At 64.3% G+C, this 57,671-nt stretch carries 51 protein-coding genes and 1 tRNA gene (2 of these 52 running past the window's edge); 20 read left to right on the forward strand and 32 right to left on the reverse strand.

Annotation, left to right across the window (positions count from 1 at the left end; genetic code table 11):
• From FB389_RS01870 to FB389_RS01880, 3 genes are all read left to right on the forward strand, one after another.
• Positions 1-583, forward strand: partial view of a tyrosine-protein kinase domain-containing protein gene (locus FB389_RS01870; RefSeq protein ID WP_142111110.1) — the final stretch only. It extends 827 nt beyond the left edge of the window; the window shows 583 of its 1,410 coding nt (coding positions 828-1,410); its start codon lies off the left edge, out of view; it ends in the stop codon at positions 581-583.
• A 24-nt stretch (positions 584-607) separates the two neighbouring features.
• On the forward strand, positions 608-1,822 hold the full coding sequence (locus tag FB389_RS01875; protein WP_142111111.1) for an arsenate reductase/protein-tyrosine-phosphatase family protein: 1,215 nt from the start codon (positions 608-610) through the stop codon (positions 1,820-1,822).
• A 176-nt stretch (positions 1,823-1,998) separates the two neighbouring features.
• Positions 1,999-2,292 (forward strand): YciI family protein, encoded by a 294-nt coding sequence (locus FB389_RS01880; RefSeq protein ID WP_142111112.1) that lies wholly within the window; start codon positions 1,999-2,001, stop codon positions 2,290-2,292.
• 394 nt (positions 2,293-2,686) lie between these two features.
• Here the strand turns inward: FB389_RS01880 and FB389_RS01885 are convergent, their stop codons facing one another.
• The 4 genes from FB389_RS01885 to coaE all read right to left on the reverse strand — a co-directional run bounded on the left by FB389_RS01885 (position 2,687) and on the right by coaE (position 8,094).
• On the reverse strand, positions 2,687-3,676 hold the full coding sequence (locus tag FB389_RS01885) for a TerC family protein (protein WP_142111113.1): 990 nt from the start codon (positions 3,674-3,676) through the stop codon (positions 2,687-2,689).
• 78 nt (positions 3,677-3,754) lie between these two features.
• Positions 3,755-4,807, reverse strand: coding sequence for a TerC family protein (locus FB389_RS01890; RefSeq protein WP_142111114.1), 1,053 nt, complete (start codon positions 4,805-4,807; stop codon positions 3,755-3,757).
• Positions 4,808-5,193: 386 nt separating this feature from the next.
• Positions 5,194-7,311: an excinuclease ABC subunit UvrB gene (gene uvrB / locus FB389_RS01895; protein ID WP_142111115.1), complete on the reverse strand. Its 2,118-nt coding sequence runs from the start codon at positions 7,309-7,311 to the stop codon at positions 5,194-5,196.
• A gap of 189 nt (positions 7,312-7,500) precedes the next feature.
• Positions 7,501-8,094: a dephospho-CoA kinase gene (gene coaE, locus FB389_RS01900; RefSeq protein ID WP_142111116.1), complete on the reverse strand. Its 594-nt coding sequence runs from the start codon at positions 8,092-8,094 to the stop codon at positions 7,501-7,503.
• 76 nt (positions 8,095-8,170) lie between these two features.
• Between coaE and FB389_RS01905 the strand changes: the two genes are divergently transcribed.
• Complete coding sequence (locus FB389_RS01905) at positions 8,171-9,274, forward strand: hypothetical protein (protein ID WP_246043469.1); 1,104 nt, start codon at positions 8,171-8,173, stop codon at positions 9,272-9,274.
• On the opposite strand, the gene rpsA is transcribed toward FB389_RS01905, so the two are convergent.
• The gene (gene rpsA, locus FB389_RS01910; RefSeq protein WP_142111117.1) at positions 9,181-10,659 is read right to left on the reverse strand and encodes a 30S ribosomal protein S1; all 1,479 of its coding nucleotides are present in this window, start codon (positions 10,657-10,659) and stop codon (positions 9,181-9,183) included. The two genes, FB389_RS01905 and rpsA, sit on opposite strands and share 94 nt — an antisense overlap.
• A gap of 290 nt (positions 10,660-10,949) precedes the next feature.
• Complete coding sequence (locus FB389_RS01915; RefSeq protein ID WP_142111118.1) at positions 10,950-11,975, reverse strand: 6-phosphofructokinase; 1,026 nt, start codon at positions 11,973-11,975, stop codon at positions 10,950-10,952.
• Positions 11,976-12,246: 271 nt separating this feature from the next.
• On the opposite strand from FB389_RS01915, the gene FB389_RS01920 reads away from it, so the two are divergent.
• Positions 12,247-12,972: a methyltransferase domain-containing protein gene (locus FB389_RS01920; RefSeq protein WP_142111119.1), complete on the forward strand. Its 726-nt coding sequence runs from the start codon at positions 12,247-12,249 to the stop codon at positions 12,970-12,972.
• A gap of 492 nt (positions 12,973-13,464) precedes the next feature.
• Here the strand turns inward: FB389_RS01920 and FB389_RS01925 are convergent, their stop codons facing one another.
• Positions 13,465-14,469, reverse strand: a complete 1,005-nt coding sequence (locus FB389_RS01925; protein WP_425467262.1) for a tRNA (adenine-N1)-methyltransferase — start codon at positions 14,467-14,469, stop codon at positions 13,465-13,467.
• 88 nt (positions 14,470-14,557) lie between these two features.
• A complete protein-coding gene (locus FB389_RS01930; RefSeq protein WP_246043470.1) occupies positions 14,558-15,235 on the reverse strand; it encodes an HAD family hydrolase in 678 nt (225 codons plus the stop codon).
• Positions 15,236-15,290: 55 nt separating this feature from the next.
• Here FB389_RS01930 and FB389_RS01935 point away from each other — a divergent pair, with 55 nt between their 5' ends.
• Positions 15,291-16,169, forward strand: a complete 879-nt coding sequence (locus FB389_RS01935; protein WP_142111121.1) for a PAC2 family protein — start codon at positions 15,291-15,293, stop codon at positions 16,167-16,169.
• A 310-nt stretch (positions 16,170-16,479) separates the two neighbouring features.
• Here the strand turns inward: FB389_RS01935 and mshC are convergent, their stop codons facing one another.
• The 3 genes from mshC to FB389_RS01950 all read right to left on the reverse strand — a co-directional run bounded on the left by mshC (position 16,480) and on the right by FB389_RS01950 (position 19,174).
• On the reverse strand, positions 16,480-17,790 hold the full coding sequence (gene mshC, locus FB389_RS01940) for a cysteine--1-D-myo-inosityl 2-amino-2-deoxy-alpha-D-glucopyranoside ligase (RefSeq protein ID WP_142111122.1): 1,311 nt from the start codon (positions 17,788-17,790) through the stop codon (positions 16,480-16,482).
• Positions 17,791-17,826: 36 nt separating this feature from the next.
• The gene (locus FB389_RS01945; protein ID WP_142111123.1) at positions 17,827-18,702 is read right to left on the reverse strand and encodes an undecaprenyl-diphosphate phosphatase; all 876 of its coding nucleotides are present in this window, start codon (positions 18,700-18,702) and stop codon (positions 17,827-17,829) included.
• A gap of 190 nt (positions 18,703-18,892) precedes the next feature.
• Positions 18,893-19,174 (reverse strand): primosomal protein, encoded by a 282-nt coding sequence (locus FB389_RS01950; RefSeq protein WP_142111124.1) that lies wholly within the window; start codon positions 19,172-19,174, stop codon positions 18,893-18,895.
• A gap of 182 nt (positions 19,175-19,356) precedes the next feature.
• On the opposite strand from FB389_RS01950, the gene FB389_RS01955 reads away from it, so the two are divergent.
• Positions 19,357-19,557, forward strand: a complete 201-nt coding sequence (locus FB389_RS01955; RefSeq protein ID WP_211344931.1) for a DUF5703 family protein — start codon at positions 19,357-19,359, stop codon at positions 19,555-19,557.
• Between the two features lie 13 nt (positions 19,558-19,570).
• Here FB389_RS01955 and FB389_RS01960 read toward each other — a convergent pair whose 3' ends face one another.
• The gene (locus FB389_RS01960; protein ID WP_142111126.1) at positions 19,571-20,899 is read right to left on the reverse strand and encodes a M20/M25/M40 family metallo-hydrolase; all 1,329 of its coding nucleotides are present in this window, start codon (positions 20,897-20,899) and stop codon (positions 19,571-19,573) included.
• 76 nt (positions 20,900-20,975) lie between these two features.
• Between FB389_RS01960 and FB389_RS01965 the strand changes: the two genes are divergently transcribed.
• Positions 20,976-21,329 (forward strand): DUF2200 domain-containing protein, encoded by a 354-nt coding sequence (locus FB389_RS01965; RefSeq protein ID WP_142113420.1) that lies wholly within the window; start codon positions 20,976-20,978, stop codon positions 21,327-21,329.
• Positions 21,330-21,404: 75 nt separating this feature from the next.
• Positions 21,405-23,114, forward strand: a complete 1,710-nt coding sequence (locus FB389_RS01970; RefSeq protein WP_142111127.1) for an SDR family NAD(P)-dependent oxidoreductase — start codon at positions 21,405-21,407, stop codon at positions 23,112-23,114.
• A 928-nt stretch (positions 23,115-24,042) separates the two neighbouring features.
• On the opposite strand, the gene FB389_RS01975 is transcribed toward FB389_RS01970, so the two are convergent.
• The 5 genes from FB389_RS01975 to FB389_RS01995 form a co-directional block, all read right to left on the reverse strand.
• Positions 24,043-24,127: transfer RNA gene (locus tag FB389_RS01975), tRNA-Leu, on the reverse strand.
• Between the two features lie 132 nt (positions 24,128-24,259).
• The gene (locus tag FB389_RS01980) at positions 24,260-25,291 is read right to left on the reverse strand and encodes a dihydrodipicolinate synthase family protein (RefSeq protein ID WP_142111128.1); all 1,032 of its coding nucleotides are present in this window, start codon (positions 25,289-25,291) and stop codon (positions 24,260-24,262) included.
• Positions 25,292-25,324: 33 nt separating this feature from the next.
• Complete coding sequence (locus FB389_RS01985) at positions 25,325-28,528, reverse strand: error-prone DNA polymerase (protein ID WP_142111129.1); 3,204 nt, start codon at positions 28,526-28,528, stop codon at positions 25,325-25,327.
• Complete coding sequence (locus FB389_RS01990; protein ID WP_142111130.1) at positions 28,521-30,350, reverse strand: Y-family DNA polymerase; 1,830 nt, start codon at positions 30,348-30,350, stop codon at positions 28,521-28,523. Before FB389_RS01990 ends, FB389_RS01985 begins: the two co-directional genes overlap by 8 nt.
• Entirely contained in the window at positions 30,347-30,838 is a 492-nt protein-coding gene (locus FB389_RS01995; RefSeq protein ID WP_142111131.1) for a hypothetical protein, read from the reverse strand. Before FB389_RS01995 ends, FB389_RS01990 begins: the two co-directional genes overlap by 4 nt.
• A 325-nt stretch (positions 30,839-31,163) precedes the next feature.
• Here FB389_RS01995 and FB389_RS02000 point away from each other — a divergent pair, with 325 nt between their 5' ends.
• Genes FB389_RS02000 through FB389_RS02010 form a run of 3 tightly spaced genes read left to right on the forward strand, consistent with a single transcriptional unit; the run spans position 31,164 to position 32,906 of the window.
• Positions 31,164-31,691 carry a YbhB/YbcL family Raf kinase inhibitor-like protein gene (locus FB389_RS02000; protein ID WP_142111132.1) on the forward strand — a complete coding sequence of 176 codons (528 nt, stop codon included), beginning with the start codon at positions 31,164-31,166 and terminating at the stop codon, positions 31,689-31,691.
• Positions 31,692-31,719: 28 nt separating this feature from the next.
• A complete protein-coding gene (locus tag FB389_RS02005; protein ID WP_142111133.1) occupies positions 31,720-32,328 on the forward strand; it encodes a YbaK/EbsC family protein in 609 nt (202 codons plus the stop codon).
• On the forward strand, positions 32,325-32,906 hold the full coding sequence (locus FB389_RS02010; protein ID WP_170207832.1) for a GNAT family N-acetyltransferase: 582 nt from the start codon (positions 32,325-32,327) through the stop codon (positions 32,904-32,906). The genes FB389_RS02005 and FB389_RS02010 overlap by 4 nt, the downstream gene beginning before the upstream one ends.
• On the opposite strand, the gene FB389_RS02015 is transcribed toward FB389_RS02010, so the two are convergent.
• The 5 genes from FB389_RS02015 to glgA all read right to left on the reverse strand — a co-directional run bounded on the left by FB389_RS02015 (position 32,887) and on the right by glgA (position 38,075).
• The gene (locus FB389_RS02015) at positions 32,887-33,783 is read right to left on the reverse strand and encodes a TrmH family RNA methyltransferase (protein ID WP_142111135.1); all 897 of its coding nucleotides are present in this window, start codon (positions 33,781-33,783) and stop codon (positions 32,887-32,889) included. The two genes, FB389_RS02010 and FB389_RS02015, sit on opposite strands and share 20 nt — an antisense overlap.
• Before the next feature lie 353 nt (positions 33,784-34,136).
• Positions 34,137-35,342, reverse strand: a complete 1,206-nt coding sequence (locus FB389_RS02020; protein WP_142111136.1) for an SPFH domain-containing protein — start codon at positions 35,340-35,342, stop codon at positions 34,137-34,139.
• 52 nt (positions 35,343-35,394) lie between these two features.
• A complete protein-coding gene (locus FB389_RS02025; protein WP_246043472.1) occupies positions 35,395-35,859 on the reverse strand; it encodes an NfeD family protein in 465 nt (154 codons plus the stop codon).
• Between the two features lie 166 nt (positions 35,860-36,025).
• On the reverse strand, positions 36,026-36,808 hold the full coding sequence (locus tag FB389_RS02030; RefSeq protein ID WP_142111137.1) for an ABC transporter ATP-binding protein: 783 nt from the start codon (positions 36,806-36,808) through the stop codon (positions 36,026-36,028).
• Positions 36,809-36,854: 46 nt separating this feature from the next.
• The gene (gene glgA / locus FB389_RS02035; protein ID WP_142111138.1) at positions 36,855-38,075 is read right to left on the reverse strand and encodes a glycogen synthase; all 1,221 of its coding nucleotides are present in this window, start codon (positions 38,073-38,075) and stop codon (positions 36,855-36,857) included.
• A gap of 161 nt (positions 38,076-38,236) precedes the next feature.
• Between glgA and glgC the strand changes: the two genes are divergently transcribed.
• A complete protein-coding gene (glgC, locus tag FB389_RS02040) occupies positions 38,237-39,478 on the forward strand; it encodes a glucose-1-phosphate adenylyltransferase (protein WP_142111139.1) in 1,242 nt (413 codons plus the stop codon).
• Between the two features lie 27 nt (positions 39,479-39,505).
• Entirely contained in the window at positions 39,506-40,186 is a 681-nt protein-coding gene (gene serB / locus FB389_RS02045) for a phosphoserine phosphatase SerB (RefSeq protein ID WP_281282014.1), read from the forward strand.
• A gap of 75 nt (positions 40,187-40,261) precedes the next feature.
• Here serB and FB389_RS02050 read toward each other — a convergent pair whose 3' ends face one another.
• The 3 genes from FB389_RS02050 to fabG all read right to left on the reverse strand — a co-directional run bounded on the left by FB389_RS02050 (position 40,262) and on the right by fabG (position 42,503).
• On the reverse strand, positions 40,262-40,801 hold the full coding sequence (locus tag FB389_RS02050; RefSeq protein WP_281282015.1) for a SixA phosphatase family protein: 540 nt from the start codon (positions 40,799-40,801) through the stop codon (positions 40,262-40,264).
• A gap of 2 nt (positions 40,802-40,803) precedes the next feature.
• Entirely contained in the window at positions 40,804-41,571 is a 768-nt protein-coding gene (fabI, locus tag FB389_RS02055) for an enoyl-ACP reductase FabI (protein WP_142111141.1), read from the reverse strand.
• Positions 41,572-41,762: 191 nt separating this feature from the next.
• Positions 41,763-42,503: a 3-oxoacyl-ACP reductase FabG gene (fabG, locus tag FB389_RS02060; RefSeq protein ID WP_170207833.1), complete on the reverse strand. Its 741-nt coding sequence runs from the start codon at positions 42,501-42,503 to the stop codon at positions 41,763-41,765.
• A 134-nt stretch (positions 42,504-42,637) separates the two neighbouring features.
• On the opposite strand from fabG, the gene FB389_RS02065 reads away from it, so the two are divergent.
• Genes FB389_RS02065 through FB389_RS02075 form a run of 3 tightly spaced genes read left to right on the forward strand, consistent with a single transcriptional unit; the run spans position 42,638 to position 44,335 of the window.
• Positions 42,638-43,084, forward strand: coding sequence for a DUF3099 domain-containing protein (locus FB389_RS02065; RefSeq protein ID WP_246043473.1), 447 nt, complete (start codon positions 42,638-42,640; stop codon positions 43,082-43,084).
• A 4-nt stretch (positions 43,085-43,088) separates the two neighbouring features.
• Positions 43,089-43,313: a hypothetical protein gene (locus FB389_RS02070; protein ID WP_246043474.1), complete on the forward strand. Its 225-nt coding sequence runs from the start codon at positions 43,089-43,091 to the stop codon at positions 43,311-43,313.
• On the forward strand, positions 43,310-44,335 hold the full coding sequence (locus tag FB389_RS02075; RefSeq protein ID WP_170207834.1) for an SURF1 family cytochrome oxidase biogenesis protein: 1,026 nt from the start codon (positions 43,310-43,312) through the stop codon (positions 44,333-44,335). The genes FB389_RS02070 and FB389_RS02075 overlap by 4 nt, the downstream gene beginning before the upstream one ends.
• Here FB389_RS02075 and FB389_RS02080 read toward each other — a convergent pair.
• Positions 44,332-46,470, reverse strand: coding sequence for a DNA gyrase/topoisomerase IV subunit B (locus FB389_RS02080; protein WP_142111143.1), 2,139 nt, complete (start codon positions 46,468-46,470; stop codon positions 44,332-44,334). The genes FB389_RS02075 and FB389_RS02080 overlap by 4 nt on opposite strands.
• Before the next feature lie 267 nt (positions 46,471-46,737).
• Between FB389_RS02080 and FB389_RS02085 the strand changes: the two genes are divergently transcribed.
• Positions 46,738-46,926: a DUF7455 domain-containing protein gene (locus tag FB389_RS02085; RefSeq protein ID WP_142111144.1), complete on the forward strand. Its 189-nt coding sequence runs from the start codon at positions 46,738-46,740 to the stop codon at positions 46,924-46,926.
• A 278-nt stretch (positions 46,927-47,204) separates the two neighbouring features.
• Here the strand turns inward: FB389_RS02085 and FB389_RS02090 are convergent, their stop codons facing one another.
• Together FB389_RS02090 and FB389_RS10960 are read right to left on the reverse strand one after the other, a co-directional pair.
• Positions 47,205-48,965, reverse strand: a complete 1,761-nt coding sequence (locus FB389_RS02090; RefSeq protein ID WP_142111145.1) for an RNA polymerase sigma factor — start codon at positions 48,963-48,965, stop codon at positions 47,205-47,207.
• Positions 48,966-49,211: 246 nt separating this feature from the next.
• Complete coding sequence (locus FB389_RS10960) at positions 49,212-50,333, reverse strand: DUF4192 domain-containing protein (protein ID WP_142111146.1); 1,122 nt, start codon at positions 50,331-50,333, stop codon at positions 49,212-49,214.
• A 178-nt stretch (positions 50,334-50,511) separates the two neighbouring features.
• On the opposite strand from FB389_RS10960, the gene FB389_RS02100 reads away from it, so the two are divergent.
• A complete protein-coding gene (locus FB389_RS02100) occupies positions 50,512-51,642 on the forward strand; it encodes a polyprenyl synthetase family protein (protein WP_142111147.1) in 1,131 nt (376 codons plus the stop codon).
• A 9-nt stretch (positions 51,643-51,651) separates the two neighbouring features.
• On the opposite strand, the gene FB389_RS02105 is transcribed toward FB389_RS02100, so the two are convergent.
• Positions 51,652-52,086 carry an Rv2175c family DNA-binding protein gene (locus FB389_RS02105; RefSeq protein ID WP_142111148.1) on the reverse strand — a complete coding sequence of 145 codons (435 nt, stop codon included), beginning with the start codon at positions 52,084-52,086 and terminating at the stop codon, positions 51,652-51,654.
• Between the two features lie 255 nt (positions 52,087-52,341).
• Between FB389_RS02105 and pknB the strand changes: the two genes are divergently transcribed.
• On the forward strand, positions 52,342-54,354 hold the full coding sequence (gene pknB / locus FB389_RS02110) for a Stk1 family PASTA domain-containing Ser/Thr kinase (protein ID WP_142111149.1): 2,013 nt from the start codon (positions 52,342-52,344) through the stop codon (positions 54,352-54,354).
• A gap of 41 nt (positions 54,355-54,395) precedes the next feature.
• Here pknB and FB389_RS02115 read toward each other — a convergent pair whose 3' ends face one another.
• The 3 genes from FB389_RS02115 to FB389_RS02125 form a co-directional block, all read right to left on the reverse strand.
• Entirely contained in the window at positions 54,396-55,748 is a 1,353-nt protein-coding gene (locus tag FB389_RS02115; RefSeq protein WP_142111150.1) for a class II 3-deoxy-7-phosphoheptulonate synthase, read from the reverse strand.
• Positions 55,749-55,785: 37 nt separating this feature from the next.
• The gene (locus FB389_RS02120) at positions 55,786-57,015 is read right to left on the reverse strand and encodes a pyrophosphate--fructose-6-phosphate 1-phosphotransferase (protein WP_142111151.1); all 1,230 of its coding nucleotides are present in this window, start codon (positions 57,013-57,015) and stop codon (positions 55,786-55,788) included.
• A 122-nt stretch (positions 57,016-57,137) separates the two neighbouring features.
• Positions 57,138-57,671, reverse strand: partial view of a lysophospholipid acyltransferase family protein gene (locus FB389_RS02125; protein WP_142111152.1) — the 3' portion only. 228 nt of this gene lie beyond the right edge of the window; the window shows 534 of its 762 coding nt (coding positions 229-762); the start codon falls outside the window, past its right edge; its stop codon occupies positions 57,138-57,140.

Consider the following 57,671-nt stretch of genomic DNA (forward strand, 5'->3'; position numbering starts at 1 on the left):
CACCATTGCGTCGAACCTCGCCATCGCGATCTCGCAATCGGGCTCGCAGGTGCTGGTCATCGACGCGGACCTACGCCGCCCGCGCCTGTCCGAGGCATTCGGGATCGAGGGAGCAGTGGGCCTGACCGATGTACTGATCGGCAACGCCGACCTGGAGGACGTGGTCCAGCCCTGGGGCGCGACCGGGAACATCGAGGTACTTCCCTCGGGGCAGATCCCTCCGAACCCCAGCGAGCTGTTGGGCGGCAACCAAATGCGCGAACTCATCAACGCGGTCGAGGCAAAGTACGACCTGGTGATCTTCGACTGCGCACCGCTGCTACCAGTGACCGACACCGCCGTCCTCTCGAAAATGGTCGGCGGCGCCGTGCTGGTCGGAGCCGCCGGAAAGACGCACAAGGCCCAATTCTCCGCGGCAATCAAGACCCTACACGCCGTTGGCTCGCACCTGTTCGGCGTCGTTTTGACCATGCTCCCGACCAAGGGATTCGACGCCTACACGTACAGCCAGTACGGACACTACGGGTCCTACGGCGATATCGTGGAACCCGATCCTTCCCCCGCCGCCGACGCCGAGAAGTAGCAGCGCTGGCGATAGGCTGCCCACATGGAATCAGAACGCTTTACAATCCTGACCGTTTGCACCGGGAACGTGTGCCGCTCCCCGCTCGCAGAGATGCTATTGCGGGCGTGGGCCGGTGGGCTGCCAGCGCCGCTGGCAGCCGCCGTCTCGGTCCGGTCGGCGGGGACCCAGGCTCCCGTCGGAGCTACCATGTCCGGCGGTTCCGTGCAGTTGGCAGCGTCCCAAGGACTCGCGGACCCCGCCCACGCAGCGCGGCAACTGGGTAAAAGTGACCTGGCCGAAGCCGACCTGATTTTGGTAGCAACCAGGTCACATCGCCAGCAGGTCGCCCGCATGTTCCCGCGCGCGGCCCGCAAGACGTTCACAATCCGGGAGTTCGGAGCCCTTGCAAACGCGGTGGATACCGCTGACCTCCCTGCGCAGCTCGAAACCGTCGAGGACGTGCGCCAGGCGCTAGCCGCCATCGCCCGCCAGCGTGGTTTGGGGGGCAAGCGCGACGCCGCGACCGATGACATCATTGACCCCTACAAGCGGTCGCAAGCGGTTTACGACATGATGGGCCAACAACTCATCCCACCGCTAGCCGACGGGGCCTCCCAGCTGTTCGGCACACGCATCGACCCGGTCGTCACGTGCGGTGAATGGACCCTGTCGACTCTGAGCGTCGGGCCCATGCACAACAACGCCTACATCATCACAGACGGCCACACCGGAACGCAGTTGCTTATCGACGCCGCGGCTGAGCCGCAGCGGCTGCTGAGGCTCTTTGCCGCCCGCCCCGGCAACCTGGTCTTGACGACTCACCGCCATCCCGATCACTGGGCGCACGCGTTGCACGACGTTGTCGCGGCCAGCGCTGCAACCACGCTCGCGGGTGCGGCGGACGCCGACGGGATCGGCGTCCGCACCGATCGGCCCCTCGCGGATGGCGACACCGTAGCGGTCGGGGACCTGAGCTTGAGCGTCATCGCACTGCGCGGGCACACACCCGGTTCCCTGGCGGTCAGGTTGCGCGATAGTGCGGGCCGAACGCACATCTTCACCGGAGATTCCCTGTTCCCGGGTGGCGTTGGCAAGACGGAATCCAAGGCCGACTTCGCGTCACTGTATAACGACGTCGTCCACAAGATCTTCAACAAGTTCGACGACGAAACGGTCATTCACCCCGGGCACGGGCCCGCGACAACGCTCGGGGCCGAGCGTCCGCATCTTGCCGAATGGAAAGCCCGCGGCTGGTAAGAGCGACGGCGCGTGCGGGCACGCCCACCGAAACGCCGCGTCGGGCATAACCGGGCGCGTGCGGGCACGCCCGCCGGCCAGTGCCCCCGCCGCGGACGCGCCAGCGGGTCACCTGCATAGGCGTTCGCGAATGGACGGTTTGCACCGATGTCATAGGTTCCTGCTTGAATAGCACTATGAGCATCTACGCAGTCACCTACGCATACACGGACAACCAGGATCTGCTAGCGCAGATCCGCCCACAACACCGCGCATTCCTGGGCGGCCTGTACGCAGCCGGGGTCCTTCTCGCATCGGGCCCGGTCTCGGCTCCCGGAACCGCGGGCGCCCTGATCATCGTCCGGGCCGAATCGCCGCAGGGCGCTCTCGATCTGTTGGCTGGCGACCCGTTCCTCGCCGCAGAAGCAATCCTGGAACGTCAGGCCGTCGAATGGAACCCGATCTACGGCCCCTGGGAGGCGCACTCGTAAGCTGATCCACTCCGCCCCGCGGCCTTGTTCACGTCGAACCCCACCTCGTGAGGCGCACTCGTAAGCTGATCCACTCCGCCCCGCGGCCTTGTTCACGTCGAACCCCACCTCGTGAGGCGCACTCGTAAGCTGATCCACTCCGCCCCGCGGCCTTGTTCACGTCGAACCCCACCTCGCGAGGCGCACTCGTAAGCTGATCCACTCCGCCGCGACGCGGGACGAGCGACCCCACCCAACCATCGAAGACGCAACGCACCCCCGCGAACCGAGCAACCCCAACCCGGCGCTAGACGACGAGCAACCCCAACCCGGCGCTAGACGACGAGCAGCCCCACCCCGGCGCAGCGAGGCGCGGGCAATTCCGCGGCGCCGGCGGCGCGATCGGTGAGCGGGGTCAGGAGGAGCGGGCCTCGTCCATTCGGGTTTTGACGAGTGAGCCGACCGCCGTCACGATCAGTGTCACGACAATCACGCCGAGCGACACCGACGTGGAAAAGTGGGGCGCCCACGTCACCGGGTGGCCGCCGTTGATGAACGGCACAGCGTTGGTTGCAAGGGCCTCGGCCACGAGTTTCACGCCGATGAAGCCCAAGATGACGGCCAGACCGAACGGCAGCAACACGAGCTTGTCCAGCAGCCCTCCCAACAAGAAGTAAAGCTGGCGCAACCCCATCAAGGCAAACAGCGTAGTCGCGAACACCAAGAACGGGTCCGTCGTCAGGCCAAAGACCGCCGGAATCGAATCGAGTGCGAAGAGCAGGTCAGTCGTGCCGATCGCCAAGAACACCAAAATCATCGGCGTGAAGTATTTCTTCCCGTCCACCGTCGTGCGCAGCTTCGCGCCGTCATAATGATCGTGTACCCGCGCAACCCGGCGGATGACGCCGACCAGGCGCGGCTCCTTGTATTCGTCGTCGTCGTTGCGGTCCACCACGATCTTGACCGCCGTGTACAGCAAAAATGCGCCGAAGATGTAAAAGACCCACGCGAACCGTTCCAGGATCGCCGCGCCCGCAAGGATGAAGCCACCCCGCAGCACCAGCGACAGGATGATCCCGACCATCAACACCAATTGCTGGTCCTTCTTGGGGACAGCGAACTTCGCCATGATCACCAAGAAGACAAAGAGGTTGTCGACCGAAAGCGAATACTCCGTCAGCCAACCCGCCACGAATTGGCCCGCGGGGGCGGAACCGCCGACCGCCAGCACTCCCCCGGCAAAGGCAAGCGCAAGCGCCACGTAGAAACCAACCCACGTCACACATTCACGAAATGACGGCACATGCGGGCGCCGCACTACCAAGAGCAGGTCGACGACGATGATCGAGATCATCGCCGCCAGCGAAGTGATGGTGAACCATTCTGGCAAGTGTTGGCTGGTCATTCGGACCATTATCCCACGAGGCGACCATCCCCGCGGGACAACGGGCAGCAAGTAGCTCGGTGCTGCGCGGGGTAGCCCCTACTTCCCGTAATCGTCGAGTTCGCGGTGGGCGGCCTGTTCCTGGCGCGCGATGGCCGCCGATTTTTCGGCCATCTTCCCTGCCGCTCGTTTACCGACTGTGAGGCTGAGGACCGTTGTGATGACCAGGATCCCAACTATCACTGACAGGGACACTGCCGTTGTGATCTCGGGGATCGCCTCAACGTGGTGCCCGCCGTTGATGAACGGCAGTTCGTTGGTGTGCAGCGCGTGGATCACCAGCTTCGCACCGATGAATGCCAAGATGGCACCGAGCCCGTATGACAGGTACACCAGCTTGTCGAGCAGGCCGTCGAGCAGGAAGAACAGCTGACGCAATCCCAGCAACGCGAACGCGTTCGCGGCGAAGACCAGGTAGGTCTGCTGCGTCAAACCGAATATGGCCGGAATCGAATCCACGGCGAACAGCAGATCCGCCGACCCCACCGCGAGGATGACGATCAGCATCGGGGTCGCGACGACGCGGTCGTTGACCTTCGCGAACATGCGGTCCCCAACATATCCCGGCGCGGTCGGAACAATCTTGCGCATCAAACGCAAGAACCCGTTCTCCTTGAAGCCCTCGTCCGGGTCGTGCCCGCTGCCGCGGATCTGCGTCCACGCCGTGTAGAGCAAGAATGCGCCGAACAGGTAGAACACGGCCGAGAAGTGTTCGATCACGGCCGCACCGACGAGGATGAAGACGGTGCGCAGAACCAGCGCGATCACAATACCGAAAAGCAGCACCTTTTGTTGGTACTCACGCGGCACCCGGAAACTCGACATGATCAGCACAAACACGAACAAGTTGTCGACCGACAACGACTTTTCGGTGATGAACCCGGCGAAGTATTCGCCCGCGAACTGGCCGCCCCATCCCCACCAGACCAGCAGGCCGAACAGCAGCGCAATGGCGACGTAGATCGCCGACCAGATGGCTGCCTCTTTGAGCTTCGGTGCGTGCGGGGTGCGGACGTGACCAAAGAAATCCACCGCGAGCATTGCAACGATCGCGGTGATCGTGATGGCCCACACCCAAAATGGGACGTTCATAATCGTTATACCTCAGGGAAGTAGGGGCACGTACGGTCGGCTAGGCGCAACCCGCAGCGGGACCGACCAACCGATCGAAGGTCTCTTCCACCGCATAAGCGGCCGCTCCCCCGGGGCGTTGCCCGTGATGACGAGGTGAGGCGTTTCCGGAATACTCCCCTTCAGATGGGTGCGACCCTACCACACGACCCGCAAAGGACGCCGGAAACCGGGTCCGGGGAGCGCGGCGCGCGCGGCGCGCGGGCGCAAAGTCGGCAGGCGGGCGGGCAAGGTGCGCCGGCGGGCGGGCGGAAGGTCGGCGGGCGGGCGCAAGGTCGGCAGGCGGGCAAGGTGCGCCGGCGGCGCAAGGCCAACGGGCGTTAGGGGCCGACCGCCCCCGCGCGTTCTCAGGCGGTCGCGCTCCGCATCTGGCGAAGTTCTTTCTTGAGATCGCTGACCTCGTCCCGCAATCGTGCCGCTAGTTCGAACTGTAGATCGGCGGCCGCCGCATGCATCTGCTCGCCCAGCTCCTGAATCAACTGGACCAGCTCCTTTTCGGCGGACGGCACCGAACGAGACACCCGCGCACCCTCCTTGACGCCCGCATGCCTGTCCACGCCACCGTCCTCGGCGCGAGCGCCCTTCCCCTTCGCGCCGCGATACCCGGTCGCCAACAACTCCTGCGTATCCACGTCTTCGCGCGCCAGCATGTCGGTGACGTCTGCGATCTTCTTGCGCAGCGGCTGCGGGTTGATACCGTGTTCCTTGTTGTAGGCGATCTGCCGGGCGCGGCGGCGTTCGGTTTCCTCGATCGCGACCTTCATCGCCGCCGTCTTCTTGTCCGCGTACATGTGCACCTCGCCGGACACGTTACGCGCCGCGCGCCCGATAGTCTGGATCAGCGACCGTTCGGAACGCAAGAATCCCTCCTTGTCCGCGTCCAAGATCGCGACCAGGCTTACCTCGGGCAGGTCCAGGCCCTCGCGCAACAGGTTGATCCCGACCAGCACATCGAACTTGCCGAGGCGCAGTTCGCGCAGCAATTCCACCCGCCGCAGCGTGTCGACGTCGGAGTGTAGGTACTGCACCTTGATCCCGCGTTCCAGCAGGTAGTCGGTCAGGTCCTCCGCCATCTTCTTCGTCAGCGTCGTGACCAGCACGCGCTCGTCGCGCTCGATCCGCGCCCTGATTTCTCCCAGCAGGTCATCGATCTGCCCGCGCGTCGGCTTCACAACAATCTTCGGATCCACCAGCCCGGTCGGGCGAATGATCTGCTCGACGACACCATCGGACTGCGCCATTTCGTAGTCGCCCGGCGTCGCAGACAGATACACCGTCTGGCCGATCCGCTCCTGAAACTCCTGCCACCGCAGCGGCCTGTTGTCCATAGCGCTGGGCAACCGGAACCCGAAATCAACCAGGTTGCGCTTGCGCGACATGTCACCTTCATACATGGCGCCGATCTGCGGCACGGTGACGTGCGATTCGTCGATCACCAACAAGAAGTCGTCCGGGAAATAATCCAAGAGGGTGTTCGGCGGCGAGCCCGGCTCGCGGCCATCGATATGCCGCGAATAGTTCTCAATGCCCGAGCACGTGCCGATCTCGCGCATCATTTCCAGATCGTAGGTAGTCCGCATTCGCAACCGTTGCGCCTCAAGCAGCTTATTTTGACGTTCGAGTTCCCCCAGCCGCTCGCGTAACTCGTCCTCAATGCTTGTGATCGCCTTGTGCATCCGCTCAGGGCCGGCAACGTAGTGCGAGGCAGGGAACAGGTACACGAATTCCTCTGTCTTGACCACGTCCCCGGTCAGCGGGTGCAGGGTCGTGATGGATTCGACCTCGTCACCGAAGAACTCGATGCGGATCGCCAGTTCCTCGTAAACCGGGATGATTTCTACCGTGTCGCCGCGCACGCGAAACGTTCCGCGCACAAATGCCGTGTCATTGCGGGTGTATTGCATAGTGACGAACTGGCGCAGCATGTCGTCGCGATCAACCGTATCGCCCACCTGCAACCGCACCATCCGGTCGACGTATTCCTGCGGCGTACCCAAACCGTAAATGCAGGAAACGGAGGCAACGACGACCACGTCGCGCCTGGTCAGTAGGCTGCTGGTGGCGGAGTGGCGCAGGCGCTCAACCTCGTCGTTGATCGACGAATCCTTCTCAATGTACGTGTCCGTTTGCGCGATATACGCCTCGGGCTGGTAGTAGTCGTAGTAGGAAACGAAGTATTCGACCGCGTTGTTCGGCAGCAGTTCGCGGAATTCCGCCGCCAATTGAGCGGCCAGCGTCTTGTTCGGCGCCATGACCAGCGTCGGGCGTTGCAGGCGTTCGATGAGCCAGGCCGTCGTCGCGGACTTTCCGGTTCCGGTCGCCCCAAGCAGGACAACGTCCTTCTCGCCGCCCTCGATGCGGTCCGCCAGCTCGGCGATCGCCTGCGGCTGGTCGCCGGACGGGTTGTATTCCGAGATCACCTCAAACGGGGCGACGCTGCGGCGAAGATCTGTGACGGGGCGCATACCTCCATGATACCCGCTCTGCACAATTGTACGAAGTGGTGGGGCATGCGCCAGCGGCGGGCAGAGCCTACGCCAGCGGCGGGCAGAGCCTACGCCAGCGGCGGGCAGAGCCTACGCCAGCGGCGGGCAGAGCCTACGCCAGCGGCGGGCAGGGCGTGGGTGCGACGTTCGTACCTGCGGGCCGACTCGTCACAAGTTCAGTGTGCGCCACCACGAATCGACCTGCTCTTGCAGGTGTTCGACGGAACCCGACCCGTCAAACACCACATCCGCGGCGGCCTCCCGGACTTCGTCGTCGACCTGGCTCGCGATGCGGCGACGCGCCTCGGGGAGGGAGAGACCTCGTCCCTCAACAAGCCGGGAAATCCGCAAATCTGCCGGTGCACAGACCACGAGCAACTGGTCAAAGTCGGCGCGTTGACCCGTCTCGATGAGCAGCGGAATGTCGTGGACCACCACCGCGGCGCCCGCCCGCGCCGCCCGGCTTTCGAGTTGCGCCGCAAGATCAAGCACCAGTGGGTGAACTATGGCATTCAGATCGGTCAAAGCGTCAGGGTCGTTGAACACGATCGCCGCCAGAGCGGGCCGATCGAGCTCACCATCGTTCGTCAAAACGTCCCCGCCGAACCTAAGCGTGATCGATTCCAGGCCGGGCGTGCCGGGGGCAACGACCTCGCGCGCGAGTTTGTCGTGGTCGATCACGGTCGCACCGAGGTGGAGCAGGCGCTGGGAAACAGTCGACTTGCCGGCGGCGATTCCGCCCGTCAAACCTATGCGGCGCATCGTGTCTCCTTGGTGGTGGCTTTCGTGGTGGCTTTCGTGGTGCCCACCAGCATAGGCGGGTTACCCGAGTCGAAGGTTGAGTAGCGGGCGCCGACCGCGGCCCTTTCAGTCACAACCCCTGCTCAAACCACCGCACTCGAACCAAAACCCAGCACTCGACGTTCCCGGGCATCGCCGCGCGCGCCGAGCGCGGCCCTTCCAGTCAAAACCCTCGCACAAACCACCGCACTCGAACCAAAACCCAGCACTCGACGTTCCCGGGCATCGCCGCGCGCGCCGACCGCGCCCCTTCCAGTCAAAACCCCTGCACAAACCACCGCACTCGAACCAAAACCCCGCACTCGACGCCCCCGGGCACCCCCACACGCGCCGAGCGCGGCCCTTCCAGTCAAAACCCCTGCACAAAACCCCGCAGTCGAACCAAAACCCCGCACTCGACGACAAGCAGATCCGATCTCGATACGCGCGCGCTGCGCACTACTCGATCAACGACACCGTTACGCACTACTCGATCAACGACACCACTGCGCACTACTCGATCAACGACACCACTGCGCACTACTCGATCAACGACACCGCTGCGCACTACTCGATCAACGACACCGCTGCGCACTACTCGATCAACGACACCGCTGCGCACTACTCGCTCAACGACACCGCTGCGCACTACTCGATCAACGACACCGCTGCGCACTACTCGATCAACGACACCGCTGCGCACTACTCGATCAACGACACCGCTGCGCACTACTCGATCAACGACACCGCTGCGCACTACTCGATCAACGACACCGCTGCGCACTACTCGATCAACGACACCACTGCGCACTACTCGATCAACGACACCACTGCGCACTACTCGATCAACGACACCACTGCGCACTACTCGATCAACGACACCACTGCGCACTACTCGATCAACGACACCACTGCGCACTACTCGATCAACGACACCACTGCGCACTACTCGATCAACGACACCACTGCGCACTACTCGCTCAACGACACCGCTGCGCACTACTCGCTCAACAAAGGCGAGGCGCCCACCCGAAGGTGGACGCCCCGCCGCGACCTAGATCAATCAGATCAGTTGCTGGTCAGCTTCTCGCGCAGTGCGGCAAGCGCCTCATCGGACGCAAGCGTTCCCTCGCCGCTCTCGGCAGGAGCCGAAGAGGTGTAGTTGGCGGGTGCAGCCTCGCCGCCCTCGGCGGGAGCCTCGGCAGCGGCTGCCTGGTCGGCGGCGAGTGCAGCCGATACCTGCTCCTTGTGAGCAACCCAACGCTCGTGAGCCTTGGCGTACTCCGCCTCCCACGCTTCGCGCTGAGCCTCGTAACCCTCGAGCCACTCGTTCGTCTCGGGGTCGAACCCTTCGGGGTACTTGTAGTTGCCCTCTTCGTCGTACTCCGCGGCCATGCCGTACAGCGCCGGGTCAAAGTCTTCCGAAGTCGGGTCCACGCCCTCGTTCGCCTGCTTGAGCGACAGCGAGATCCGGCGGCGATCCAGCTCGATGTCGATGATCTTGACGAATACATCGGAGCCAACGGAAACGACCTGCTCGGGCAGTTCGACGTGACGCTGAGCCAGTTCGGAGATGTGAACCAGACCCTCGATGCCGTCCTCGACGCGCACAAACGCACCGAACGGAACAAGCTTGGTGACCTTACCGGGCACAACCTGGCCGATAGCGTGCGTACGCGCGAAGGTCTGCCACGGGTCTTCCTGCGTAGCCTTCAGCGACAGCGAAACACGCTCGCGGTCGAAGTCGACGTCCAGCACCTCGACGGTGACTTCCTGGCCAACCTCGACAACCTCGTTGGGGTGGTCGATGTGCTTCCAAGACAGCTCGGAGACGTGCACCAGACCGTCGACGCCACCCAGGTCCACGAACGCACCGAAGTTGACGATCGAGGAGACAACACCCGGGCGCACCTGGCCCTTTTGCAGGGTCTGCAGGAAGGTCGAGCGAACCTCCGACTGGGTCTGCTCCAGCCATGCGCGGCGCGAAAGAACAACGTTGTTGCGGTTCTTGTCGAGCTCGATGATCTTCGCTTCGATCTGCTTGCCGACGTACGGCTGCAGGTCGCGCACGCGGCGCATCTCAACCAGCGATGCGGGCAAGAATCCGCGCAGACCGATGTCGAGGATAAGACCACCCTTGACGACCTCGATGACGGTACCGGTAACGATGCCGTCCTCTTCCTTGACCTGCTCGATGGTGCCCCAGGCACGCTCGTATTGCGCGCGCTTCTTGGACAGGATCAGGCGGCCTTCTTTGTCTTCCTTCTGCAGCACAAGCGCCTCAACGCGGTCGCCCACCTGGACGATCTCGGAGGGGTCAACGTCGTGCTTGATGGAAAGCTCGCGCGAAGGGATAACACCCTCCGTCTTGTAACCGATGTCAAGCAGAACCTCATCGCGGTCTACCTTGACGATCGTGCCGTCAACGATGTCGCCATCATTGAAGTACTTGATGGTGGCGTCAACGGCGGCAAGGAAGTCCTCTTCGGAGCCGATGTCGTTTACGGCTACGGATGGTGCGGACTTCGAGGGGGTCGAGATGGTCATATAAAACAGATGCTCCGATGCGGACAGGAATAGTGCTGATATGGACTGTTCGATCCGCCGCCCCGCCACGCACGCGCGCGAGGCGCACAACATAGACGACACAGCAAGACCGTGAAGGATTTTACCCCTAAAACCAAGCGGGGGCAACACGATTAGCGCAGTCCGCCGTGCTCGTGTTGCCCCCTCGCTTGGGCGCCTCGTTCTTTATGTCAATTGATATCCGACGAGGCCCGCTCCTCCAAAACCCTCGTCGCCCCAATCGCAGCGGCCTCCGGCCCCGCCGCAGGCTGCTACGCCAGCGCGCGCGCCACCTGCAACAGCTCGGTCGGAACGGTCTTGACCTTGCCGGCGATGTCTTGCAGGGAAACCAGCTCGACGTGCTCGCCGATCAGCGCGGTCATGACGTCGGACTTGCCCGCCACGATTGCGTCCACGGCCGCCACACCGAAGCGTGATCCCAAAATCCTGTCGGTCGGCGTCGGCGACCCTCCGCGCTGGACGTGGCCCAGCACCGTTAGGCGCGTGTCGAACCCAGTGCGTGCAGCGATCTCGTGCGATACGGCCGCGCCAACAGCGCCACCGATGATTTCGCCGTACTTGCCCGTCTCGGTCGTGTATTCAAACGAGCTCCCCGCGACCGCCTGCGCCCCTTCGGCAACGACGATGATCGAGAAGCTGGCGTGGGACCGGTGGCGGTGCGTGAGGAACCGAACGATGCGGTCCATGTCGAAGGGCTCTTCGGGGGCCAAAACGATCTCCGCGCCACCGGCGATACCAGCGTTGACGGCGATCCATCCAGCGGTGCGTCCCATCACCTCGACGACCATGACACGGTTGTGGGATTCGGCGGTGGTGTGGATGCGGTCGATCGCCTCCGTGGCGATGTTGACTGCGGTGTGGTAGCCGATCGATTGGTCGGTCCCCCACACGTCGTTGTCGATAGTTTTGGGGATCGCGACGATCTTGACTCCCGCGGCGGCCACTTCGCTTGCCGCGTGCAGGGTGCCGTCACCACCGATGCAGATCAGGGCCTCGATGCGCTCTTGTTCCAGCACCTGCATGACGGCGTCAATTCCACCGTTTTCCTTGGTGGGATGGTAGCGGGCGGTGCCCAAAATCGTGCCGCCCTCGGGGAGGGTGTTGCGGATCTTGTCGCGCGTTAGCGGCACCAGATCACCGTTGACGACGCCCTTCCAGCCGTTACGGAAGCCAATGATCGAATGACCGTATTCGCCAAGACCACGCTTGACAACCGCACGGATAGCAGCATTGAGACCGGGGCAGTCGCCGCCACCTGTCAACAAGCCAATCTGCATGAATTCGCTCCTTCGAAGATCATCTGACTAACCGCACAACGCGGTCACGTTTGCAAGGTCCGCTGCAAGGCGACCAGGTATAGCCTATCGACTGTCACCTGGATCACACGCATCCAACGTCCCAGGATCGCAACGAGCGATCGTGCTGAGCGAGAATGTCCGTGTGAGCCAGCCACATTCGCCGAAAAATTTTGTCGGCTACCGACCCATAGACCCTACCTTGACCCGCGAATCCGGCCGTTTGTGGTGGGATAGCAACGCCCAGGAATATATGGACGAGCACCGCGCCTTCCTCGGCGACGCCGATTTTGTGTGGGGACCCGAGGGCCTGCGGGAGGCCGATGCCCGGTTGTTAGGCGACATCCGCGACCTATCGGGTCAAAAGGTCCTAGAGATAGGTTCTGGCGCAGCGCAGTGTTCCCGCTGGTTGGCGGCGGGCGGATGCGACGTGGTGGCAACGGACGTGTCCGCGACGATGATCGAGCAGGCGCGGCTACTCAACGAGCGAACCGGCGTCAATGTCCCCTTGGTCGCGGCGGATGCCCGCGACCTCCCCTTTGGCGACGCGGCGTTCGATGTCGTTTTCACCGCCTACGGCGCGATCCCTTTTGTGGCCGAATTAGACGCAATCCACGCCGAAGTCGCCCGAGTGCTGCGGCCCGGCGGTCGCTGGGTTTTCTCGGTGACTCACCCGATCCGGTGGGCGTTCCCGGATGCTCCGGGCGAGCCGGGGCTCACCGTGTCGAAGTCGTACTTCGACCGCGCCCCGTACATTGAGACAGACCCATCCGGCAACGTGACCTACGCCGAGTATCACCGCACGATCGGCGACCATGTCGCTGCTTTGGTCGCGGCGGGATTTGCTCTCACCGGGATCATCGAACCCGAGTGGCCCACTGACAACACGAACGTCTGGGGTGGGTGGAGTCCGCTACGCGGCAAGGTGCTGCCCGGCACCGCGATCTTCCAGGCCGTCCGCCCCTCGCTGGTCGAATAGCGCGCCCCTCGCCGGTCGAGTACCGCGGATCCCCGCCGGTCGAGCATCGCGGACCCCCGCCGGTCGAGTACCGCGGATCCCCGCCGGTCGAGTGCGCGCGAAGCGCGCGTATCGAGACCACCCCCACACGCGCCGACCGCACCCCCCGCCGGTCGAGTGCGCGCGAAGCGCGCGTATCGAGACCACCCCCACACGCGCCGACCGCGCCCCCCGCCGGTCGAGTGCGCGCGAAGCGCGCGTATCGAGACCACCCCCACACGCGCCGACCGCGCACCTTCCAGTGATAACCCCTGCACAAACCGGCGCACTCGAACCAAAACCCCGCACTCGACGTCCCCGGGGACCCTCGCAAGCGCCGACCGCGCCCCTTTCAGTCAAAACCCCTGCACAAACCGGCGCACTCGAACCAGCGGGGAGAGGCAGCGCGGCAAGGCGACGGCGCGGCAAGGTGGCGGCGCGGCAAGGCGACGGCGCGGCAAGGTGGTAGCGCGGCTAGTTGGCGTCGCGGGCCTGGCCGACCGCCCTGCGGGTGCGGCGCAGCTTGCGGTCGGTCGGTTGGCGCACGCCAAAGTCGTCCTCGGTCCAGGTTTCCTCGTCGGTGGCCGCCGGGTAGGCCCCCTTCGACGGCCGTCGTTTCCGCTCGGGGATGACCGTGTCGTCGGCGACGCGCCGGGTGGTGAGCAGGAACCCGGTGTGACCCATCATGCGGTGCTCGGGGCGTACCGCAAGCCCCTCCAAGTGCCAGCCGCGCTGCATCGTCTCCCACGCGTACGGTTCCGCGAACCGACCCGTATCGCGAACCGCCTCCGCCAAACGCGACAGTTGGGTCGTGGTCGCAACATAGGCGATCAGGACGCCACCGGGACGCAAAGCGTCGGCGGAAACATCAAGGTTCTCCCACGGCGCCAGCATGTCGAGGACAACGCGATCAACAGTCTGCGGCTCTTCAGTCATCGGTAGCACGTCCGCCAGATCACCGGTTGAAAGGCTCCAGGCCGGGTGGGGGCCACCAAAAAAGTTCTCGACATTGCCGCGCGCGATCGCGGCGAAATCGTCGCGGCGTTCAATCGAGTGAACGTACCCTTGATCACCGACGGCATTCAAAAGCGCCAACGTGAGGCCACCGGAACCGACGCCGGATTCAACGACGCGCGCGCCCGGGAAAATGTCTGCCTGGATCACGATCTGGGCCGCATCCTTGGGATAGACAATCGCTGCCCCGCGCGGCATTGACAGCACGTAGTCGTTGAAGAGCGGACGGAATGCCAGGTACTGGACGCCGCCCGTGTTCGCGACGGTGATGCCCTCGGGTTGGCCGATAAGATCATCGTGGCGCAGGTATCCCTTGTGCGTGTGGAATTGGCCGCCTGCTTCCAAAACGATCGTCGAATGTCGGCCTTTGATGTCAGTGAGCTGGACGCGGTCACCGGCCCGCAAGGGCCCCCGGCGCAGGTGAGATCCGGTCGCCCCCAACGCCGCGGCGGCGCCCGTCCCCAACGCCGCACCCGCCGGCGGCTCGTCGCCCGCGCCGCGCGCCAAGGGCGCTTCGAAAGATTCGTTTGCCCCGGGCACGTCGCTCGTATTCTCAGAAGTCACGATCGCCGAGTCTAGCGAAGATCTGTTCCAAAGCCTCCAACGACAGTTCCTCGAGGGACTTCACCTGCGTAACACCATCGCGTGGGTGAACCGCCACGGCGTGCGGGACCGCGACAGTTACCGCCCCGGCCGCCAACGCCGACGCCACCCCCGGCGGGGAGTCTTCGATCGCCACGCAGAACTGCGGCTCGGTACCCAAAGCGCTGGCCGCGACGCGATACGGTTCGGGGTGAGGCTTACCGCGCGATACCTCGTCGCCGCACACGACCGCGGCAAACGCTCCCGGGGCGGCGGAAGCAACGAGCGCATCTGCCAGCACCCGATACGACATTGTCACCAGGGCGACCGGGACGCCGGCGGCACGGATCTCGTCCAATAATGCAGCCGCCCCCGGCTGCCACGGCACCTCGCGACGCAAATGCGCAGCCACGGTATCAACCAGCTTCGAAACTATCACCGGCACCGGCAAATCAACTCCGCGCGATTGCAGCACCCGCCCGCAAAATGTCAGGTCATTACCCACCAATTCCTCGGCGTCGGCGCGGGTCCATTCGCCCCCGAATGACCGCACCAGGTCACCTTCGGCGGCCATCCAATACGGCTCGGAATCAATAAGCGTTCCGTCCATGTCGAACAAGACGCCGCGAAACGATGGGGTAAAAGTCACCGCTTCATCCTAAGGCGAACTGCGTTGGGTCAGACTTTGCGCCTAGGCTAAGGACATGCCCGATTCAGCCCCCGCCACCGTGCCTCTGCCAGGTCCCGTCCTGATCGCCGCGTTCGGCGGATGGAACGATGCGGGCACCGCAGCCACAGCCGCGGTCCTGCACATGCGCGAGGTCTGGGGCGGCGAACTGATCCACTCCGTTGACCCCGAAGACTATTACGATTTCCAGGTCGCCCGCCCGACCCTTGGTCGCGCCGGTGTCAGCGGGCACGCGCTCGATTGGCCCGGCACGACGGTGACGCGCTCGACGCTGCCGTCTTCCGGCCAGGACATTTTCCTCATCGAGGGCACCGAACCGTCCATGCGGTGGCGCTCGTACTGCGCCGAGTTGATCGCGGTTGCCCGCGAACGCGGCGTGCAGACGATAATCGTGCTGGGGGCCATGCTGGCGGACGTTCCGCACACGCGCCCGCTCCCGATCGCAGTACACAGTTACGACGAGGACCTGACCAACCGCCTGGAGCTGGATCGCAGCGATTACGAGGGCCCCGTCGGCATAACCTCGGTACTTCAAGACATAGCTGACGCGATCGGCCTCGACGCGCTGGCGGTGTGGGCGGCGGTTCCCCATTACGTTGCGCAGACCCCCGCGCCGAGTGCGACGATCGGGCTCTTAAACAAGCTGGAAGATCTGGTTGGCGAGCCAATCGAACTGGGACAGCTGGTCGATGATGCCCGGGCGTGGCGCCGCGGGGTCGATGAAATGTTGGAAGACGATCAACCGGTCGCCGAATACGTGCAGCAGCTCGAATCTCTCAAGGACACGACCGACTCCCCCGAGGCGTCCGGGGACGCTATCGCCGCAGAGTTCGAGAAGTTCCTGCGCAAAAGGGGCGGTGGCACTGGTGCCAAGGGAAGCACCGACGAGGGCTGAGCGCGTCACCGCGGGGGGCGGCCCACCAGCGGGGCTCGCCCCACGCCGGCTGCCAGACCGGCCCACCTAGCGCACGAGCCCGCGCAGCGCGGCCCACGCCGGCTGCCAGACCGGCCCACCTAGCGCACGAGCCCGCGCAGCACGGCCCACGCCGGCTGCCAGACCGGCCCACCTAGCGCACGAGCCCGCGCAGCACGGCCCACGCCGGCTGCCAGACCGGCCCACCTAGCGCACGAGCCCGCGCAGCACGGCTCACGTCGGCTGCCAGACCGGCCCACCTAGCGCACGAGCCCGCGCAGCGCGGCCCCACCTAGAGCATGATCCCGAGCAACGCCGTCAGCCCGCGGGAAACGAGCCCGGCGGCTCCCGCGACGCCGTCGTCGCCGTCGCGCGCCAGCTCCAACGTCCGCGTGGCCCACGCGTCCATCGCCGCCAGCGCGCGGGGTGTGTCGAGGTTGTCGCGCAGGGCGAGGCGGGCCTCGTCCAAAAAAACGAGCGGATCTGCGCCGCCGTACCCGCTCAGCGCCGTTCGCCACCACGCCACGCGCTGGGCAGCTGCCTGCATGTCCGTGTCGAACCACTCCCAGTCCTGGTGCAGGCGGTGGTTGAAGAGCGCGACGCGGATGGCCGCGGGCTCGTAACCGGATTCGAGCAGGCGCGAAACGAGCACCAGGTTTCCTAGGGACTTGCTCATCTTCTCGCCCCTGTAGGCAACTAGCCCCATGTGCGTGTGGTGCCGCGCGCCCGCGGGAGCGAGGTCGCGCGCACGGCCTTCCAGGGCGCTGGTGTGCGCGGTGCTCATTTCGTGGTGCGGAAATACTAGGTCGCGCCCGCCGCCTTGCAGGTCGAAGGCGTCACCCAGGGTCCCGCGGGCGATGACGGCGCATTCAATGTGCCAGCCCGGGCGACCGTCGCCGAGGCCGCTTCCGGGCCAGTGCGGTTCGCCCGCTCGCGCGGCCCTCCACAGCAGCGGGTCGAGTGCGTCGCGTTTTCCCGGCCGGTCTGGATCGCCGCCGCGCGTCGCGAAGAGCTTGGTCATGGCGGCGGCGTCGAGGTGCGAGATCTCGCCGAAGGAAGCGATCGCTTGGATGTCAGCGTAGATGTCGGCGGCACCCGGCGTTAGGGGCGCGGGCACGGTCTCGCTCACGGGAACCCGGTATGCCAGATTGTGTACCAGCAGGTATTCGACTGCCTCCACAACCGCGGGGATCGACTCTGTCGCCGCGACGTAGAAGTCAGGGGCAATGACTTCCAGCGCCGTCATATCGCGCGCGTAGAGCGCGGTTTGTTGGGCGGCGAGTTCACGCCAGTCCACGCCGGTAGCGTTTGCGCGTTCCAGTAGCGGATCGTCGACATCGGTGACGTTCGAGGCGTACCTGACTTCCAGCCCCATGTCGCGCCAGGTGCGGTTGAGTACGTCGAACCCGACGTAGGTGGCGGCGTGTCCCAGGTGCGTCGCGTCGTAGGGCGTGATGCCGCACACGTACATGCTGGCGCGCTGCTGGCCGGGTTCGGTCAGAGCCACCACCGCCTGCCGCGACGGATCGAACATCCGCACCGGTTCGCGGCGCGCGGGGGTGTCGGGGAGTTCCGGCAGGGTCGTTGTGGGCCATGAATGCACGCGCTCAAGAATACCTTGGCCGCGCCAGCCCAACGGCTACGCCCCCGCGTACGCTTGCAGCGTCCCCGCTCCCAGAAGCACCAGCACCAGTGCACCCGCGCCGATGCGGTACCAGACAAAGGGTGCGAACGAGCGGTGCGAGATGAGCTTCAGGAATCCCACGATCACCGCATAGCCCACCGCGAATGCGGTGACCGTCGCCACCCCGGTGACGACCAGGCTCTCCGCCGATTCCCCACCCGCGGATTTGACCAGTTGATACAGCCCCGAGCCCAACACGGCGGGCAGCGCGAGCAAGAACGAGTACCGCGCCGCCGCTTCCCGCGTATACCCGAGAAGTAGACCCATCGTGATAGTTCCGCCCGAACGCGACACGCCGGGGATGAGCGCCAGCGACTGCGCGAATCCGTAGAAGATCGAATCGCGCATGGTGAGCTCGTCGATTGCTTTTCGCCGCTTCGCGACGCGATCCGCCCACCCGAGTATCAACGCGAATCCGATAAGCGTGCCCGCGATGATGTAGAGGTTCCGGAACGTGTGCTCGATAACGTCCTGAAAGGCCAAACCGAGCACGACGATGGGAATCGATCCCAGCGCGATGAACCAGGCCATTTGGGCATCGCGGTCGGCGGGGCTGTCGCTAGTCGGCCAGCCCGTTCTGGCTTTGAACGAGGCCCCCCTACGCCCGATCAACGCCCACCACCAGGCCGCGATGATCCTGGCGATGTCCTTGCGGAAGTACAGGATCACCGCCAGCTCCGTGCCGATCTGCGTGATAGCAGTGAAGGCAGCGCCGGGGTCGTTCGCCCCGATCAGCTCACCGGCGACTCGCAGGTGCGCGCTCGACGAAACGGGCAGAAACTCGGTGAGTCCCTGCACCAGGCCCAAAACTATTCCTTGCCATAAGTCCACGGGGTGACAATACCCTGCGGCGATGGGCGCCGGGACGCGGCGTGCCGGGGGCCGGGCGGCTTGAAGTGGGCTCCGGGCCGGTCACGCGCGGGAAACGCCTGGCCGGTCACGCGCGGGAAACGCCGGGCCAGGAACGCGCGGCGGGGCGCATGGGCAAGCAACGACCCCGCTCCCGCGCACAGCGCTGGACCTAAAAGTCGTGCGGCGAGTCGGACTCCCTACCGCGCGCTCCATCATCGCGTGGTCGCGGGTCGTCGGATTCCTCGTCCTCGTCCTCGTCCAAAATAAAGGGCGTCGCCTCGCCGTACACCATCCCCAAGGCTTCGTCGTAAACGTCGAATGCATCGGCAAGGACGTAGTACGCATTGTCGACCGACTGATCGTTGTCGCCGCGGCGCGCCGCGACAGCATTGTAGTGAGCCTCGAACGCAGCGATGAGTCTGTCAAGGGCAGCTCGTGGATCCACAGTCATACCACTGACGGTAGCGTGATTGAGCGCAGTTGTCAGTCCATTTTCGCCATCGGCACCAATTCGGATCGTCACGATTCGATATCGACGCCCGACACGGACGGGCAGCAGGCCGCAATCGGCCCAAAAGGTGCTGGTAGCGTGGCGGTTGTCAGCACGACCGCCCGGCCAGCGAAGGGATGACGATGGCTCCCGTTTTTCCACGCGAATACGAAGTGAAAGTGATCACTATCGCCCCCGATGCCACCCGGAACGAGGCCCGCGAATTACTGACGCATGCCGCCGAATACGGTCAATGGGAAATGACCCGCAGCCTGTGGTACATCGGCGGCGCCCGCAAGGTCTGGCTGCGGCGCCGGGTCATGCGGGTCCAAGCGACCCTGTAGACGGACGTCCCGCTCAGCAGTTGAGCAGCAGATCCCGCAGCACCCGCGTCCCGAAGACAACCGATTCGACCGGCACTCGTTCGTCGACGCCGTGGAACATCCCCGTGAAGTCCAGATCGGCAGGCAGCCTCAACGGCACAAACCCATACCCAGCAATGCCCAACCTCGCCAACGACTTGTTATCGGTGCCCGCGGACAACATATAGGGAAGAACCGGCACCCCGGGATCATGCCGGTCCAAGGCCGCCATCATCGCATCAACCACCGGCGCATCGAACGGCGCCTCAACACTCGCATCCGCGTGGATCGTTTGCACCTCCACGCGCGGCCCGGCAAGAGATCGCAAAACCTCCATATCCGCCGCCGCATCCCCGGGCAAGAACCGCGCGTCGACGGTCGCACACGCGCGACCCGGAATCACGTTGTCCTTGTAACCCGCCTCCAAACGCGTGGGATTGGTCGTGGTGCGCACACTGGCCCCCACGAATCGCTTTGCCGGTCCTAGTGCGGCAACCAATTCGGCGACGCAGGCCTCGTCCTTTGGATTGAATTTCTTACCAACGAGTTCCCCCACCCCCCGCAACAACGTTTCCACCGCGGGCGTGAGCCGAATTGGCCAACGATGATCGCCGATCCGAGTGACGGCGCGAGCCAGGTCAACCACCACGTTTTCGGCGGCGTCCTGCGATCCGTGGCCCGCATTTCCGTCGGCGACTAGGCGCAGCCAGGCGAGCGACTTTTCGGCGGTTTGCAGCAAATAGGCGCGCTGCGCCCCAATGTGGACCGAAAAACCCCCGACCTCGCTGATCGCTTCGGTCGCGCCTTCGAACAGGTCCGGGCGGGTGTCGACCACGTGGCGGGCACCCAGTGCGCCTCCGGCCTCCTCATCGGCGAAGAATCCGATCACCAAATCCCGCGCGGGGCGTTTTCCGGTTCGCGCGAATTCGCGCACGATCGCGAGGATCATGGCGTCCATGTCCTTCATATCGACCGCGCCGCGCCCCCAAATCATCCCGTCGCGGATCTCACCGGCGAAGGGGTCCACCGTCCACTCGTCGGCGAGAGCGGGGACGACATCGAGGTGGCCGTGGACGACTAGGGCCGGTCGCGTTGGGTCCGCGCCGGGGATCCGCGCCACGACGCTGCCGCGCCGTGGGCGCGACTCGAGGTAGGTCGTTTCGATGCCGACTTCGGAAAGCAGACCCATGACGTATTCCGCGGCCAGTCGCTCCCCTGGGCCGTCGTCATTGCCGAAGTTCTGGGAGTCTATGCGAATCAGTTCCTGGCATATTTGAACAACTTCATCTTCGGCTGTGATTGTGGGTGCGAACTTGTCGGCCATGGCCACTACCGTAGTCCACCACCGGGCCTCCCGGCCGCCGGCGCTGCGGCAACGCGAGGTCGGTATCCTGGGGGTCATGGCAGAACACCGGATATACAGCGTTCCATTCGCAGACATTTATGCGCTGTATGTTGCGAAAATAGAGCGCAAAGGGCGCGCCGTCGCCGACCTGGACACCATCATTGACTGGCTGACCGGGTACGACCGCGAAGCCCTGGCGCGCGTGAACGCCGACAAGGTGACGTTGCGCAGCTTCTTTGACCAGGCCCCGGATTTCAATGAGAACGCGCACCTGATCACCGGGGTGATCTGTGGTAAGCGTGTCGAAGAGATCGCAGATCCGCTGATGCGAAAGGTGCGTTACCTGGACAAACTCGTCGACGAACTTGCGCGCGGCAAGAAGATGGCGTCGATTCTGCGCGGTGCGTAGGACCTATACTCGTGCGGGCGGTAGCGCGTGGCGCTTCCTGTCCGGCCGCACGTTGACTTCCCGAAGGAACTTTAGATGAGCTCCCCCGCGCATCAGCCATTGCACCCGCAGCAACCCACTGCTTCGGCGGAATCCGGCGCGTCGCCCGTAGGAAGTGCCGGGCGCGCGCAGGACGCCGACCTCTCAGGGGCTACCGCCCCCACCCAACGTGCCGGGCGCGCGCAGGACGCCGACCTCTCAGGGGCTACCGCCCCCACCCAACGTACCGGGCACGCGCGGGACGCCGACCTCTCAGGGGCTACCGCCCCCACCCAACGTGCCGGGCACGCGCGGGACGCCGACCCCTCCATCGCCGATGCCGACTTCGCAACCTTCTTGCGCGTCATCGAGCAGGTTGGCTCGCTGCCCTCGGATCACCCCCAGCTCGCCGCGGCCCGCCGCGCCACGTCGGCGCTCTTCAAGGCCGCAAAGAAACAGCGGCGCACGGAACGACGCGATGCGATCAACGATGCGGACCGCTCTGTCATCGAATCGACGGCGACCGGCAGCATGGGGCGCATCGACGACGAGACCGCCGGGATACCCCTAACGTCGTCGGTTCGCGGCGCAATCGCCGGAACCCTGAAGAAACCACGGCCTTGCTACATCTGCAAGCAGGACTACACGCAAGTCGACGCGTTCTACCACCAGTTGTGCCCGACGTGCGCGGCCTTCAACCATGCCAAGCGCGACGCCCGCACCGATCTGACCGGGAAGCGCGCGCTGCTCACGGGCGGCCGGGCCAAGATAGGGATGTACATTGCGCTACGCCTTTTGCGCGACGGCGCCCACACCACGATCACGACGCGTTTTCCCAAGGATGCCGCGCGCCGCTTCGCGGCCATGCCCGATTCCGCGGCTTGGTTAGACCGGCTCACTATCGTCGGGATCGATCTGCGCGACCCCGCCCAGGTCGTGCACCTGGCCGACATCGTCGCCGCGGCAGGCCCGCTCGACATCCTGATCAACAACGCGGCGCAGACCGTTCGGCGCACCGCGGGTGCCTACCAGCAATTGGTGCAGGCAGAATCCCAACCGCTTCTACTCGACAGCATCCCCACGGTTCATTCGCTCGGAAACACCTCCAGCGCACACCCCCACGCACTAGCTGGTGCTGTCAGTGAACTTCAATTGGCGGAGAAGGGGGACTCGTCGCTGCGTGATGTTGCCAAACTTGCGCTGACCGCGCAGGCGGCGTCCATGGAGGAATTGCTCGCCGGAACGTCAATCGACGCCGGGGGTTTGATTCCGGACACGGTCGATCACAACAGTTGGGTCGCTGCCGTCCAGCACGTCGATCCGCTCGAACTGCTCGAGGTCCAACTGTGCAACCAGACCGCACCGTTCATACTGATTTCGCGGTTGCGGGCCTCGATGGCGGCGTCACCGGCGCGCCGGACGTACGTCGTCAACGTCTCCGCGATGGAGGGCGTGTTTTCGCGTGGTTACAAGGGTCCCGGGCATCCGCACACCAACATGTCCAAGGCTGCGCTCAACATGCTCACGCGCACCAGCGCTGCCGAAATGTTCGAGTCCGACCGCATCCTGATGACCGCCGTTGACACCGGTTGGATTACCGACGAGCGCCCCCACCCCACCAAGATACGCATGGCCCAAGAGGGATTCCACGCGCCATTGGATCTTGTGGACGGCGCCGCGCGAGTCTATGACCCGATCGTTCGCGGCGAAGCCGGCGAGGACGTGTACGGATGTTTTCTAAAGGACTACTCCCCCTCGAAGTGGTAGGCGGGGGTCGGGGTCACGCCGAGCGCGCCCCCCGCCGGTCGAGTACCGCGGATCCCCGCCGGTCGAGTGCGCGCGAAGCGCGCGTATCGAGACCACCCCCACACGCGCCGAGCGCGCCCCTTTCAGCCACTCGCCCCCGCGGGAAACCCCGCGCACTCGAACTAAAACCCCGCACTCGACGTCCCCGGGCACCCCCGCAAACGCCGAGCGCGCCCCTTTCAGTCACACACCCCTGCACAAAACCCCGCACTCGAACCAAACCCCCGCACTCGACGTCCCCGGGCACCCCCGCAAACGCCGAGCGCGCCCCTTTCAGTCACACACCCCTGCACAAAACCCCGCACTCGAACCAAACCCCCGCACTCGACGTCCCCGGGCACCCCCGCAAACGCCGAGCGCGCCCCTTTCAGCCATGTCTCCCCGTCCCAACGCGTGTCGCGCGTCGAAGAGTTGGCAGAATTCGTTCGAATTCGTAGTTCGCAATGCGAAGGGCGTCGGCCCACCGAAGCGAACTGACGCGAGACGGACCCTACGAACACAAACCGACGCGAGACGGACCATACGAACGCAAACCGACGCGAGACGGACCCTACGAACGCAAACCGACGCGAGACGGACCCTACGAACGCAAACCGACGCGAGACGGACCCTACGAACGCAAACCGACGCGAGACGGACCCTTCGAACGCAAACCGAATCCAACAAGGTCAGGGAAAGTGGTCCCGATGCGCGCCCCCGGCGCTACTCCACCAGCCAGAACGCGTGGTGGTCTCGACAGGCATGATCGCGCGCTATCTTGCGTTCCGCTAGTGTCATTCGAAGCATCGCGCGCTACCTTGCGTCCCGCTAGTGTCATTCGAGGCATCGCTCGCTACCTCGGTGTGTCACCTAGGGCCTGTCAGATGCTCAAAGTCGTGCAATTTCAGTGTGTCCGGAGGGGGACTTGAACCCCCACGCCCGATAAAGGGCACTAGCACCTCAAGCTAGCGCGTCTGCCATTCCGCCACCCGGACAAGGTGTCGTAACCCGGCATTTCCACCGGGGCAACGCAGAGTACGTTAGCACGTTTTCACGGCCATTGACGAATCGCCCCGGCACCCACTTGGCGCGTGCAAGGTCGGCGCCGCTAGATCGCCGCCGGCACGTCACCGCCCCGTGGTATGCCTGCCGCCAGTGGGCGAAACGCTGTCAGCACCATCGCGCGAAACCTGCGCATGCGAAGCGGCCCGCGCGGCCGCGGCGTCCCTGGTCGCAGCCAACAAATCGTCATCGACGCGCAAGCCGTTTAGCGTCACCCGCACCAGCGCGTTGGCCTCCCGCGGCAAGGGCAGCAGCGGCCGCGGGGGTACACCCATGTCCAAACCCCGCAACGTCCCGATGGCGTGGACGACGCGGATGGCACCCCACTGCTCGCTCAACATTCCCAAAGGCGCAAGCGCGCGCTGCATTTGGCGCGCCTCGGCCCGGCGGCGGTTGGTGGCCGCGTAGGCGATAGCCCCACAGTATTCCGGGAGCACGGCCGCGACGGCCGAATGCCACGTATCGGCACCGTCTATCAACGCCTGCGCCCCAAAGGAGGACGTCGCAAACCCGTACTCGGTGCGGCGTGCCGTGCGCGGCGACAGCGCGCCCAGCACCCGTTCGCGGCGCTGTCGCGCCTCCGATGCCGTTGCGGCAGAGTCCTTGACCCCGACAATCCCCTTGATCGGCACCAAGCGCGCCAACTCGCTGGTAGAGATCCGGTAGTGAGTCGTTGTGGGGTTGTTGTCGATGATGACGGGCAAAGAAGACACGGTCGCAACATCGCGGTACAGTCCCAAAACTTCTTCCGCGCGCAGCTGCTGCGAGGCAAACGGCTGCAACAAGACGGCATCCGCGCCGGCCTGGGCGGCCTCGTCCACATTTGCCGCGACTTCGGCAGTCGCGAATGAGCTCACACCAACCAAAATCGCGGCCCGGCCGTGCGCTTTTGCGATCGTCAATTTGATCACCCTGCGCCGAACGCTACGCGACAGATAGGTGGCACCGCCGGTGCCCGAAACGACACCGAACGCCGTCGCCCCGTATTCCAGCGCCCCCTCGATTAGGGACTCCATCGTCGATGCGATTAACTTGCCCGACTCGTCTCGAGGTGTTGGTAAGTACGCCGTCAAAGGACCGAGAATCGACACCGTCATAGCCTATCTTCCGTAACCATATTCGGATACCCATCAGCGGAAATTTCGTGACACTGTGGGCACGCTGAGGCGTAGCCCTCGCACGTGTTCCGCGACGAGATTAACCGCGCCATGATCATTCTCGACATACCCCCTAATGACGAGCGCCCCGTTACCCATCACAACCTTCCCGAATCGCTGCCACAAGCCCGCTGAACAAACGACATTCAGTAGGCCCGTTTCGTCCTCCAGGGAGAGGAATGTGATCCCCCGAGCGGTGTTAGGACGCTGTCGGTGTGTGACCACGCCCGCCACGGTAGCTCGCTGCGCCACGCCCATTGCCACTACTTCCGCAACGGGCAGAACACCATTTCTTTGCAGGTCCACGCGGGCAAATTGGGTCGGGAACGAGGCCACCGACACCCCCGTGGAACTCACATCGGCTTCGGTTACCTCGATCGGTACCATCGCGGGTAGCCGTGGTTGTGTCGACAGGTCGGTGAGCCCCGGCAGCGTCCCTTGGACCTCAAGGGACGCCACCCCCGCGGACCACAATGCTGTCCGTCGGTCGACGCCCAACGCGGCAAATGCTCCCGCACCCGCCAGCCCTTCGAGTTCCTTGGTCCCAAGGCGCGCGCGGCGCGCGACATCTGCAATGCTGCGATAGGCGGGACCGCGCCCCTGCACGATGCGGGAAGCGCCCGCCCGTGACAGCGATCGCACCTGCGTTAGTCCTAACCGCACTGCCTTCTGCCCGCCCTCAAGCACCTCCACGCAGGCGTCCTCTTGGGACTGGTTCACGCACGGACGCAGCACTTTGACCCCGTGGCGGCGCGCGTCCGCGGCAAGGGACTGGGGCGAGTAGAAACCCATCGGTTGCGCCGCGAGCAACCCCGCGTAGAAAGCGGCCGGGTGGTATACCTTCATCCACGATGACGCGTAAACCAAGAACGCGAACGAAAAGGAGTGCGATTCGGGAAACCCGAAATCCGCGAAGGCCTCCAGTTTGTGATAAATCTCCTCACGGGTTGCAGGATCAATGCCGCGTTGCGCCATTCCCTTGTATAAGGCGCCGCGCAGCCCTTCCATGCGTTCCTTGGATCGTTTGGAACCCATGGCGCGGCGCAAGACATCGGCCTGACTGGGGGTGAATCCCGCCGCATCGACCGCCATCTGCATCAGTTGCTCCTGGAACAACGGCACGCCCAGCGTTCGTTCGAGCGCCGGCTTGAGCAGCGGGTGAGCATAGAGCTCGCTGTCTGGCGGCAACCTTCCCTCGCGTTGCGCGCGTCGGCGTTCGATGTAGGGATGCACGGATCCTCCCTGAATGGGCCCGGGCCTTATCAGCGCTACCTCGACGACCAGGTCGTAGAACGTGCGCGGCCGCAGCCGCGGCAAAGTGGACATCTGCGCACGAGATTCGACTTGAAACACACCCACCGTGTCCGCGGCGCACAGCAGGTCGTAGACCGCGGGGTCCTCGGCCGGAATGTCGTACAGCGTCAGCTTCGGCCCGCCGCCCGCCGCAACCGATTCGAACATGAGCCGCAACGCGGTCAGCATCCCTAGCCCTAGTAGATCGAACTTGACCAGCCCCGCGTCCGCGCAGTCCTCCTTGTCCCACTGGACCACGGTTCGGTGAGCCGTGGCGGCCCACTGCACGGGGCACACCTCAATCACAGGGCGATCGCACAGCACCATCCCGCCGGAATGTATGCCCAGGTGGCGTGGCAAACGCAGTAATTCATCCGCCATCTGTCGCACCGGTTCGGGTACCCCCTGCGGCGTCACAATGACCGATTTCCCGGACCCATCCGCCGCCACATGCCGCTCTATCCCCTTGCTCCACGCGTCCTGCAAGCCGCTGTCGAATCCGAACGCCTTGGCCGCATCGCGCACCGCCATCTTCGGCCGGTAGGTGATCACGTTGGCGACCTGCGCGGCGTGCTCGCGACCATACCGCTGATACAGGTCCTGAATGACCTCTTCGCGGCGGCTGGATTCGATGTCGATGTCGATGTCCGGGGGCCCGTCCCGTTCCGTGGATAGGAACCGCTCGAAGAGCAGCCCGTAACGCACCGCATCGACGGCGGTTATTCCCAGCACAAAGCACACCGCCGAATTCGCCGCCGACCCCCTGCCCTGCGCCAAGATGCCGCGAGCGCGGCAGAATTCCATGATTTGGTGCACGATCAGGAAGTATCCGGGGAACCCCAGCGTGCAGATGACGTCCAGTTCCTTGTCGATCTGTTCCCAGGCGCCTGGCACCCGCGGGTCTTCCCGTGTCCCGTAGCGCAGGGGTGCGGCGCGTTCGACTAGCTCACGCAGCAGGCTGGCTTCATCGTGTCCGGGCGGTGTTGGGAAGGGTGGCAGTTTGGGCGCGATCAGATGAAAATCGAACGAGCACTCCCTACCAATTTCGTATGCGTTGACCACCGCGTGCGGGTTGTCGCGGTGCAGGCGGGCCATCTCGGCGGGACTGTGAATGTAGGCCTGCCCGTGCATGGGCAGCCAGCCGTCAAGTGTCGCCAGGTCCTGCCCGGTGCGCACGGCGGCCAGAACGTGCGCCCTGTGCGCATCGCGCGGCCGGGCATAGTGCACGTTGCCGGTTGCCACCAGATCAATTCGAGTGGCGTGTGCGACCCGCGCCAGGGCCGCCCCGAGGGCCGCGTCGTGGGGTTGGCCGTGGTGGGTGACTTCGATGGCGACCTGATCACGTCCGAATAGGTCGATTAGTGCGCGTGTTTCATCGATCGCGGCTTCGACGTCCAATCCAGCGGCTGGGCTGCCGAGGGCGCGGCGGACTCGTCCCTTTCTGCAGGCGCTGAGGATGCGCCAATCCGTGCCCGCCATCCGCGCTAGTTCGGGCAGATCATACGTGGGTTTGCCTTGTTCGCCGGTGCGCAGATATCCGCGCGCAATCGCGGCCGATAGCTTGCGATAGCCGGTCGGATTGCGCGCCAAAACCACAAGATGGTCGCCGACGGGATCGGGGTCACGTGGCGATGGGCCACGGTGAGTCGCCCCGCGAGATAGCGTCAGTTCTGCGCCGTACACGCCAGCGATCTGGTGAGTGGCGACGGCCTGGGATAGCTGCACCGCGCCGTACAACCCGTCGTGGTCCGTGATGGCTAGTGCGGATAGGCCCTGGGCGGCTGCCTCCGCTGCCAGGTCGGCGGGCAATGATGCTCCGTCCAGGAAGCTGAAAGCGGAGTGAGCGTGCAATTCCGCGTAACGCGGGCCGACGTTCTTAGTCATAGATGCCCTCGCAACGCCACTGCGCCTGCCCGAAAACCAGCAGGTAGCCTTGGCCGGGTTCGGTCAGGATCTGCAGATAGATGCCCCCGCCGGGAGTCGTTGCCGCGCTGTGAAGCCTGTACCAGGAGCGTTGCAGCAGCGACCACGGGCCGGCCCAGTTTGTGATGAGGATGGATTGCCCGGTACCGCGTTGCAGCAAATGCGGTTCGGCGCTGAGATTCAGGCGGTCGTCGATGGTGACAGGGTTGCCTCGCCTGTCCGTGACAGAGACGGTCGTGTCGTTTCCCGTCAGGACCGCCGAGGGCGCTGGTGAGGGAAGAGCTCCGGGCCAGGGCCTGCCGGACGCCGTCGAGCTTTCCGTCCCTTGGGCGGTCGCCGAAGGAACCGCCGTTGGGGTTCCCTTCCGCTTCCTCGGGCCCGCCGCCCCCGCGTATCCGTTCGGTTTGGACGCCGCCCCCGCCTGTTCCCCGCCGCTGTTGTTGCCCTCGATTCCACCGGCAGTGTCATCTGTGGCGGGGTCCGCGCCCTGCCCCCAAGGGCGCAATGCGATCCGTTCGATCGGCGTGCGCCCACCGGTTCGCCTAGGTTGCAGCACATCGCCGGGTTCCACCATGGTGCACATGCGATCAATCGCCGCTTTCGCTTTGCCGTCCCCACCGCGGGCGTTACCCCACAACCCCTCTTGCTGGGTGTCCACGGGATGCAATCCCACCGCGCGCAGTGTCACGCGGTGCACCGAACGCTGGTCCGCCTGCCGGCCGTCGCCCTCGCTTCGTTGCAGCCAGGCTTCGACCTGCCAACGCAAACGGTCCAGAACGCGCCGCGGTGTGAGCCCACCCCACATCGTGGAATCCGCTTGCCACAAACGCTGCACGGCCTCCCCGCCAACGGTATGCAAGGTGATATCGACCTGGGCGCAGCTCAGGCCACCTGATAGCAGACCTTGATACCAGCGTTCGGCCGCATCGATAGCGGCAAACATGACCTGTTCGGCGCGTTCCGCAGGCGGCTCCAATATCGCGTGCTCTTCGATGATGCGCTCACCTTGCCAGGGCCTGACGAGCGGGTCATCGGCAAGAGCCGCCTGCCGCACAGCCCACGCGCCGAGGGCTCCGAACCTGGTATTGATCGCGGCCGGGCCGACCGCCAGCAGTTGGTCCATCGTGCGCACGCCAAGCCCATGCAGCGACTGAACCAGCGATAGGATGCGCACGCGTTCTCCGGCGTCAGTGGCCAAGAGCGCCAGCACGTCCACGCTCTGGGCGCGCACGTATTTTGCAGCGTCCCGCGGTTCTATGTACGCATCCGTCCTGGCCGCGACAGCCGCGCCTAGTACGGACCCGCCGACCCCCACATGCGCTTCCACTCCCGTGTAGTGGGCGATGGCATCGACCAGGTCGGATGCCACTTTCAGTGAATGCTCCTGCGGATCTGGCGCGCGCCGTACGCCTGCGCCGGCCGCATCGGCAGGTGCCCCTGCCGTGGCGCCATCGCGGCGCACCCGTAGTTGCGCCCACATCAACCCCGGCCTGATCATGGTCCAACCGGGCAAAACACCATGCGCGGCAACGATGACGGGCTCGAAATTCGCGCATTCTCTCCCGCCATCTTGGGATACGAACACCGCGGCGGGGCTGACTTCTTGGGCGGTGCGTTTGCGCATACCGGTCCGCACTCCCTGCGCGCGAGCGATGGCCGAAGATGACAGCACCCTTCCCCCTCGCATAATCACGATGGGGCTGTCCGGCGCCAAAGAAGCATCCATTAAGGCGCTCACGGCAGGCCAGTCCGGAACCCATACGGCAAAGATCTGTGGAATCATCCCGCCTTCCTTTGCGTCAAATCGAATGACGCCTGCATCGGCTGCGCATACGCGCCCCGCCCGACCCTGCGCACCGCGGTTGTCGCCGATGTGATCCAGCCGTGCCCCGATTCCAGCCCGCGCCACTGCCTGCCGGAAACGGACACGCTCACATCCGCCCCGTTCCACGGTCGCAAACTGAGCAAGAAGCACCCGCGTTTGCGGATACGCGCAGCGATACGGCGCTGCTGGGCAGCGGTGAACTCCACATGCTGCCCACAAACGATGATGTCGATTCCATCGATGGCAGCGGCCATGACCCTGTCGGTATCCCCGGTGATCTTCGGTATCACCACCACCCGAGACAGATCCACACCCTGTTGGCAAGCGCGTTCAAACCCGAAGGTGGGTTCCCCAAAGATTGCCGCCCAGCGAGGCGATTCGGTGCGCACTGACATGACCTCCGCGAGCGCCTCGATCCCGATCGAAAGCGATCCGGTAACCGCCACGATGCCGGATTGTCGCAGTGGCGCGGGCACAATTTCCGTAAGCGTCGCTCTCCCCCCGTGCGCGCTACCTTTTGCGGCGACCGCGGAACGGGGCGAGGGAGCCTCGTGCATAATCGCGCCGGACCCCAGTGATTGCCACTGCGGAACCGTCCTACTGCTTTGCAAAATGCTGCGAGCCTTAGCCAATTTCTCGGCCCGTGCATCGCCCTGTGTACCCATGCGTACCATCACCTCCACAACGTGAAACCATCGTACACATGTTGCATTGTGGGTCTGACATTCGATGCGAGATGCGCCTCACACACCCAAGGAGCACAATGAATGCATGAACCTTGATCGCCCCGTCGCGCCGGCCCCCTACGATCTCCTACCCGCGGTCCCCACCTTCGCATTGATCAGCCACGATGCAACGAATCAAGAGCCGCTCGATCACAATCTGAGCGCCGAAGGCGACAACGAATCGCCGCACCTTTCCTGGACGGATTTTCCCGCCGAAACCCAATCCTTCTTCGTCACGTGCTTCGACCCCGACGCCCCCACCCCCTCCGGATGGTGGCACTGGCTCATCGTCGACCTGGACGTAGCCATCACGGAACTGCCGCGCGGTGCCGGGGAAAGTGACATCACGCTGCCGGGTGCAGCATTTCACCTGCGCAACGACAGCGGTACGCACGCGTACAGCGGGCCGCTGCCCCCCGCGGGCGACCGCCCCCACCGGTACTACTTTGCCGTGCACGCGCTCGACGTCGATACGCTGGGATTAGAAGACGACGCGTCGGCCGCCAGGGCATACATGACGGCCCAACAACACACCATTGCCCGCGCGCTGATCGTGGGCACATACCAGCGCTGAGTTCCCACCCTGCGCTACCCTGCTATTTATGACTTCCTCGCACCCCCACCACGATGCAGGGGAGGTCGCCGCACCCATCGAACCACTGCCCGGCAAGGGTCTGCAGTGGCTGCCTGCGATCGACCACCCCGAATTGCTAGCCGAATCCACGCACGCGCAATTAGCAACCTGGGCCGAAGCAAGCCCCACGGTTGCGGAATTGGTGCGCGTTGCGGCGATCGACCCCACCGTCTCGGACACCGCGGCTATGTCCGACGCCTACAGCATCGAAATGCACCTTTCGGTCAATTGCGTGCTGGTCGCGGGAAAACGCGACGGGCAGGAACGAACGGCCGCGGTCGGCGTGCGCGCCTCAACCCGCGCCGACATCAACGGCACCATCCGGCGCCTCCTGGCGGTGCGCAAGGCTTCGTTTGTGCCCGTGGACCGCGCGGTGAGCGACACCAGCATGGAGTATGGGGGGATCACGCCCATCGGCCTTGGCCCCCAATGGCCGCTGCTCCTGGATGCCGACATCGCCACCGACCCATCCTGGGTGATCATCGGCTCCGGGGTCCGCCGCTCAAAAATCGCGCTCCCGGGGCGGCTACTGCTGACCCTCCCGCGCGCCCACTCGATCGCCGGGATAGGGATGTGACTCCCCCAAGCGTTGGCATTCGCATCGCCGATGCCACAGATGTCCCCGGCATAGCGCTGCTCGCCGCCCAGACTTTCACCCTGGCCTGCCCGCCGACGGTCACCCCCGACGACGTCGAGGAATTTGTGACCGCGAACCTCTCAGCCTCCCACATCGCCGCCTGGATCGCGGACCCGGAGGTGACCGTGTGGGTCGCCGCCACGGATAGCGAAGAGACCCCGATAGCCTACGTCAAGACGCGCCTCGCGGCGGTCGAAGACGAAGAGATAGCGCCCCAACTTCCCGCGGGGCCCATCTTCGAAATCAACAAGTTCTACGTCGCAGCGAACGCCCACCACACCGGGGTTGCGGCCCGCCTCATGAGCGCGGTCCTCACCGCGGCAGCGGCGCGGGGCGCCCGCACGGCCTGGCTCGGTGTCAATGCCTCCAACGAACGCGCGATGAGGTTCTATACGAAGATGGGTTTTGCGCGCTGCGGCGAACGAACCTTCGTCGTCGGGTCGCAGCGCCACCACGATTTCTTGATGCTCAAGCAATTGCCGCCCGACGCAAGAGCGATCAAGCCTGCCGGCGAGTAGCCCAGAACATCACCGCGGCCGCCGCGGCCACGTTCAGCGAATCAACGTTGTGGAACATGGGAATGCGAACCACCGCGTCGGCCTCCGCAATCGTTCGCGGCCCAAGCCCCGCGCCCTCCGTGCCGAGCACAATCGCCACCCGCTTGGGCATCTGCCGTACGTAGTCGTCCAACGACACCGAATGATCGGTGAGCGCCATGGCGACGGACTCAAACCCCAGGGACCTCAGCAATTCCAGGCCACCGATTTTTTCCGACGAGTGCCCCGCCTCCCGTTTACTCCTTCCGGCCTGCGGCCAGTTGTAGATGCGAGTCCACGGAACCTGGAACACTGCACCCATGGACACCCGCACGGAACGCCGGTAGAGCGGATCGCTGCAATCGGGGGTCACTAGGACAGCGTCGACTCCCAGCGCGGCCGCGCTGCGAAATGCGGCCCCCAGGTTGGTGTGATCGACCATGTTCTCGAATACGGCGATGCGTGCCGGGCTCCCCGGCGGGCAGGTGCGCTCCAGCAGTTGAGCCGCGTCCGGCAACTGCGGTCGGTGCATGGAGGCGATGGCCCCGCGATGCAGATGAAACCCGACCAGGGATTCCAGCGTGGGCTCGTCCGCGATGTAAACCGGCGTGCCGGGATCCAGTCCAGCAATAACGTCCGACATCGATTCGACCCACCTGTGCGCCATCAATATCGACCGCACCTTGTTACCCGCCGCGATTGCCCGTCGGATCACCGCGCTGCTTTCGGCGATGAACAGTCCGTGCTCGGGCTCGAGCTTCTTGCGCAGTTGCACGTCGGTGAGGTCAAAATAGTCGGAGAGGTCCGGCCAAGAATCCCTGCTCAGCTCGTCCAAGCGAATCAGGTTCAGTGATGTCATATACCCATTGTTCAGCACATCGCGCCCGCGGGGAAAAGCGGGCGGCGTGTGCCTGGGGCGCCGTGGCACCGGAGATTCGTACCACGGGCGCCGGTACCGAGTTGTAGATTCACACATTAGGACCCCCTAGCGCGTGCCGCACACCCCGTCAGCCGTTTAGGCCTTTAGTATCAACCTGCATGTCCGCTAAGTGTGCGTAACACGTTGGGCCCTGGGCGGCTTCTTGCCGACCCAGGGCCCAACTGCTTTTTTGATTACCCAGCACACGCCTTCAGCGCTCGCGCCTCTTTCGCTTCGTCACTGTTCGCGGGCGGATTTCGTGACGCGACGCCCACCCGGCGCGGCGGCCGGGATCAGGCCGGGTTCGACCCCGGACCGGCGGCCGGCGGTTCGGTGCGCGGCCGGTACGGAGCGGTCGGCTGCTGGTCGGGTTGCGCTGGCTGCTGGCCCGCCGCGGCCCCCGGGTTGAAGGGCTGCCCCGACCGCGTTCCCGCCGTGGTGGCATCCGCAACCGCGGCTTCCGCCTGCCGCTGTGCTTCGGCGAGCGCATCGGCGGGGCTGGTCATCAGCGAGGCCGATTCCTCCATCCGGCGTGCGCGGCGCGCCCGCGCCTCCTCGGTGACAGCGGGTGCGGGCTGCGGCTCGTTAGGCGCCGGCGGCACCGGGGCGCCCGCGCCGCCGCCGAACCCGCTGGAGATCGACTGCAAGGCGGCAGTGAGCTCGGTGGGAACGATCCACATCTTCGACGACTGGCTGTCGGCAATCTGCGGCAGCATTTGCAGGTACTGGTACGCAAGCAGCTTCGGGTCGGCGTCGCCCTCGTGGATGGCGTCAAAGACCTGCAAGATCGCGCGCGCCTCACCCTCAGCGGTCAGCACTCGTGCCTGCGCCTGACCCTCGGCGCGCAAAATTGCCGATTGCTTCTCACCCTCGGCGGTAAGAATCTGCGACTGCTTAACGCCCTCTGCCTGCAAGATGGTAGCGCGACGGTCGCGCTCCGCGCGCATTTGCTGCTCCATGGAGCCTTGGATCGAGGCCGGCGGATCAATGGACTTCAGTTCGACGCGGCTGACACGCACGCCCCACTTGCCCGTGGCGTCGTCCAACACGCCACGCAATTGCCCGTTGATCTGGTCGCGGCTCGTCAGCGTCTGTTCAAGGTCCATGGAGCCGACGACGTTTCGCAAGGTGGTCACCGTTAGTTGCTCAATGGCCGTGATGTAATTAGCGATCTCGTAGACGGCAAGCCGTGGATCGGTCACCTGGAAGTAGATGACCGAGTCGATGCTCACAACCAGGTTATCGGAGGTGATCACGGGCTGCGGCGGGAACGAGACGACCTGCTCGCGCAGGTCCACCCCCGCGCGGACGCGATCGACGAACGGGACCAAAAAGTGCATTCCCGCATCCAGCGTCCGCGAATAGCGACCCAGCCGCTCAACGATGAGCGACACCGTCTGCGGCACGATGCGCACAGACTTCGCGATCACCGTGATCACGAAAATGAGCACCAGGACCCCAATAATGACGCCGATGACGGTTCCGGAGTCTTCTGTCATGCTTCTCTCTCCTTGTATAGGTAGTGCGCGATTCGACGAGGCGAATCTTTGCCTATGCCTCGCTTCGAGTGGATGAATGCAGCGGCTTGACGATCGCGGTGGCACCATCGATCTTGACGATCTCAACCGCGTCGCCGTCGGCAACGCTGGTGCCGGGGACGGTGCGCGCGCTCCACACCTCGCCAAGCAGCTTCACCCGCCCGGCCTGCTCGTCTACGTCAGTTACGGCAACGGCTTCCTTGCCCACGTATGCGTGAACGTTCGTGTGCTTCAAATCGACCCTGCCACGCAGGTGCTCCAGCATCCACGGCCGCAGCAAGAACAGCAACAGCGCAGCAACGGCGACAAAGACCGCCACCTGAACGCCCCACGGCGCGCCCATCCCGGCCGCTGCCGCAGCTGCGGCAGCCCCGCCCGCGAACATGAGCAACACCAGGTCGAGCGACAGGACTTCTACCAGCGCCAACACGATTGCGGTGCCCAACCACCACACCCACAGGTCAATTTGCGCTAGCACCTATCCTCCATCATTCTGATTCAAGCAAAAACATCTCGCGGTGAGCCCGACTCTACCCGGTGCGGCGCGCACCAGCGACCGCATGTTCTCCCGGAGCCCGCCCGTAAGGGGGCGACCACTCACCCATCGGATCAGGGGACGCGGGTGCGCGAGCGTCCCCGCAGCATCACGCCCCAACTGCCGACCAGCGGTCCCCATGACGAGTCACGGTCAGCGTCACGCCGAAGGCATCCGACAGGTTTCGCGCCGTGAGCACCTCCTCGACCGGCCCCGCCGCAAGAACGGATCCTTCGCGCAGCAGCAATGCGTGCGTGAAGCCGCGCGGAATCTCTTCGACGTGGTGGGTCACCAGCACGCAGGCCGGCGAACGCCGATCCGTAGCGATCTCGGTGAGCGCCGCCAACAGTTCCTCGCGCGCCCCCAGGTCCAAGCCCGCGGATGGCTCATCGAGTAGTAGCAACTCAGGATCCGTCATCAGCGCACGCGCGATCTGCACCCGCTTGCGCTCCCCCTCGCTGAGGGTCCCGTACGCGCGGTCGGCAAGCTGGGATATCCCGAACAGCGCCAGCAAATCATCGGCGCGAGCGAAATCGACCTCGTCGTACTCTTCGCGCCAGCGCCCCGTGACCGCATAGGCGGCCGTCAGCACGACATCACGAGCCGTCTCGAAATCGGGAATGCGGGCAGCAACGGCGGCGGATGCGATGCCGATACGCGGCCGCAGCTCGAACACATCGGTGGACCCGAGCCTCTCCCCGAGGATCGCCGCGGTGCCACTGGTCGGAAAAATCAGACCCGTCGCGATTTGCAAAAGGGTTGTCTTGCCCGCGCCGTTTCGCCCCAGGACGACCCATCGCTCGTCGTCCGCAACGTGCCAAGACACCCCGTCGAGGATCGCCTTCTCGCCGCGCCGGACGGTAACGTCATCAAAAGTAATAACTTCTGCCATACCTAGACATTACCCCCTCAATACGCGCCCTGACGGCGTAAAACGCCTACTGGGACTGCTCCAGCACCCGCTGGTAGACATCGATCGTGCGTGCCCCGATCGCCAACCACGAGAAATGGTCTTCGACCCGCTTACGGGCGGCCTTCCCCATCACGGACACCTTGTGCGGATCCAGAACGAGTCCGGAAATTGCGGCGGCCAGGTCGGCGACGAACCGCTCCGGATCGGTGGGCGTGCCCGTTCCATCCGTCAATTGATCAAAATGGACGAGGACCCCCGTCTCCCCGTCGGCCACGACTTCGGGGATTCCACCGGTCGCGCTGCCAATGACCGGCAGGCCCACTGCCATCGCTTCCAGGTTCACGATCCCCAACGGCTCGTAGACGGAGGGGCAAACAAACGCGGTGCAGTTCGCCAAAACGGCAATCAGTTGTTCGCGCGGCAGCATGTCTGTGATCCAGATAACCCCGTCGCGTTCGGTCTGAAGTTGCGCCACGGCGGAGGCGACCTCGTCGGCAATTTCGGGCGTGTCGGGGGCCCCAGCGCACAGGACGACCTGTATTTCGGTGGGCAGCAATCGCACTGCGCGAAGCAGGTACGGCAGTCCCTTTTGGCGCGTGATGCGGCCAACGAACACCAAGGCGGGGCGATCCGGATCGATCCCACGCGAAATCGCGAAATCGCGCGCCCGCACCGCGGCCTCACCGACGGGGCGCTGCCAGCCCGCCAAGTCGATGCCGTTGTGCACGACGTGGACCTTAGCGGGGTCGATGAACGGGTAGCTGCGCACAATATCGTCGCGCATGCCGTGACTGACCGCGATGACGCCCGCGGCCCCCTCATAGGCGGTGCGCTCCGCCCAGCCGGACAAACGGTAGCCGCCGCCCAGCTGCTCCGCCTTCCATGGACGCAATGGCTCTAGAGAATGCGCGGACAGGACGTGCGGGATGCCGTGCAAAAGCCCAGCCAGGTGCCCGCCCAGGTTCGCGTACCAGGTGTGCGAGTGCACCAGATCGGCCCCGGCCACGTTCTGGGCGATCGCAAGGTCCACACCGAAGGTCTGCAGTGCCGGATTATCCCCGGCAAGTTCCTGCGGCACGGAGTACCCCGTGACCCCCGGATAGGTCGCGGAATCGCGCGGCCCATCGAAGCAATGGACGCGAACGTCGATGTGCTTGCGCAACACCGCCGCCAGTTCCGTGACATGAACGCCAGCGCCGCCGTAAATGTGCGGCGGGTACTCCCTTGTAACCAGGTCTACTCGCACACACATCACCATAGCCGCTTCCCGCCGTGACCGAAACGCGACACCGAAATTGGACGACAAATCCACCAACTTGTTACCCGCTTGGCCTTGACAACAATTAGTTGAACGGGAATCCGTGTTTGACGTTCCCATGGAGGCAAAAAGTGTCCTAAGGTCATGTCATGTCAAAGTCGCCAAATGTCCTTGCCATCGTTCTCGCTGGGGGCGAAGGTCGCCGCCTCATGCCGCTCACTAAGCACCGCGCAAAACCAGCCGTGCCCTTCGGCGGGACCTATCGGCTCGTTGACTTCGCGCTTTCGAACCTAGCGAACTCGAACTACTTGCACATGGTCGTGCTTACGCAGTACAAATCGCACTCCCTGGACCGCCACATCGCCAAGACCTGGCGCATGTCGCCGCTGCTCGGCAACTTTGTGGCGCCCGTGCCCGCGCAGCAGCGCGTCGGCAAGCACTGGTACCTTGGCAGCGCCGATGCGATCTACCAATGCCTGAACATCATCGAAGACGAACGGCCCGACATCGTCGTCGTGGTCGGTGCCGACCACGTCTACCGCATGGATTTCTCCCAAATGGTCGACGCGCACGTCGCGTCGGGTGCCGAACTCACTGTGGCGGGTATTCGCCAGCCCATCTCGTTGGCCTCCGAATTCGGTGTCATTGATGTCGACCCGAACTCTAAGGACCGCATCCGCGCATTCCTGGAAAAGCCGCAAAACCCGCAGGGGCTGCCCGACTCCCCCCAGGAAGTGCTGGCATCGATGGGTAACTACGTCTTCAACGCGGACGCCCTGGTCGAGGCCGTTTCGAAGGACGCCGATGACCCGGATTCAGCCCACGACATGGGTGGCAACATCGTTCCGTTCTTCGTGGAGCGAGGCACCGCCGGATTCTACGACTTCAAGGACAACGAGGTTCCCGGATCGACCGACCGCGACCGCGCCTACTGGCGCGACGTGGGAACCCTGGACGCATACTACGAAGCCAACAAGGATCTGATCGCGATCACTCCGGTGTTCAACCTGTACAACTACGACTGGCCCCTGCACACGGGGAACACCAAAATGCCGCCCGCCAAGTTCGTCCACGCCGGTCCGGGCAGGCTGGGACACGCAGCCGATTCGATCGTGTCTCCCGGTGTCCTCATATCCGGTGCCATGGCGATGGGGTCGATCCTGTCCCCCGGGGTGCACCTCCACTCGTGGGCGTCGGTTAACGACTCGGTGCTATTGGACAACGTCGAGGTCCACCGCCACGCGCAAATCCACCGCGCCATCATCGACAAGAATGTGGTCGTCACCGAGCGGGCGCGCATCGGCTTGGACAAGGAAGAGGACCTTGCGCGCGGCTTCACCGTCACCGAATCGGGCTTGACCGTCGTTCCACGAGGCGTAGTGGTCAAGTAGTGCCATGAGGCCTTAGTCTGGTCTACCGTGAACGACGACCGCACTGCGCCCTCGCCGACCCTGCCCACGCGCCGTCACCGGCTCGTCGTGATGGATGTCGATTCGACACTCATCAACGAGGAAGTCATCGAACTGCTGGCACGCCGGGCGGGCTCGGAACCCGAGGTGGCCCGCATAACCGCGCGCGCGATGAACGGCGAAATTGACTTCGCGGAGTCACTGCGCGAACGGGTGGCAACGTTGCGGGGGCTGCCGTCCTCCGTGTTCGCACAAGTGCGTGCGGAGGCGACGCTCACCCCCGGGGCAAGGGAGTTTATCGACGAGTGCCACGCGCGCGGTTGGACCGTCGCGCTGGTGTCGGGCGGTTTCCGCGAGGTCGTCGTCCCGCTCGCCGCTCCCCTGGGCATTACCGAGGTGCGCGCGAATGCGCTCGAAGTATCCGGCGATTGCCTCACTGGCCGCACGATCGGGCGGATTATCGATGCGCAGGCCAAGGAAGACTCGCTGCGAGAATTCGCAGCGGCGGCAGGCATTGCGATGCGGGATACGATCGCGATCGGCGATGGCGCGAACGACTTGCGGATGATCGCCGCGGCGGGCGTTGGTATAGCCTTTTGCGCCAAGCCCCGGGTCAACGATGTTGTGCGACACAAGGTCACCGAGCGGGACCTCCGGCTCGCACTGCGCGTGATCGACGACCTCGACTGAACAAAAAGGTGGCGCGGAACCATCTTGTTCCACGCCACCTTTATCCCCGCGGCAGCGCCCCGCCGCAGCGTTGTCTCAGCTCACTCGGGAGACGGATTGGAGGGTCGCCGATCCGGCGGTCCACTGCCCCCACTGCGCAGTCGACGTGAGCACGCACGCGGTCGCTGTTGGTACCCCCACCTTGACCTGCGCCAAAGCGCCATCGTCCGAATCACCGTCGGCAAGAAACCCAGCCGTCATGGAGATGGTCGGTTCGTGACCGACCACGAAAACCGTCGTTGCCGCCGGATCGACGCGGTCCAATAGAGCGAGCAGGCGCGTTGGGGCCGCGTCGTAAAGGTCGGCTAGGACCTGCACTTCCACCGCCGCAAGATCGGCACCCTGGTCCTTCAGCCCGCTTCCCACCAGATCCCATGTCTGCCGGGTTCGCAGGGCGTCGGAGCACAAAACCGCCTGTGGAAAGCAGTCACGCGCCCCCAGGTCCTGCCCCAACTGGCGTGCCTGGGTTCTTCCGCGCAGGGCCAGCGGGCGACCGTGGTCGCCCGCGTGGGCGCCCATCGGCTCCGCCTTCGCGTGGCGAATTAGAACCAGGGTACGTTCACCGCCGGAGGGCACTGCTATATGCCCATCACGTGAACGCCGCCGTCGACGTGCACAATCTCACCGGTGGTCGCCGGGAACCAATCCGATAGCAATGCGACGACGCCGCGGGCGGCGGGCTCGGCCGTGGTTTGGTCCCAACCCAACGGGGCTCGTTCCGGCCAGCCCCCCTCCATCTTTTCGAATCCGGGGATCGATTTGGCTGCGGTGGTGCGAATCGGCCCCGCGGAAATCAAGTTCACGCGCACGCCATGGGGGCCCAGGTCGCGTGCGAGGTACCGCGCCGTCGATTCGAATGCGGCCTTGGCGACGCCCATCCAGTCGTACACGGGCCAAGCGAACTGCGCATCGAACGTCAGGCCAACCAGCGCCCCCCCGTTGCTCATGAGAGGCAGGGTCGCGGTGGCCAGCGACTTGAGTGAAAACGCCGAAACCTCGAGCGCCGTTGCCACGTCGGGCCACTCGGCGGCCAGGAAGTTGCCGCCCATCACGGATTGCGGCGCAAATCCGATCGAATGCACCACACCGTCGATGGTGTCGGTGTGCTGACGCACCTGGTCGGCCAGATTCGCCAAGTCGTCATCGCTGGTGATGTCCAGGGAAACGACCGGCGCGGCCTTGGGAAGGCGCTTTGCGAACGTTTCAGTCAGTTTGAATTGGCGTCCGAACGACGTCAGGATCACCTCGGCGCCCTGCTCCTGTGCAAGCTTCGCCGCGTGGAATGCGATGGACGAATCCGTCAGCACGCCGGTGATTAGGAGTTTCTTTCCCTCCAACAGACCCATATCGATCTTTGTCCCTCTCCTCAGTAAATGACACCCACAGTGGGCGTGATGTGGCGGCAGGCCCAGCGGGCTCATGCCACGATTCGTACACTAGTGTCCCACGCAGCGATATTCGCGCACGCGCGGCACCCGCCGCCTCGTGGATTCGGCGCGCTGAGTGCCCGACCTTTGGTCCGACTATATGGACGAGTTCAATGTCCCATGCCCAGACCGCCATCGACGGGAATGACCGCGCCGCTGATGTATCCGGCGGCGTCGCTGGCAATGAATTCGACGGCTGCGGCAACCTCGGAGGGCTCCGCGAAGCGGCCGGCCGGTATTGCCGATTTGTATTGCTGTTGTTTGGCTTCGGGCAGCGCCGCCGTCATGTCCGTGTTGATGAACCCGGGCGCTATAACGTTCGCAGTGATGCCGCGGCTGCCGATTTCGCGCGTGACGGAACGCGCCATGCCCACCAGGGCGGCCTTGGATGCCGAGTAGTTGACCTGGCCCGCACCGCCGTACAAGCCGACCACCGATGAGATCAGGACAATACGCCCGTAGCGACCCTTGATCATATTCTTCGAGGCTCTCCTGACGCATCTAAAGGCGCCGGTGAGGTTGACGTCGAGCACCGAGGTGAAATCCTCGTCGCTCATCCGCATAAGCAGTTGATCGCGGGTGATTCCCGCATTGGCGACCAGAACTTCGATGTGGCCCAACTCGTCCTCGATCGCGGCGAAACCACGGTCGACTGATTCGGTGTCCGTCATGTCCCCGATGACACCGAAGACACCCGCGGGCAGGTCACCCGACCGATAGATCGTCGCGACCTTGTCGCCGGCGGCCACGAAACGCTCTGCGATAGCGCGACCGATCCCCCTGTTCGCACCCGTGACCAGCACCACGCGGCTACGGTGGGCTGAGGATTCGGCGGTTTGCGCTTCGGTCACGGGGGCTCCTTAGTTGCGATTCGTGGACACAGCGTCACGGCGAGGCGGCGCTCGTTTCCTTTAGGTTAGCGGGTCGGTCGAGCCAGCGCCCCGTTCGCCACGGAATGTGGAGAAAACGCGGATAAAATGCAGTGGTGAATGACCCCAGCCGCCCCGAGTCCCGCGATCGCGGGCCGATGCAGGGGGAGGTTGTGGTACCTGTGGAGTCGACGCCGCGATCCGGTCGCCGCGAGGCTAGGGGCGGCGCAGCGCACACCCCGCGCGACCCACTGGTAATTACTTCGGCCCCCGAACCTCTCACGGCTTCCCAAGACCGCCGCATGCGGAAGTACCTGATCCAGATGGGGATACGCGTTGTTTGCTTCATCGCCTCGTTTTTCGCGTGGAACGCCGGGGCGCCGCTGTGGATCGTCGGGATTCTGGTAATCGCGGCCGCGGTGCTTCCATACTTTGCGGTGGTTGGCGCGAACGCCGGCCGCGAATCGAGCGACCGCGTCGATGGCATGCCGCCCGAACTCAGTCGCCTCCTCCCGGCGACCTCAGACAGTCCGACCGAGACTGAAACTTCAACAGAACGGTGACATTGTGGATCTAACGCCCGACGAAACCGACGACCCGATCTGCAACGCCAAGGGTTGCACGGAACCCGCGACGATGGCGGTGCGATGGAACAACCCCAAAATCCATGCTCCCGACCGCCGCAAAGTGTGGGCATCGTGCCCGGGGCACGTCGCCCACCTCGAAAACTTCCTCCAGTTGCGATCGTTTTGGATCGATACCGTCCCGCTCGAGCAGGCCGACCGCAGGTGAACGACGCGCAAAGCCCCGCCCCCCACGCGCAGGCAGCACGGGCCGTTGACGCACCGCCCGCGGCCGGGCGGGCGCGAGGGGCTGCGACGGCGCGGGCGGGCCGTCTCGGAAGCGACAGGAGTGCCGAAGCTGCCCGAACCAGTCCGCGCCGGTGGTTGGCCCTGGGCGCCGTAATATTCGTCCTCGCCGGAGTCTGCGCATCGCTCGGTGTTTGGCAATGGAACCGGCACATTGCTCGCGATGCCCGCAACGCGCAGGTGCTCGCGGCCTACGATCAAGACGCAGTCACCTTCGCAACGTTGTATCCCGCGGGCGGGGCGTACGTCGCCGCCGACCAATGGCGTCCGGTGATTCTGGCCGGACGGTTCGTCGGCGACCCGGTACTGGTCCGCAACCGCCCCGTCGGGTACGGCGCTGGGTACCACGTCATGGGCATCTTCGAACTCGATGACGGCCGCCAAGTCCTAGTGGATCGCGGGTACCTATCCACGCAGGCTCCAATCGACGAAGTGGACCCCCCTGCGGCACCGCAGGGCGATTACCGCATCGTCGCGCGCCTGCGGCCCGCGGAGTCGGCCGATCGGCGCGGGGTGTCCGGCGGCCAGATATACACCTTCACCCCGGCGCAGGCGGCCTCGGCCGCCGGGCTCCCGGACGGGGACGCCCGCGTGCTGGAAGACGTCTACGTCATTGCCGCCAGCGGAGTTAGCTCCGCGCTCAACGACCTGCAACCGATCCCGCGGCCAGAAACGGACAGCGGCCCGCACGTGTCATACGCCCTGCAGTGGTGGACGTTCGCCGCTGGGTTCATCGCGGTCTACATCGTCATGTTTATTCGCGAGCATCGGGCATCTGCCCCCTCACTCGACGATGTGCTGGGGATGGCCGATCCCGCTACGGTTCACTCCACCCAAGCACGCCGCGGCGGTGGCGGCCGCCGCCACCCGGGCAACGATGAAGATTTCGAGGATCAGGCCATCACCCGACAGCTCAACGTCCCCGGTAACAACGCCCGCGACTAAGCGTCGATGCGGCTCAAATCGATCCCCGCCGCGTTCGAAACGATGAATTCCTTGCGGGGAGCCACATCGCTTCCCATGAGCAGATCGAACACCTCGTCGGCGACCTTCGCGTCGGCGGCCGTGACACGGCGCAGCGTGCGATGTCGCGGATCCATCGTTGTCTCCGCGAGCTGGTCAGCGTCCATCTCACCCAGGCCCTTGTACCGCTGGATATCGTCCTTCACCTTGCGTCCGGCCTTCTTCAGCCTACGCACGGTCCGGTCGAGTTCCGCCTCGGAGTAGGTGTAGACGTACTCGCGCCCCCGGCGCCCCGCAACCTCGATGCGGTGCAGCGGCGGCACGGCCGCGTACACTCGCCCCGCTTCTAGCAGCGGGCGCATGTACCGGAAGAAAAGGGTGAGCAGTAGCGTGCGAATGTGGGCGCCGTCCACGTCGGCATCCGTCATCAAGATGATTTTGCCGTATCGGGCGGCGGAAAGATCGAATGTCCGCCCGGATCCGGCGCCAAGCACCTGGATGATCGAGGCGCATTCGGCGTTCTTGAGCATGTCCGCAATCGAGGCCTTTTGCACGTTCAGGATCTTCCCGCGGATCGGCAATAGTGCCTGGAAATCCGACGATCGCGCAAGCTTTGCGGTTCCCAGTGCGGAATCGCCCTCGACGATGAACAATTCGGAACGAGCGACGTCGTCGGAACGGCAATCGGCAAGTTTTGCGGGCAGCGAGCTGGTCTCGAGCGCGTTCTTTCGCCTCGAAATCTCCTTCATCTTGCGCGCCGATATCCGGGCCCGCATCTCGGAGACGATCTTCTCGAGCACGATAGCGGACTGTGCCTTCTCATCGCGCTTGGGCGAGTTGAGCTTCTCGGTGAGCTTCTTCTCGATGATTCTGGCGACGATGGCGCGAACCGGCGCGGTGCCCAGCACCTCCTTCGTTTGCCCTTCGAACTGGGGCTCGGCGAGGCGGACGGTGACAACGGCGGTCAGCCCGGCGAGCGCGTCGTCCTTTTCGATGCGTTCACGCGAGTCCTTCGCCGAAATCTTCAGCTTCCGCGCGTTGGCATCGACGGCCTTGCGGATCGTCTTGAGGAGTCCTGCTTCAAACCCGGCAACGTGGGATCCGCCCTTCGGTGTCGCGATGATATTGACGAACGAGCGCACCGTCGTGTCATACCCAGTCCCCCACCGCAATGAGATGTCCACTTCGCACTCACGCGCGACCTCGCGGGGAGTCATGTGCCCGCGCTCGTCGAGCACCGGGACGGTCTCCTTGAAAGTGCCCTCACCACGCAGCGTCCACGTGTCGGTCACTCCCGCGTCGGGAGCCAGGAAGTCGACGAAATCGGCCGTGCCCCCGGTGTGCAAGAAGACCTGAGTTGCGGGCGGGCCGCCGCGGTCTCCAGCGCCGCCGTCAGGATCAGTTGGTTGCGATGCAGCGGAGCGCTCGTCCTTGATCGTGATTTTCAGGCCGGGCACCAGGAAGCTCGTTTGCCGCGCGCGATCGACCAAATCCTCGTAGGAGAATTCCGCGCTGCGCGGGAAAATCTGCCGATCCGCCCAGTAGCGGACCCGGGTGCCGGAGGTCCCCCGCTTCGCCTTGGCGACGACGGCCAGCTCAGGCGAAGCCGCCGGGGTAAATGCCGCGTCTTGGGTCGGTCCGCTGGCACCGTCCGCAAATGTTCCCGGTTCGCCGCGGCGAAAACTCATTCGATACGTCTTGGAGGAACGATCGACCTCCACGTCGAGGCGCGCAGAGAGCGCGTTGACGACCGATGCGCCGACCCCGTGCAAACCTCCCGAAGCGTTATACGACCCGCCCCCAAATTTTCCGCCCGCGTGAAGCTTCGTGAAGACCACTTCGACCCCGCTCAGGCCGGTCTTGGGCTCAATATCAACGGGAATTCCGCGTCCGTTGTCCGCGACCGTGACGGACCCATCGTCATGCAGCGTGACATCAATTTGCGTGCAAAACCCTGCCAATGCCTCATCGACCGAGTTGTCGATGATCTCCCACAGGCAGTGCATGAGGCCACGGGAATCTGTGGACCCGATGTACATACCAGGGCGTTTTCTCACGGCCTCCAGTCCCTCAAGAACGGTGAGGTGGTGCGCGGTGTAGTTGGATGTCTCGCTCATCGTCAAACACCTTACCCGCCGCCTGTGACATCTGGGCCCAGGCGCTCCGCTGGTGCCCGTCGAGCCACCGCGGTGCCGTGGCGCACCGGAGCCGCCCGATGCGTGGGAAGCGCCTGCGCCACCGGAGCTGCCGGGCCGCGCCGGAGCTCCCGAAAACGGTGACCCGTGTCACATATCCATGCTGGTGACTACGCGGGTAGCGAACCCGACTGCCTTTTCCTTTGTCGCCGTATGCCGAAGTGCTTAGATGATTGTGTGACTACAACAATGAGTGCAGAGCCAGCGGAACTGACCGCGGCAGATAGGTGCGACCGGTGCGGCGCACGCGCCTACGTGCGCGTGACACTCCCGGTTGGCGAGTTACTGTTCTGCGCACACCACGCGCGCGAGCATGCAAGCAGTTACGAGGACATCGCAACTCACATCCAGGACGAGACAGACAAGCTTTACTCGTAGGCGCTCCACCGCCATCGAGCATCCGAGTGCCCCGCAGCCCTGCTGCGGGGCACTTCTCGTTCCGGTGGGTGCGCGGCGCACTCGCCCCGGCGGCCCACAACTTCACCGGAAGATACCGCCCATTGCGGCGGGTGTTCTGCCAATGCCGTCGTGCACCGTCGCGTCCGAGGTCGGCCGGAACGATTACGGCGGGAACAAACATAGCTGCAACATAGCTGGCGGAAACGAACCGGGGGCCCGTTCCGGTAAGAACGGGCCCCCGTGGGCGAGGCTTGACGCTAGTCCAGGTAGTCGCGCAACACCTGCGATCGGCTGGGGTGGCGAAGCTTCGACATTGTCTTCGACTCGATCTGGCGGATACGTTCACGAGTTACGCCGTACACCTTGCCGATGTCGTCGAGCGTGCGCGGCTGACCGTCGGTGAGACCAAAACGCATCGACACCACGCCCGACTCGCGGTCCGAAAGCGTGTCGAGAACCTGGCGTAGCTGCTCCTGGAGCAACGTAAAGCTCACGGCATCCGCCGGCACTATCGCTTCCGAATCCTCGATCAGGTCACCGAACTCGCTATCACCGTCCTCGCCAAGCGGCGTGTGCAACGAAATAGGTTCGCGGCCATACTTTTGGACCTCGACGACCTTTTCAGGAGTCATGTCCAGCTCAAATGCCAACTCTTCGGGGGTCGGTTCACGCCCAAGATCCTGCAGCATCTGCCGTTGGACGCGTGCGAGCTTGTTGATGACCTCTACCATGTGGACGGGGATACGGATCGTGCGTGCTTGGTCCGCCATTGCGCGCGTGATCGCCTGGCGGATCCACCACGTCGCGTAGGTCGAGAACTTGTAGCCCTTGGTGTAGTCGAACTTTTCGACCGCACGAATCAGGCCCAGGTTCCCCTCCTGGATGAGGTCGAGGAACAGCATCCCGCGCCCCGTGTAGCGCTTCGCAAGCGAAACAACGAGCCGCAAGTTGGCTTCGAGCAGGTGATTCTTAGCGCGACGCCCATCCTTGATAATCCACTCGAATTCACGCTTCTTCTTGCCTTCGAACGGCCCTTCGTTCTTCGTGATGTATTCGGCATAAAGGCCAGCTTCGATACGCTTGGCAAGCTCAACTTCCTGCTCGGCGTTGAGAAGCGCGACCTTACCGATCTGCTTCAGGTAGTCCTTGACTGGGTCGGCCGTAGCGCCCGCCGTGACGACCTGTTGCGCGGGAGCGTCGTCATCGTCCGCGTCGGAGACTACGAAACCGCGCGATTCCTCGTGCTCTTCCTTTGCCGCGGGCTCCTTGCGCGCCGAGCCTTCGGGCGCTGCCTCGCTGTCGTCATCGCTGTCGCCGGCCAGATCCTCGATCACGACGTCGGGATCGACTTCAACGTCGTCGGCGTCTTGATCCTTCGCCGCCTTTGCGGCCGCGCTCCGCCTCTTTGGCGCCGCCTTCGTCGCGGTTGCTCGCTTGCGCGGGGCCTTCTTCACAGGCTCTGCCGCATCCGTTAGCTCGCTCTCGCCAGATTCGTCCGCTTCAACGGTTGCGGTCTTGCGACGCGTTGCTGGTTTCTTGGCAGGCGTCTTTTTCGATTCCGCTTTATCCGCCGTCGGTGCGGTCGTATCGGCCTGGGTTGCATCCGTCGCAGCGGCCTTAGCGCTCGTCCGCCTGGTCGCCGTCTTCTTGGCCGGAGTCTTTTCGCTCACCGCGGCGGCCTCGTCAGCCGTATCACCTGCGGCCGCCTTCTTGGTCGCAGCGCGCTTCCGTGTCGTGGCTTTCGCGGTCCCGGTGCTCGCGGTAACCGATTCCTTTGCAGTCGACCGCGCCGCCGCAACCGCGCTTTCGCGCAACTCAACGATCGTGATGGATGCGTCGGACAGTGCGTTGAGTACAGCACGCAGGGCCTTGGCACCTTCGACCTGCGCAACCTCACAGGCTATGCGCAATTGTTGCGCGGTCACCTGACCGGAACGCTTCCCATCGTCGAACAGCTGCCGCAGTTGGGCATGCTGGAGGGCAGCGGGATAGGAATCTGATGTCTGCGAGTTCGCCACAAAGGACCCTTCAACTAAACGACCGGGGCGGGAGTTGTTCCGAATCAAATCGGCAAGATTACATTGTACCCAGCCGAAACCACGCCCGCGTCATCCGCGCGGCAAGATCGGCCATTTATTCCGAACTCCGGCCGCCGTATCTTTATTCCCACCCGCCGCAGGCAACAGGTCGCACGACTCGACACCACCAGCCACCCACCGCACGACTCGACACCACCAGCCCTTAGACCCCGCAACGCGCCTCACCTATTCAGCCGCGAAGCGTGCATGCTCTGTCCTCGTCGCATCGACCCACCCGGGAGCTATACCTCGATCGAGCAATTCCGCGACCAGATGCGCCAAACCATGCCCGGGCCGCACGGCCAACGCGCGATTGCAGTATTCGCGCGCGCGAGCGCCGCTTCCCTCCCACCACGCCAGCAACCCCAGGACAGCCAGCCCATCGCACCGATGTTTACGTCGTGTCGCTGATGTGGCTATGCGCATCACGCCGCAAACCGACTCCAGGATGCCCGGATCCGGAACACATGGGGTGCCAGCGCCGGTCACGATGGTCCTCATCACTGACGCGATGTCTCCCGGGGAATCACCCGATTCGGCCACGTTCGGGATTCCCAACGCCCGCGCGGCACAGCGCAATATGACCCCGTCGCGAACCCCCACATCACGCAGACTAGTACCCAATTTCGCCCACGTCACAGGGGGGATATCTGCAAACGCCAAAGGCACGTCACCGAAGCGTGCGACGGCTGCATCCAGAACTCCATCCCACAGATCCAGTGATTCGGCCGTCCAGCGTTCCGGATGTGATCGGCGCGCAACGGCCCATCGATCACCTGCACGCCATACTCGCTGTGATTCTTCGGGTCGCAGTTCGGGTACATCGCCCAAAGCTTGCCTAGACTCACCGATGACAGCACCGTGCGCGACCATTGTCGCGCTCACCTGGGTGGTCGAAAGGTCACCAACCGCACGATCCGTTCCCCACTCGAATTGAGAACGATCAAGTGCTTCCGGGTCTGCCCTCGAAAATCGATCCCGGCAAACCCACCAAACCTGCACCTCGCTGAACCGTCCACAGGCAGCGACCAGGGGACGAACCGCGTTCTCCCACGTCCCGCGTGATTCGCTGTAAACGACAACGATTGACATAACAGCGCCATCGCGTTGCAAGAAATCACCCAAGGCTTGGGCCAGTCGACCATCCGCACGCAGGTCGCTGAGATCCGCACGTGCAATAACTCCCAACCTATGTCGATGGCCTCGCAGCGACACCACCACCGCCGAATCGGACGGGTGATACCCGATTTGGTAAGGGATAAAGGCCAGCAGTTCGCGAGGATCCGAAACACGCACGATATTGTTCATGCCCCCACGGTGCCCGCTGCGGCCGCCCAGCGTTCAGAAATCCGACCGATGTGGATAACTTTGGCCAGCACGGGCGACCTAGTTTCGCTTGCAGCCACCAGGAAGCTCCACCACATATGCCCTGCCCGCGACAGCCCGGCACTTAGTGTTTCCGCACCGCACCGCATAGTCTTGAGGCATGCCCGCCGCGACATCTCCCGCTGACGATCTCCAACTAGAACAACAATTCCAGGCTCAACTCACCGCGGAGATCGCCGCGGCGACCGCGTCGCTGCGGCGAATCGCAACGTCGCTCGGTGAAATCGATGGCGGTCCGGTGGATGCAATTGAAGCCCTGATGGCGGGCGGCAAACGGATGCGCGCCAGACTCTGCTTTTGGTCGTGGCAAGGCCACCGCGCCAGAGCCATCTCGGGAACGCGCGCGGACACCGACACGGTCCCGGTTCTTGCGGCCGCATCTGCAATTGAGTTCTTCCAGGCGGCCGCGCTGCTGCACGACGACATCATCGACAGGTCTGCCACTCGCCGCGGAAAACCAGCCGCACACAAGGCATTCGCCTCGTCGCACCGAACGATGGGCATGGTCGGCGACGATGCACACTTTGGCGTTGGCGCGGCAATACTAGCGGGCGACCTGGCCCTCATCCAGGCAAACGACCTCGCCGCACACGCAGGGCAACTGGCCGGAGTCGCGCCGGCCTTCAACGCTGCCTGGCACCGGATGGGCGTCGGCGTGACGCTCGGCCAATACTTGGACCTTGCGAGCGAAGCGGCTCCCGCGTGGGGTCAGGATCCCGCGCACGATGAACAGCGAGCTTGGGAAGTAATCGTCGCCAAAACAGCCCAGTATTCGGTCGAGTATCCGTTGCGTTTCGGTGCGATTCTTGCCGGAGCTTCCGAGGAAGAACTCGATGAAATGTCGCGCGTGGGAATCCCTCTCGGCGAGGCGTTCCAACTCCGTGATGATGTCCTGGGAGTCTTTGGGGATCCAAAAGTCACAGGAAAGCCCGCCGGTGACGATATACGCGAAAACAAACGAACCGTCCTGCTCGCGCGCACGATGGCGGCGCTGAGAACAGCCGATCAGGAGCGGCTGGGCGCCCTCGTCAATTCTGGTTCTTACGCAGATTCCGATGTCGAATGGGTTACGGAGATGATGGTCACCTCCGGCGCGATCGACCAGGTCGAGGGGATCATCAACCACAAGTACGCGCAAGCGACCGCGGCACTTGCCGAATCCTCACTATCACGTCGCGCCCAAGAAACGCTGCGACACCTTGCAGACCAGACCGTTCGCCGGGATCGGTGACCCGACCGCTTAGTCCAGCACCTGCGCGACCCTGCGGACGGCGCTAGTGTGCCCACGCAAGAGAGCCGACACGGGGCTCTCCCCCAGTTCGTCGTGGTCGGTCAGCAGCCAATCTAGAATCTCGTCGTCGGAAAAGCCATGATCAGCCAAAACGGTGATAGTCCCACGCAGCGCCGGCAGGATTACCAGTTGCTCAGGCTCCCCAGCGGCGGGAGCAGGTCCCGGATCTGCTGGATTTGAAAGGTGGCGCGGAACCAAGAAAATGTCGGGAATCAATGCCCCGACCTGGTGCGAGTGCTTACGTCCGACGATCCGCCGTGCCTGTAACGCGCCGCGGACATTGGCGGCAGACGTTCCAAGCCTCTCCGCAAACTCCGGCACCGAAATCCACTCAATCCGCGAAATTCGCTCCGCAATGTCACTCTTAGTAAGCCCAATTGTCATGGCACCAGCCTAGTCACCTGCCCGGCCCCCGTGTCGAATCCGGATTCTGGGTGGGGTTGCGGCCGTGTCGGTTCCCCTGTGGGGCCGTCCATCTGGGTGGGGTTGCGGCCGTGGCGATTCAGCCCGCCGCCACCCGCTCAACCGCGCAGAAATGCTCCAGGACCGCCTACGATTGATACGAATCGGCCAGTGTCGCAGCTCCGGGTAAAATCCGGGAATCGCCGCATACATCCGCCAACCCGATAGGATCCGTCAGTGACTCTTTCCGCAGGCGACAGGCTCGTCGATACGACCATTGATGGTCGTTATCGAATTCGGCGCCGCCTAGCCAGCGGCGGAATGGCTACGGTCTACCTTGCGACCGACTTGCGGCTGGATCGCGACGTCGCGGTCAAGGTCATGCACGAGCATCTGGCCCACGGCCCGCACGGCTCCGACTTCGCGGCCCGTTTCCGCAGGGAGGCACGCTCGGCCGCCAGGCTCGCCCACCCCCATTTGGTCGCCGTCCACGACCAAGGCGTTGATGCCGATGTTTCGTACCTCGTCATGGAATACGTCTCGGGACCAAACCTGCGTCGGCTCCTGGTCGCAGAGCCGCCTATGACCGTCCGCGATGCGCTCCGCATCATCCGCGAAGCACTGGACGCCCTCGCGGCGGTGCATGCCGCTGGCCTGGTACATCGCGACATAAAGCCCGAAAACATCCTGCTCACGCCAACGGGCTCGGTAAAAGTCGCTGATTTCGGTCTTGCTCGCGCGGTGACCGAAGTGACGGCGGCCTCAACCGGGACCGTCATGGGAACGGTTGCCTACCTCAGCCCCGAGCTCATTACCAGCGGGAAAGCAGACGCTCGCACGGATGTCTATGCGATCGGGGCGACGCTCTTCGAAATGCTCACGGGCCACCAACTTTTCGAAGGCGACACTCCGATCCAGATCGCCCTCCAGCATCTCCAATCGGAGGCCCCCCGCCCCAGTGAAATCTCGCCCTGGCTGCCCTCCGAAATCGACGACTTCGTCGCGCAAATGACGACACGTGATCCCGACAATCGCATCCCAAGCGCGGGCGTAGCCCTCGCCGCAATCAAGCGCGTCGAATCCGTTCTGTCAGAAGGCGTTCTGGCGCATACGGTGACGCCTCCGCCAGCCACCGGTGACGCAGCCAACACCATCGAAACGAGCCGCGACGGCCAACTGAGCGCCGAGGATCACGACCCCGATCGGGACTCCAAGGACGCTGTCGAAGGCTCGGGCGATGAGCAGGGACGCGAATCGGCGCACACGGTCTCGCTCCACATACAGCCGACCCAGGCCGCCCCGGTAGTTCGTTCGGCGCCGCACGATCGTCCAGCGCGCACGCCGCGCCGCAGGCGCCGCCCCCTGCTTGTTCTCACGATCATGCTGGCCTTGGCGCTGGCCGGGACGGTCGGCGCAAGCGTCTGGTACCAGACTTTGGGCCCCGGCGCATATACCAGCGTCCCGGAACAACTCGTTGGGCAAACCATCGACGACGCGACCGCCGCCCTCACGGCAGCATCGTTAGTAGCCGACCAGGAAACGGCCTACTCCGACACCATCCCAAACGGGCTTATCGTCAGCACCGACCCAGAATCGGCCGAACGCGTGCGCAGAGGCACCACGGTCACCCTGGTGATATCCCAAGGGGTGGAGTACCGGGATGTCCCCGATGAGATCGTCGGGAAGAAGCTCGCGGAGGTGCAGGATGCGATCACGAGCGCCGGGTTCCCCGCACCAACGGTCGAACGCGAATTCTCCGACACCGTGGATAAGGGAGTGATCATTGCATCCTCGGTCCCGCAAGGTTCGCGCCACCCACACAACACCACGATCACCCTCACCGTCTCGAAGGGCAAGGAGCCGGTCGAGGTCCCCAATCTGGCCCAGATGACCACCACCGAAGCCGAATCCGTGCTGGCCAACCGCGGCCTGAATCTCAAGGTCGGGAAGAAGCAGTACGACGACTCGATTCCGGAAGGCGCAATCGTCTCGCAGGTACCTGCGGCGGGTTCACAGTCGTATCGCACTGCCACCGTAACGGTTGTGACGTCGCGGGGCCCGAAACCTGTGGAAGTGCCCAACGTCGTTGGCATGAGCGAATCCGACGCGACCACAACCCTCAAGGATGCGGGTTTCGAGGTCAAGGCGGACCGCTATCTTGGCGCCATCCTCGACCGGGTGCGGTTCCAAAGCGAGGACGCTGGCACCAAAATTCCACCGGGAACGACCATCACCATAACGGTGTGGTGAAAAAGATAGGAACGAGGTCTGCGCGCTCCGCGCTCCGCGGGCTACGCCCCGACCAGCATTTCGGCCACGAGGAACGCGAGTTCCAGGGACTGCTGGTGATTCAGTCGCGGATCGACCAGTGTCTCGTAGCGTTCTGCTAAGCCCGCATCATCGATCTCTTCGGCGCCGCCAAGCACCTCGGTGACGTCGTCCCCGGTCAGCTCCATGTGCAGTCCGCCAGGGACCGTGCCGATGGCGCGGTGCACCTCGAAGAACCCGACAACCTCGTCCATCACGTCCGAGAATCGCCTGGTCTTGAATCCCGACGATGACGTGATCGTGTTGCCATGCATCGGATCGGTGGCCCAGGCGGCGGCGAGCCCCTCCCGCTTGGCCGCTTCGAGCAGGTGAGGCAGCACCTCACGCACCTTTGACGCGCCCATCCGAGCGATGAAGGTTAGGCGCCCCGGCTCCCTGGCGGGATCCAGTTTGTCGGCGAGCGCGACCATATCTTGCGGGGTCGTGGTCGGCCCCAGCTTGACGCCAAGCGGGTTCGACACCTTCGAAAGGAACTCCACGTGCGCTCCATCGAGCTGCCGCGTGCGCTCCCCTATCCACAGGAAGTGGGCCGATGTGTCGTAGGGTCGCCCCGAACGCGAATCGATGCGAGTGAGCGAGTGTTCGTAGTCGAGCAGCAGCGCCTCGTGGCCGACAAAGAAGTCGACGGTGCGTAGCGCCTCGAAATCGACGCCGCATGCGGTCATGAACCGGATTGCGCGGTCAATCTCCTTCGCCGTGCGTTCGTAACGCTTATAGGCGGGGTTCTTCAAGAAGCCCGCATTCCATTCGTGGACACGGCGCAGGTCCGCGAATCCGCCACCCGTGAATGCCGAAATGACATTCAAGGTTGCGGAGGAAATCCTGTAGCCCTCCACCATGCGGCCCGGATCGGGGCGGCGGGACTCGTCCGTAAAATCAAAGCCGTTGACCATGTCGCCGCGGTATGCGGGAAGTTCGATCCCGCCCCGCGTCTCCATGTCGGAACTGCGCGGCTTTGCGAATTGACCGGCCATCCGCCCCATCTTGACCACAGGCATGGAGGCACCATGCGTCAAGACCACCGCCATCTGCAAGATCGTGCGGATCTTGTTGCCGATCCGGTTCGCGTCGGCCTCCGCAAACGTTTCTGCGCAATCGCCGCCCTGCAATAAGAACGCCTCGCCGCGCGCAACCGCAGCGAGCCTTTCGCGCAGTTTGTCGGCCGCCGCGGGCACCACGATGGGTGCGCTTGCCCGCAATGTCGAGCAGGCGCGCGCGAGCTCGTCCTTGTCTGGCCACGTCGGTTGTTGACGTGCTTCTAAGGACCGGAACGACTCCAGGTCATTCCGGTTTGCAAGTGTTGAATCGATACTCACGCGCGCCGGCCCCTCACCGAGCTAGATGGAAGCAGAATCAGTGTGCCGAAACTGCCGAAGCTGGGTCGTAGTTCTGCCCGATGGCGCCCAGCAGCTCTCCGAACCACTGCTGCTTGACGTCGAATGGCTTACCACCAGCGATGCGCGGGAACTCGATCGCGCGCAGTCGGTCGCCGTTTTCTTCGTCGTGACCGATGACCCCAGGCGTTCCGGCCAGCGCCGCCTCAACGGCCAGGTCCGTCATCGACTTAATCAGGCGCAGGTCCTCAGCGTTGGCCGCGGCCGCTCGCGAGTAGTAACCCGACTTTTGCACCATGACCTTTTCGGCACCGAGCTTTTCCGCGAACTGCTTCGCGAACCACTGGCCGGGGTTGACGGTGTCGAGCTTCACGTGGCCAAAGGGATCGCGCTGGACCTCTTCGCCCGCCGCCTCGAGCTGCGCGACGATGTCAGCTACGCCCGCTCCCTCGGACAGGAAGATGTTGACGTTGCCGACCTCGTCCATGACGGTCTTGAGGCGCGCCGCCTCGGCATCGATGTCGATCTTCAGTTCGGGAACAAACACCGCGTGCACGTCCCAACGATCCTGCGTGAGACCCAGCGAGGGGACCCACTTTTGGGTCGTGACCCATTCGCGGTACTTCGCAGCGGTTGCGGCCGTGAGCCAGCCACAGTGGCGTCCCATGATTTCGTGCACAATCAGCATCCGCGGCGAGCTGCGGTGTTCACCGATGATGTTCTTTGCGAAGTGCGCGCCTTCCTCTGCTGCGGTCCACGCGCCGAGCGACTGGCGGATGGGTACGACGTCGTTGTCAATGGTCTTGGGCAGACCAACGACGGTGAGTTCGTAGCCGTTGTCGTGCAGGTATGCGGCCAAATCCGCCGCAGTAGTGTTGGTGTCGTCTCCCCCGATGGTGTGGAGGACGTCGACGCCGTCTTCCTTGAGGCGTTCGGCCGCGACGGTGAGCGGGTTTTCGCCTTCCTTGACCAGTCCGCGCTTGACGCAGTCGGCCGCGTTTGTGAGCTTGACGCGGGAGTTACCGATGGGCGATCCACCGAACTTGTGCAGTTCGCCCGCGTGCTTGCGAGCCTCGGCGTCCACCACGATCTTGTTGCCAAGCAACAGGCCGTGGTATCCGTGCTGGTAAGCGATGATTTCGATCGTGGGGTCGATCTCGTTGTAGCGCTCGATCAGGCCGCCGACCGCGGACGATAGGCAGGGGGCAAATCCGCCTGCGGTAAGCAATGCAACACGACGAACCGTCATGGTCTTCTTTACCTCTCAGTAGTTTCTTGCACAGTGATGGAAGATGCGATGAGTCAGTGGGCGCGAAGCTGCCGCGACAGCGCGGGCGGGCCTTTACCCCCGCCCAACAGTCTACGCGTGGCCTATTTGGGGGGCTCTGGGACCGACAGGTCGGCGGGCACGGGGCGGTCCCCGGGTGAGGTATCCGATTTTTCTGCGTATATGGCGCTGACATCCTTGCCCGCCTCGAGCTGGGCCTTGACGGTGGCGGCGTACGCGTCAACATATTCCTGCCCGGAAACCTGCTGAATCGCGTACATGATGTCGTCCGTGACCTGGCGCAGCACGAACCGGTCCTCGTGTGTTCCGCGGAATTCTTCGAAGGACAGTGGCTTTCCGAAAACGATGCCGATTCGCATGGGACGAGGCAGGCGCCGCCCGATCGGTTGTGCGACATTGGTGCCGATCATCGCCACCGGGACGACCTTTGCTCCCGATTCGATCGCCAACCGCGCTACGCCAGTCTTGCCCCGATACAGTTTCCCGTCCGGGCTCCGCGTTCCTTCGGGGTAGATGCCGAATATGCCACCCGTCTTCAGGTAGTTGAGGCCGGTGCGCAACGCTGCCTCGGATGCCCTTCCGCCGGAGCGGTCCACGGGAATCGTGCCGACGCCGCG

This window comes from Rarobacter incanus (assembly GCF_006715765.1).
GTDB lineage: Bacteria > Actinomycetota > Actinomycetes > Actinomycetales > Cellulomonadaceae > Rarobacter > Rarobacter incanus.

Coding starts and splice junctions, on each gene's coding strand:
- FB389_RS02030 (WP_142111137.1), bottom strand. CDS start 36,808: ATGGCAGAAGTTATTACTTTTGATGACGTTACCGTCCGGCGCGGCGAG.
- FB389_RS01880 (WP_142111112.1), top strand. CDS start 1,999: ATGAGCATCTACGCAGTCACCTACGCATACACGGACAACCAGGATCTG.
- FB389_RS10960 (WP_142111146.1), bottom strand. CDS start 50,333: ATGAACAATATCGTGCGTGTTTCGGATCCTCGCGAACTGCTGGCCTTT.
- FB389_RS01985 (WP_142111129.1), bottom strand. CDS start 28,528: ATGACTAAGAACGTCGGCCCGCGTTACGCGGAATTGCACGCTCACTCC.
- FB389_RS01960 (WP_142111126.1), bottom strand. CDS start 20,899: ATGGCCGACAAGTTCGCACCCACAATCACAGCCGAAGATGAAGTTGTT.
- FB389_RS02085 (WP_142111144.1), top strand. CDS start 46,738: ATGAGTGCAGAGCCAGCGGAACTGACCGCGGCAGATAGGTGCGACCGG.
- FB389_RS02000 (WP_142111132.1), top strand. CDS start 31,164: ATGAACCTTGATCGCCCCGTCGCGCCGGCCCCCTACGATCTCCTACCC.
- FB389_RS02120 (WP_142111151.1), bottom strand. CDS start 57,015: ATGACGGTTCGTCGTGTTGCATTGCTTACCGCAGGCGGATTTGCCCCC.
- FB389_RS02105 (WP_142111148.1), bottom strand. CDS start 52,086: ATGACAATTGGGCTTACTAAGAGTGACATTGCGGAGCGAATTTCGCGG.
- FB389_RS02100 (WP_142111147.1), top strand. CDS start 50,512: ATGCCCGCCGCGACATCTCCCGCTGACGATCTCCAACTAGAACAACAA.
- FB389_RS01875 (WP_142111111.1), top strand. CDS start 608: ATGGAATCAGAACGCTTTACAATCCTGACCGTTTGCACCGGGAACGTG.
- fabI (WP_142111141.1), bottom strand. CDS start 41,571: ATGGGTCTGTTGGAGGGAAAGAAACTCCTAATCACCGGCGTGCTGACG.
- FB389_RS01935 (WP_142111121.1), top strand. CDS start 15,291: ATGCCCGATTCAGCCCCCGCCACCGTGCCTCTGCCAGGTCCCGTCCTG.
- FB389_RS02005 (WP_142111133.1), top strand. CDS start 31,720: ATGACTTCCTCGCACCCCCACCACGATGCAGGGGAGGTCGCCGCACCC.
- FB389_RS02015 (WP_142111135.1), bottom strand. CDS start 33,783: ATGACATCACTGAACCTGATTCGCTTGGACGAGCTGAGCAGGGATTCT.
- FB389_RS01885 (WP_142111113.1), bottom strand. CDS start 3,676: ATGACCAGCCAACACTTGCCAGAATGGTTCACCATCACTTCGCTGGCG.
- coaE (WP_142111116.1), bottom strand. CDS start 8,094: ATGCGCCGCATAGGTTTGACGGGCGGAATCGCCGCCGGCAAGTCGACT.
- rpsA (WP_142111117.1), bottom strand. CDS start 10,659: ATGACCATCTCGACCCCCTCGAAGTCCGCACCATCCGTAGCCGTAAAC.
- FB389_RS02080 (WP_142111143.1), bottom strand. CDS start 46,470: ATGAGCGAGACATCCAACTACACCGCGCACCACCTCACCGTTCTTGAG.
- FB389_RS01990 (WP_142111130.1), bottom strand. CDS start 30,350: ATGATTCCACAGATCTTTGCCGTATGGGTTCCGGACTGGCCTGCCGTG.
- FB389_RS01890 (WP_142111114.1), bottom strand. CDS start 4,807: ATGAACGTCCCATTTTGGGTGTGGGCCATCACGATCACCGCGATCGTT.
- FB389_RS01955 (WP_211344931.1), top strand. CDS start 19,357: ATGGCTCCCGTTTTTCCACGCGAATACGAAGTGAAAGTGATCACTATC.
- FB389_RS01970 (WP_142111127.1), top strand. CDS start 21,405: ATGAGCTCCCCCGCGCATCAGCCATTGCACCCGCAGCAACCCACTGCT.
- uvrB (WP_142111115.1), bottom strand. CDS start 7,311: ATGCGCCCCGTCACAGATCTTCGCCGCAGCGTCGCCCCGTTTGAGGTG.
- FB389_RS01980 (WP_142111128.1), bottom strand. CDS start 25,291: ATGACGGTGTCGATTCTCGGTCCTTTGACGGCGTACTTACCAACACCT.
- FB389_RS01950 (WP_142111124.1), bottom strand. CDS start 19,174: ATGACTGTGGATCCACGAGCTGCCCTTGACAGACTCATCGCTGCGTTC.
- FB389_RS01915 (WP_142111118.1), bottom strand. CDS start 11,975: ATGCAGATTGGCTTGTTGACAGGTGGCGGCGACTGCCCCGGTCTCAAT.
- FB389_RS01965 (WP_142113420.1), top strand. CDS start 20,976: ATGGCAGAACACCGGATATACAGCGTTCCATTCGCAGACATTTATGCG.
- FB389_RS01920 (WP_142111119.1), top strand. CDS start 12,247: ATGGACGAGCACCGCGCCTTCCTCGGCGACGCCGATTTTGTGTGGGGA.
- FB389_RS02020 (WP_142111136.1), bottom strand. CDS start 35,342: ATGACAGAAGACTCCGGAACCGTCATCGGCGTCATTATTGGGGTCCTG.
- glgC (WP_142111139.1), top strand. CDS start 38,237: ATGTCAAAGTCGCCAAATGTCCTTGCCATCGTTCTCGCTGGGGGCGAA.